We start from the raw sequence: 56,511 nt of genomic DNA, 5'->3' as shown, positions 1-56,511 counted from the left end.
CGTAGGTGCTCAGTTGGGTGAACGACTTCACCGGTGCGCCGCGGGCATCGCGCAGCGGTTGCACGTGACGCATCGTCTTGCCGCTGTCGATGAGCAGCACCGGTCCTTTGAAGCGATTCGTGAGCCGTAGCAACTGCGTTCGGAATTCCTTGAAGCCGTCGACGCCGTGGCGTCCCACGCGATCCGAGAAAAGACTTCCCAGCCCTGCGCGTCGCGCCGGTTCGAACGCGGGATCGGCCTGCGCAATGATGACCATGCCGACCGCCTCCTTCTGCTTCGCGTAGACGAGCGCATGCTGCAGCCAGACGCGCGTCGCCACGGCCCGGTCCTCGAATTCGCCGTTGCGTCCCCCCGCCGAGCGGTAATTGTTGTTGTTGCCGGGCAGATTCAGGCCGACGAACACCACGCCGTTATAAAACCATCGCACATTTTCGTGATACTGGCGAAAGCGCGCCATGTCGCTTTGACGCGTGAGATCGAGTGGCGCGTGACCCACGGGGCCGGGGCCGAGCAACGCATCGTCGCTGAACGCTTGATCGCGCAGGAAGTCGAGCCGCTCCACGGGGTTGTAGCCGCCCTCGGTCGCGCGCTGGCAATCGGCCCAGTCGTTCGCCCCCGGTACGTAGATGAGCGGCTTGGGCGAACTGGCGAGAAGTCTCAGGCGCTGCGTGACGAGTTCGTCGCGACACGACTCTGTCACGCTTTTGAGATTGCCCGCATGGACGACGAACACGGCCTGACTGTCACCAATGCTCGCGAGCACGTTGCGCACCACCGGCACCTCCGTGTTGCCGAAGGGGGTGTTGCCCAGCACCGCGAATTCGAACGGTGGCGGCTTGCGCGGGCCTTTGGCGCCAGGCTTGGTCGTTGTCTTCCCCCTGGACGTCGTGGCCATCCTGGCGTTTGCCGATGCGGCCGTCGTCGGTGCGGTGCCCGTGACGAGCGCGAACGCGAGCGCCAAGAGGCACACGGCGCGCAGGCCGTGGCTTGTGTGGCGAGGGGCGCGCAGGCGAGGCAGGCTCGGCATGAGGGGCGACGTCAGTGCTTGCGACCGTCCATCAGGCCGCGCAGTTCATACAGTAGCTCGAGCGCTTCGCGCGGGCGCAACTCGTCGGGATCGATCTGCGACAGACGCGCCAATGTCGCCTCGGCGGCGGGATCGAGGGCGGCGGCACGGTGCGTCGAGCCACGGCTACCCTGCGTCGCGAGCGGGCCGTTCGACGCGCTATCCGAAGTGTCCTCCGATGCGTCATCGATGTCGGCATCGACCGGTGCTCGCGGCGCAAACAGATCGAGTTGTGGGGCGGCCGGATCGAGCGCCTGCTGTTCGAGTAACGCGAGATGCTTGCGCGCCGCGCGAATGACTGGCATCGGCACTCCGGCGAGTTGCGCGACCTGCAATCCGTAGCTCTGGCTGGCCGGGCCGTCCTGCACCGCGTGCAGGAACACAATCCCTTCGCCGTGCTCCACGGCGGACAGATGCACGTTCGCGCATTGCGCAAACTCGTCGGGCAGTTGCGTCAGTTCGAAGTAGTGGGTGGCGAACAGCGTGTAGCTGCGATTGTGCCCAAGCAGATGCCGCGCAATCGCCCAGGCCAACGCGAGACCGTCGAACGTTGACGTGCCGCGCCCGATCTCGTCCATCAGCACCAGACTCTGGTCGGTCGCCGTGTGCAGAATCGCAGCCGACTCGGTCATCTCGACCATGAACGTCGAGCGTCCGCCCGCGAGGTCGTCCGACGCGCCAATTCGCGTAAAGATGGCGTCGAGCGGGCCAAGTCGCACCGCCTCGGCGGGCACGTAGCCGCCGACGTAAGCGAGCAGGGCGATGAGGGCGGTCTGACGCATGAAGGTCGACTTGCCGCCCATGTTCGGGCCGGTGATGAGCATCAGGCGGCGCGCGTCGTCCAGCGAGCAGTCGTTGGCGATGAAGCGTTCCACTTGTCGTTCGACGACCGGGTGGCGACCCTGGCGAATGTCGACCACGCGATCGTCCACCAGCTCGGGCTTGACCCAGCCGAGCGTTTCGGCACGCTCGGCCAGCGCGGCGAGAACGTCCAACTGGGCGAGCGCCTGCGCAATGCGTTTGAACTCGGTGATGTGCGGCAGCAGTGCTTGCATCAGCGCGTCGTACAACAGCTTCTCCCGCGCGAGCGAGCGCTCCTGCGCGGACAATGCCTTGTCCTCGAACGTCTTCAGCTCCGGCGTAATGTAGCGCTCGGCGTTCTTGAGCGTCTGGCGGCGGCGGTAGTCGTCGGGCACCTTGTCGGTCTGGCCGCGCGTGACTTCAATATAGAAGCCATGCACCTTGTTGAACTCGACCCGCAAATTGTTGATGCCGGTGCGCGCACGCTCGCGCGTTTCCAGATCGACGAGGAACTGGCCGCAGTTCTCCGAGATATCGCGCAGTTCGTCGAGATCGGCATCGTGACCGCGCGCGATGACGCCGCCGTCACGCAGCATGGCCGCCGGTTCTTCGGCGATGGCGCGCGTGAGCAACGCGAGCGCGGCCTCTGGAATCGCGAGGTCTTCGTGCAGCATCGCAAGCAGCGGCGAGCGCGCTTCGACGGCACGCAGCGTGGTGTGCAGTTCGGGGAGGCGGCGCAACGCATCGCGCAGGCTCGACAAATCGCGTGGTCGCGCGGTGAGCAGCGCCAGGCGCGCCGTGATCCGCTCGACGTCGGCCACATGTCGCAATTCGCTGTTCAGCGCGCGCCACGTGCCCGGGCCTTCGAGCAGCGTCGCAATGGCCAGTTGACGCGACTGCGGCACCTGCTGATCGCGCATCGGATGATGCAGCCAGTGGCGCATCAGCCGGCTGCCCATCGTGGTGCCGCAAGTGTCGAGCAGCGAGAGTAGCGTCGGCGATTCGGTGCCGCGCAGCGTTTCGGTGAGTTCCAGATTGCGCCGCGTGGCCGCGTCGAGGCCAATATAGGCGGCTTCCCGCTCCACGTTCAGACTTTGCACATGGCGCAAGGACTGGCCCTGCGTGGCCGCCGCGTACTGCAGCAATGCGCCGGCTGCGCCGAGCGCCGGGTTCAGGCCGTCGCAGCCGAAGGCCGTCAGGCTCGCGACCCCCAGTTGATCGCGCAGGCGTTGCGTGCCGGCGGCCGTGTCGAAGTGCCAGTCGGGCACGCGCGTCGTGGTGCCGAGGGAGAAGCCCTCGAAGGCTTCGAGGGCGCTGTCGGGCACCAGCGTCTCGGCCGGGCGGATGCGCTCCAGCTCGCGCGGCAGCTTGTCGGCGGCGACTTCCATCAGGCGCAGCTCGCCACTGGCGAGCGACAGCCAGGCGAGGCCGGCGACACGCTCGCTGGCGCGTCGCGCCGGCGGCATTTGTACGGCCAGCAGATACTGGTCGACCTTGTCGCTGAGCAATGCGGCGTCGGTCAGCGTGCCCGGCGTGACGATGCGCACGACCTTGCGCTCGACCGGACCCTTGGCGGTGGCGGGATCGCCGATCTGCTCGCAGATGGCCACCGACTCGCCGAGCTTGACGAGCTTGCCGAGGTATTGCTCCACGGCGTGATGCGGCACACCGGCCATGCGAATCGGTTGCCCGCCCGACTGGCCCCGCGCGGTGAGCGTCAGGTCGAGCAGTCGTGCCGCTTTGGCTGCGTCGTCGTGGAACAGCTCGTAGAAATCGCCCATGCGATAGAAGACGAGCATGTTCGGATGGTCGGCCTTGATGCGCGTGTACTGCTGCATCATCGGCGTCATCGGCGTCATCGGTGCGGCGGCGGCGGGGGTGGCTTGGGCTTGGGTGCTCGTCATGAATTCGGTCGGGTCGGGCAGATCGGGTCACGAGGGGTGGCGGGGAGACCCTGCCGGCGTGCGATACCGCGCCGATTCAGCGTGGCGCGCGCCGCGTCGCCCCCTCGTGGCGCGTTGGATGCGCAATTTTACGACGGGTTCGGCGAACATCGTTAGCCGCCATCCGGCAATGTCGCAAGCGCGTGTCGATGAGGTGGTGACACGAAGGCGGCAAATTTTGCTCAAGTTTCCAGAAAATGTGCCGTTTCGGGGATAAGCACCCGCAAAAATAACCAAAAAGCATCACAAGCTACTTTCGCACGGGCCAGCATGGTGAAGTCGTTGAAGGGACGGGTCGCAGCCACGACGGCCCTGGTCTCGATGATATTGATCGTCGGCGTCGCCGTTGGCATCGAATTCTTTGTCTACGGGGAGTTGCGAAGCTCGATGCAGGCGCAGCTCGACACCCAGGTCCAGCTTGTTGCCGAACAGCTCGACGACAAGATGCGCGGGAAGTTTCTCGCTCTGCATCGCATGGCGCGCCACCTTGGCAATCCGGACGCGATGACGCTCGCCCAGTTCGATGCCTTCGCCAACATGTCGGTGTCGATGCCCGAGACCTTCAACACGATTTTCGTAGCCGCGCCCGACGGCCGTATGCGCTACGACTCGACGTTCCCCGCCACGGCGATCAACATTGCCGATCGCGACTATTTCCGGCAGGTGCTCGCGGGCGCGCCTCAGGCGGCGTCCGGACTGATCGCGGGCAGGATCACCCGCTCGCCGGGCATTATCCTCGCGGTACCCGTCGTGGGCGCGCAGGGCAAGACGATTGCCGTGATCGGCGGCGCGATCAATCTGCTGCGGCAAAACTTCATGGTCGATCTGGCGATCAATGCGGTCGGCGCCAGCGGGCGCTACTGCGTGACGACGAATGAAAATCCCGCGCGCTATGTCATTCAGGCGGATGTGACGAAGATTCTCTCGCCCGTCGGCCCGGCGCAGACGCTCTGCGGCGTGCACGATCCGGGGCCGAACCCTCTCTTGCGCATGCATCCGTTGGTGGCGCGCGCGACCATGGCCACGACCGGCTGGTCGGTTGTCGCGGTGGTGCCCGGCGCCGAAGCGTTCGATCCGCTTGCGCGCGTGCGGCGTCGCGTGATCCTGCTCGCGATCGCCGCGATCGGGCTGGCCGCGTTCGCGATGTGGTGGATGGCGCGGCACATGTTGCGTCCGCTCGATACACTTCGCAACCTCGTGCGGCGCAGCGCCGGCGACATGCGCGCGGTGCAGTCGCTGCCTGTTCAGCGTGCCGACGAGATCGGCGCGCTCGCGAACGCGTTTCGCGACATGATGGAGCAACTGCGCGATCGTACCGAGGCGCTCGAGGGCTCGCGCGAGGCGGCGCGGGCGAGTGTGCGGCGCATGCAGGAAATTGCGGATCGGGTGCCCTATCTCGTCGCGTTTCTCGACAGCAACGAGCGCTTTGCGTTCGTGAATCGGGCCTGTGAATTGCGTTTGCGGCGGCCGCGTGAACGCATTCTCGGGGCGACGGCGAGCGAGCTGCTCGGCCCATCGCTCTATCGCGAGTTCGCGCCGCATCTCGCCCGGGCATTCGCGGGCGAAGCCGCCACGTTCATCTGGGATTTTGGCGACGACGCGGCGTTCCGCTGCTTTGAAGTGAGCTATCAGCCGGAATGGGCCGCGCACGATGTCCTCGCCGGCGTTCATGTGTTTGTCCGCGATATCACCGTCGAGCGCTCGAACGAGCGGCGCTGGCGGCGCGAATCGCACACCGATCATCTGACGGGGCTGCTCAATCGCAAGGGCTTCGATCAGGCGCTGGCGGGTGCGTTGCGCGTGGCGCGCGAGGGGGGCGGCGCGCAGGCGCTGCTGTTCGTCGATCTGGATCGCTTCAAGCTCGTCAACGACACGTGGGGGCATGCGCTCGGCGACGAGTTGCTGCGGCGTCTGGCCAAACGGCTGGTCGCGAGCGTGCGCGAGGGCGACGTCATTGCCCGCTTCGGTGGCGATGAATTCGCCGTCATCATGCGCGACGTACAGGATATTCTCGATGTGGAGCGCACGGCCATGTCGATTCTCGATGCAGCATCGCGGCCGATGTCGCTGTCCGTCGGGGCCGTCACGGTGGGCGCGTGCGTGGGCGTGGCGATGGTCGCGAGCGGTGAAGTCAAGACGCCCGACATGATGTTCGACGCGGCGGACCGCGCGCTGTACGACGCCAAGCATGGCGGCCGCGGCCGCTTCGTGCTCGGCGACGGTGCATGCGTGGCGGATTAGGCACAACCAATCGAATGCGCCACAGCGATCAGCTTCCCCGAAGATACGAGCGCGAATTGTCTGATGCAGAATAGGCGACGCCCTCCGTTCGCCTCGACGTGCGGCCGACGGTTCGGGCGTGGGACGTTTCTTTACAGGAGGCGGGCATGAAACTCGAAGGCGGACGAAGCCGGGCAGCATCGCGGGCGGCTTCCGACGCAGGGTGGCGCGAACCCGGGGCGCGCCGTGAGCCACCGCAGGCTTCGCATCGGGGGCCGCGCACGCGGCACGACACCGATGCGCACGACGACAAGTCGAGGCACCTGAGCTTGTCGATTCGCGAAAATGAAGTGTTTCATATGCTGGTCGACGGCCTGGCCGTCAATGAAGTCGCGCACGCGTTGCATTTGAGCGAGCGGACGATTGCATCACACGTTGCACAAATTCTGCACAAACTCGCGCTTGACGATCGTGCGGAGCTGACCGACTACGCCATTCGGCACGGGCTGATCGACGAAGGGTCGGAAGGCGTCGCCTGACGGCGCCAGGGCGAGGTGGCGGCGCCGAGCGGCCTGCGGGCAGCCGGCGCCCCGCTTTTGGGGCTAACCCGGCGCGTCGCGCGCGGTCTCGAGATCGCACGCGACGCGCTCGTCAAACGGCGCGCGTGCCAATGCCCCCGGCGTCCGCGCATGCCCCTGTCTGGCCGCGGTCCCTCAGTTGCCCCTCAGTTGTCCCGAATAATCCCGTTTGATCTCGTTTGATCCCGAATGCCGCCGAGACCTGCATCGACGCCCGACGCGATCGCGCCGTCGGTGATAAGGTACGGCTCGACACCATTTTTCATGCGAGGTGTGTGGCATGGCGCGCGCAGCGTTTGACTCGCGGGCGGCCGCACGACTCGCGATCCCACGAAACGAGACGGGCAGCCGGCGTTGATGCGGCGCGTCGTCCAGACAACCGAGGAAAGACACGATGAAGGCGATCGAGATCACCCAATACGGCGCACCGGAAGTGCTCAAGCTCACAGAGCGGCCGCGCCCCGAACTCAAGCCGGGCGAAGTGCTCATCAAGGTCACCGCGTCGGGCGTGAACCGTCCCGATGTGCTCCAGCGCATCGGGCAGTATCCCGTGCCGCCGGGTGCCTCGGACCTGCCGGGGCTCGAAGTGGCGGGCGAGATCGTCGATGGCAAGCTCGACGGCCCGGATAACCGCTGGGGATTGAAAGTCGGCTCGCGCGTCTGCGCGCTGGTGCAGGGCGGGGGCTATGCCGAGTACTGCGCCGCACCGCTCTCGCAGGTGCTGCCGGTGCCGCAAGGGCTCTCGGACGTCGAGGCGGCGTCGCTGCCCGAAACGTTCTTCACCGTGTGGAGCAATGTGTTCGATCGCGCTCACCTCGGCGAGACCGAGTCGGGCGAAAAGGAGACGTTGTTGGTGCAGGGCGGCACGAGCGGTATCGGCGTGACGGCGATCCAGCTCGGCGTGGCCATGGGCCATCGTGTGTTCGCGACCGCCGGTTCCGATGACAAGGCCCGCGCGTGCGAAGCGCTCGGCGCGGAGCGGGGCATTAATTACAAAACCGAGGATTTCGTCGCCGTCACGAAGGCGCTCACCAGCGATCGCGGCGTGGACGTCGTGCTCGACATGGTGGGGGGCGACTATCTGCCGCGTGAAGTGCAGGCGCTGGCATTCGATGGGCGCATCGCGATCATCGCGCTGCTCGGCGGCAGCAAGGCCACGCTGGATATGGGGGCGCTGCTGCGCCGCCGCCTGACGGTGACTGGCTCGACGCTGCGTCCGCGCTCTGTGGCGTTCAAGGCGGCGATTGCACGGAACCTCTACGAGAAGGTCTGGCCGTTGTTCGCGGCTGGCAAGATCCGGCCGGTGATTTATCAGACGTTCCCGGCCGACCAAGCAGACAAAGCCCATGCATTGATGGAAACGAGTACGCACGTCGGGAAGATCGTGCTGACCTGGTAAGTCATCTCGCGTCGGCGCACGAGGCGAATCCGCGTGAAAGCCCCATTTCATGCGGATTCGCACGTTTGAAAGTCGGCGAAATTGACCCCCATGCCCCTGACGCACTAGAATGAGAGGTTTTTCGTCCTTACGCATTGGGGGATCACGCGTGACAATCGGTACTGCGGGTACTGCGGCTTCGGCTCGCACCCTAGGCCGCAAGGCGGGCAAGCTCGTCGTGGGCAATTGGAAACTGCATGGCAGTCTGGCCGGCAACGAGGCGCTGCTGGGCGACCTGCTGGCGTCACCGGTGTTGAGCGCCCCGGGCGTGACGGCGGCCGTGTGTGTGCCGTTCCCCTATCTCGCACAATGTCAGGCCCGCCTCTCGGGGCAGGTGCTGGGCTTCGGTGCGCAGGAGGTGTCGGCGCAAGTGAGTGGTGCCTACACGGGCGAAGTCTCCGCGCCGATGATTGCCGAGTTCGGCGCACAGTTCGTGATTGTGGGGCATTCGGAGCGGCGCACGTACCACGGCGAGACCGATGCGGGCGTCGCGGCAAAGACCTTGCGTGTGCTCGACGCGGGCATGACGCCGATCGTATGCGTCGGCGAAACGCTCGCCGAGCGTGAAGCCGGCGAAACAATGTCTGTCGTGACGCGTCAGCTCGATGCGGTGCTCACGGCGCTGACGGCGGCGCAGGCGGTGCAGATTGTTGTGGCCTATGAGCCGGTCTGGGCGATCGGCACAGGCAAGACGGCAACGTCGGCCGAGGCGCAGGAAGTGCATGCGCATTTGCGCTCGCTGCTGCGTGCGAAGGGCGAGGCGGTGATGGATGTGGCGGTGTTGTACGGTGGCAGTGTGAAGCCGGATAACGCGGCCGAGCTGTTTTCGATGGCGGATGTCGATGGTGGGTTGATCGGCGGGGCGGCATTGAAGGCGGTCGATTTTCTGGCGATTTGCGAGGCGGGTCTGTCGCGCTGACGCCGATGCCGGGTTTCGTAACGGCACGAAATGGTTATGATGCAGTGCACCAAAAATGCACGGCAAATCGGATTCTTCTATACGGGTGATGAGATGGGGTTGTTGAAAACGTTGTTGATCGTGGTGCAGGTGCTTTCCGCGCTGGGCATCATCGGTCTGGTGCTGCTCCAGCATGGCAAGGGTGCCGATATGGGCGCTGCATTCGGTAGCGGTTCGTCGGGCAGTCTCTTCGGTGCGTCGGGTTCCGCAAACTTCCTGTCGCGGACCACGGCAGTGCTGGCGGCCGTGTTCTTCGTAACCACGCTGGGTCTCACGTATCTTGGTTCGTACAAGCCGGCGGCAAACATCGGTGTCCTTGGTAATTTGCCGGCCGCAACGTCGCCGATGACGGCGTCGGGCGCGGTCGCGGCAAGTGCGCCGGTGAGTGCTTCCGCAGCCAATCCGCAGGACGTGCCGAAGTAAGGCGCAGCACGGTTTGCGACGTGTAATAAGCTGTAAAGAAAATCGAAAAAAAATCGATTTGTGCGTTGAACAAAATGCTGAAGAGCGCTAATATAGCGGTCTTGAAGCGATTCGTAAGTGACAGCGGATTGCAGAATTTGAATGCCGACGTGGTGAAATTGGTAGACACGCTATCTTGAGGGGGTAGTGGCGAAAGCTGTGCGAGTTCGAGTCTCGCCGTCGGCACCACAGTTCTCCGATGCCAGCCTTGCGTTTATGCTTTGGCTGGCATTTTATTTTGTGCTCACTGTTCACCCGCTTTTTGGCCCCCACGCCAATGACGAAAGCGGTTTTTGGACTAACCAAAAAGAGGGTAGAGTTGAACCTCGGAACCTATTATCCCGTCCTGCTGTTTATTCTGGTAGGTGGCGGTCTTGGGGCGCTACTGATTGGGGTCGGTAAATTCCTCGGCCCCAACAAACCCGACAGCGCAAAACTCTCTCCGTACGAGTGTGGCTTCGAGGCATTCGAAGACGCGCGCATGAAGTTCGATGTGCGCTACTATCTCGTCGCCATCCTTTTCATCCTGTTCGATCTCGAAACGGCATTTCTGTTTCCGTGGGGCGTCGCCCTGCGCGATATCGGCTGGGTGGGCTTTATCTCCATGATGGGTTTCCTGCTTGAGCTGCTGATCGGTTTCGTGTTCCTCTGGAAGCGCGGTGCGCTCGACTGGGAATAAGGCCGGCATCGTATTGGCCGCATTGCAGAAGGATTCAGGGTAAGCATATGAGCATCGAAGGGGTTTTGCGCGAAGGGTTCGTCACCACCACGGCTGACAAACTCATCAACTGGACGCGCACGGGTTCGCTGTGGCCGATGACGTTCGGCCTGGCCTGCTGTGCCGTCGAAATGATGCACGCTGGCGCGGCGCGTTACGATCTGGACCGGTTTGGCGTGGTGTTCCGCCCGAGCCCGCGTCAGTCGGACGTGATGATCGTGGCCGGTACGCTGTGCAACAAGATGGCACCCGCGCTGCGCAAGGTGTACGACCAGATGGCCGAGCCGCGTTGGGTAATCTCGATGGGGTCGTGCGCCAATGGCGGCGGCTACTATCATTACTCCTACTCGGTGGTGCGCGGTTGCGATCGCATCGTGCCGGTCGACGTCTACGTGCCGGGCTGTCCGCCGACGGCCGAGGCGCTCGTCTACGGCATCATCCAGTTGCAGTCGAAGATCAAGCGGACTGCGACGATCGCGCGTAAATAACCGCTCCCGCCCATGTCTAAACTAGAACAACTCAAGACCACCCTGCAAAACGTGCTTGGCGCCCGCGCCGAGCAGTTGGTGGAAGCCCTCGACGAGCTGACGCTGACCGTCAAGGCGAGCGACTATCTCGAGGTTGCGCGCGCGCTGCGCGATCATCCCGAGCTCAAGTTCGAGCAGTTGATGGACGTTGCCGGCCTGGACTACTCGGCCTACGGCGACGGTGCCTACGACGGCCCGCGCTACGCCGCCGTCTCGCATCTGCTCTCGCTGACCCACAACTGGCGTCTGCGCGTGCGCGTGTTCGCCCCGGACGACGATCTGCCGGTCGTGGCGTCGCTGATCGATCTGTGGAGTTCGGCCAACTGGTTCGAGCGTGAAGCGTTCGATCTGGTCGGTATCGTGTTCGAAGGGCACCCGGATCTGCGCCGCATTCTGACGGACTACGGCTTCATCGGTCACCCGTTCCGCAAGGACTTCCCGACCTCGGGCTATGTCGAAATGCGTTACGACCCCGAGCAGAAGCGGGTGATCTATCAGCCGGTGACGATCGAGCCGCGCGAAATTACGCCGCGCATCATCCGCGAAGAACATTACGCCGGTCTGAAACATTAAGGTGGCCTTGTGGCAGACATCAAGAACTACACTCTGAACTTCGGTCCGCAGCACCCGGCAGCGCACGGCGTGCTGCGCCTGGTGCTCGAGCTGGATGGCGAAGTGATCCAGCGCGCCGATCCGCACATCGGCCTGTTGCACCGCGCGACGGAAAAGCTCGCCGAGTCGAAGACGTTCCTGCAATCCGTGCCGTACATGGATCGTCTGGACTACGTCTCGATGATGTGCAACGAGCACGCCTACGTGATGGCGATCGAGAAGCTGCTCGGCGTCGACGTGCCGATTCGCGCGCAATACATCCGTGTGATGTTCGACGAAATCACGCGGATTCTGAATCACCTGATGTGGATTGGTTCCCACGCACTCGACGTGGGCGCGATGGCGGTGTTCCTGTATGCCTTCCGTGAACGCGAAGACCTGTTCGACGTGTACGAAGCGGTCTCGGGTGCCCGTATGCACGCGGCCTACTACCGTCCGGGCGGCGTGTATCGCGACCTGCCGAACGCGATGCCGCAATATCGTGCATCGAAGTTCCACAACGAGCGCGCCATCAAGAAGATGAACGAAGCACGCGAAGGCTCGCTGCTCGACTTCATCGAGGATTTCACCAACCGCTTCCCGAAGTGTGTCGACGAGTACGAAACGCTGCTCACCGACAACCGTATCTGGAAGCAGCGTCTGGTGGGGATCGGCGTCGTGTCGCCCGAGCGTGCCATGCAGCTCGGCTTCTCCGGCGCTATGCTGCGCGGCTCGGGCATTGCCTGGGATCTGCGCAAAAAGCAGCCGTACGAAGTGTACGATCGTCTCGATTTCGACATTCCTGTGGGTAAGGAAGGCGATTGCTACGACCGCTATCTGGTGCGCGTGGAAGAAATGCGCCAGTCTGTCCGCCTGATCCGCCAGTGCGTGACGTGGCTGCGTGCCAATGAAGGTCCGGTGATTACGGACAATCACAAGGTGGCGCCGCCTTCGCGGGTCGAAATGAAGTCGAACATGGAAGAGCTGATTCACCATTTCAAGCTCTTCACCGAAGGCTTCCATGTGCCCGCCGGCGAGACGTATGCCGCCGTTGAGCACCCGAAGGGCGAGTTCGGCATCTATCTGGTGTCGGACGGCGCGAACAAGCCGTACCGCCTGAAGATTCGTGCGCCGGGCTTTGCCCATCTTTCCGCGCTCGACGAGATGGCGAAGGGTCACATGATTGCCGATGCTGTGGCGATCATCGGGACCCAGGACATCGTGTTCGGCGAGATCGATCGTTAAACGCGCAGCGGGCGCCTCTGGCGCCCGCAAGTTTTAATTCGGCAGGGTTTCGCAGGTCGATGCCATTGCCGTTCCAGTTGCCGTGCCTGTGAGTCGCGGGTGGCCGAAAAAACCGGTCTGCCAGCGCTGGCGCGAGCGGGGATAACGTTTTAAAGAACCGTCGGATCGGAAATGCTTTCTCCCGAAGCCCTGAAGAAAATCGACCGTGCCGTTGCCAAATACCCTGCCGACCAGAAACAGTCGGCGGTGATGCACGCCCTTGCCGTAGCGCAGGTCGAGAAAGGCTGGTTGTCGCCCGAAGTGATGCAATTCGTGGCGGACTACCTCGAAATGCCCGCGGTCGCGGTGCAAGAGGTCGCAACCTTCTACACCATGTTCAACACGCGCCCCGTGGGCAAGTTCAAGTTGACCGTGTGCACGAACCTGCCTTGCCAGCTTACGCGTGGCGAAGAGATGGCGAAGTACCTGAAAGAGAAGCTGGGTGTCGACTACAACGACATCACGCCGGATGGTCTCTTCACGGTCAAGGAAGGCGAGTGCATGGGCGCTTGCGGCGACGCACCCGTCCTGCTGGTGAACAACCATCGCATGTGCGGCTTCATGAACGAAGCCAAGGTCGACGCGCTCCTCGACGAGCTCAAGGCCCAGGGCGCCGCGGGAGAGAAAGCATGACGTCGCTGCACAACCGTCACATCAAGCCGCTGATCCTCGCCGACCTCAATGGCGAGAACTGGCACCTCGAAGATTACGTCAAGCGCGGGGGTTACCAGCAGCTTGCCCGCATCCTGAAGGAAGGCCTCACGCCGGAGCAGGTCATTGCCGACGTCAAGGCATCGGGCCTGCGTGGCCGCGGAGGCGCAGGCTTCCCGACGGGGCTCAAGTGGAGCTTCATGCCGCGCGCGTTCCCGGGGCAGAAGTACCTGGTCTGTAACTCGGACGAAGGCGAACCCGGTACATTCAAGGATCGCGACATCCTGCGCTACAACCCGCATGCGCTGATCGAAGGCATGGCCATCGGCGGTTTCGCCATGGGCATCACCGTCGGTTACAACTACATCCACGGCGAAATCTACGAAGTGTACGAACGCTTCGAAGAGGCGCTCGAGGAAGCGCGTGCTGCCGGTTATCTGGGCGACAACATTCTCGGCACGGACTTCTCGTTCGAGCTGCACGCGCACCATGGCTATGGCGCGTACATCTGCGGCGAAGAGACCGCGCTGCTCGAATCGCTTGAAGGCAAGAAAGGCCAGCCGCGTTTCAAGCCGCCTTTCCCGGCGAGCTTCGGTCTGTACGGCAAGCCGACGACCATCAACAACACCGAGACGTTCGCCGCGGTTCCGTTCCTGCTGGCCACTGGCCCGCAGCAGTACCTGGAAATGGGCAAGCCGAACAACGGCGGCACCAAGATCTTCTCGGTGTCGGGCGACGTCGAGCTGCCGGGTAACTACGAAGTGCCGCTGGGCACGCCGTTCGGCGAATTGCTGGAACTGGCCGGTGGCATGCGCGGTGGCAAGAAGCTCAAGGCTGTGATTCCGGGCGGCTCGTCGGCACCGGTCGTGCCGGCCGGGCTGATGATGGAAACGACGATGGACTACGACAGCATCGCCAAGGCTGGATCGATGCTGGGCTCGGGCGCCGTGATCGTCATGGACGAGACACGCTGCATGGTGCGCTCGCTGTTGCGTCTGTCGTACTTCTACTACGAAGAATCGTGCGGTCAGTGCACGCCGTGCCGTGAGGGCACTGGCTGGCTGTGGCGCGTGGTCAATCGAATCGAGCATGGCGAAGGCCGCCAGGAAGATCTGGACCTGCTCAACTCGGTGGCCGAGAACATCATGGGCCGCACCATTTGCGCGCTGGGCGACGCCGCAGCGATGCCAGTGCGCGGCATGCTCAAACACTTCTGGGACGAGTTCGCCTACCACGTCGAGCACAAGCATTGCTTGGTCGGCGCTCACTAATCCCTTTTGACGCTTGGCATTGAACCGCTATGGTTGAAATCGAAATTGACGGCCAAAAGGTCGAGGTGCCCGAAGGCAGCATGGTGATCCAGGCTGCCAAGAAGAACGGCACCTATATTCCCCACTTCTGTTACCACAAGAAGCTGTCCATCGCCGCGAACTGCCGCATGTGCCTGGTCGAGGTCGAGAAGGCCCCGAAGGCGGTGCCGGCCTGTGCCACGCCGGTGGCCAACGGCATGATCGTGCGCACCAACTCCGAAAAGGCTGTGAAGGCGCAGCAATCGGTGATGGAGTTCCTGCTGATCAACCACCCGCTCGATTGCCCGATCTGCGATCAGGGGGGCGAGTGCCAACTGCAGGATCTGGCCGTCGGTTACGGTAAGTCGGCATCGCGCTATCAGGAAGAGAAGCGTGTGGTGTTCCACAAGAACGTGGGCCCGCTCATCTCGATGGAAGAGATGTCGCGCTGCATTCACTGCACCCGTTGCGTGCGTTTCGGCCAGGAAGTGGCCGGCGTGATGGAGTTCGGCATGCTGGGGCGCGGCGAGCACTCGGAAATCACGTCGTTCGTCGGCAAGACGGTTGACTCCGAACTCTCGGGCAATATGATCGACCTGTGCCCGGTCGGTGCCCTGACCTCGAAGCCGTTCCGCTACAGCGCCCGGACGTGGGAGCTGTCGCGCCGCAAGTCGGTGAGCCCTCACGACGGCGTGGGTGCGAACCTCGTGGTGCAAGTGAAGAACAACCAGGTCATGCGCGTTGTGCCGCTCGAAAACGAAGCGCTCAACGAATGCTGGATCTCGGACAAGGATCGTTTCTCGTACGAAGGTCTGAACAGCGACGAGCGCCTTACCAAGCCCATGCTCAAGCAAGGCGGCGAGTGGCACGAAGTCGACTGGCAGACGGCGCTCGAGTACGTCGGTCACGGTCTGACGGACATCATCCGCGACCACGGCGCCGATGCCGTCGCCGGGCTGGCCTCGCCGCACGCCACGATCGAAGAACTGCACCTGCTGCAAAAGTTCGTGCGCGCCTTGGGCAGCGATAACGTTGACTTCCGTCTGCGTCAGACGGACGTGTCGGGCGGCACCCAGGGGGCTCCGTGGCTCGGCCTGCCGATCGCGGACCTCGACACGCTGCAAAGCGCGCTGGTCGTCGGCTCGTTCCTGCGCAAGGATCATCCGCTGTTTGCCTCGCGTCTGCGCTCCGCCGTGAAGGCGGGGGGCCAATTGCACGTGCTGCACGGCTCGGACGACGATCTGCTGGTGAAGCTCGCCAACAAGATCATCGCCGCACCGAGCGCATGGGTGAGCGAGCTGGCCGGTATCGCGCTCGCCGCTGCGGCGGCCAAGGGCGTTGCCGCCCCGGCCGAACTCGCCGGCGTGAACGTCAGCGATACGGCCAAGGCCATCGCCGCCTCGCTGGTGAACGGCGAGCGTCGTGCCATCCTGCTGGGCAACGCCGTGGTGCAGCATCCGCAATTCGCACAACTGCACGCCATCGCGCAAGTGATCGCCGATATCACCGGCGCCACGCTGGGCTTCCTCACCGAAGGCGCCAACACGGTCGGCGCCTACGCGGTGAAGGCCACGAATGCCAAGGGCGCTGCTGCGCTGTTCGCGCAACCGCGTCAGGCGTATCTGCTGCTGAACGCCGAGCCGGAGTACGACTCGGCCGACGCGAAGCAAGCGCTCACGGCACTGAACGCGGCGAAGATGGTTGTCTCGCTCTCGCCGTTCAAGCACGGCCTCGAGTACGCCGACGTGCTGCTGCCGATCGCCCCGTTCACGGAGACGGCCGGTACGTTCGTCAACGCCGAAGGGCTGCCGCAACACTTCAACGGTGTGGTGCGTGCGCTCGGCGAGACGCGTCCGGGCTGGAAGGTGCTGCGCGTGCTGGGCAATCTGCTCAAGCTGCAAGGCTTCGCGCAGGACACCGCGGAACAGGTGCGCGACGAAGCGCTCGCCGGATTCTCGGCCGCCTCGCTCGATAACCGCGCCAAGGCCGCGCTGGCCGCACCGACGGCAGCGGGACAGGGCCTGGAGCGTCTGGCCGACGTGCCGATCTACTCGGCCGACGCGCTGGTCCGCCGTGCCCCGTCGCTGCAACTGACCAACGACGCCAAGGCCGCGTTGCGTGCCACGCTCCCGGCGGCGCTGTTCGATCGCCTGGGCCTCGTCGTGGGCGATGCCGTGCGCGTGCGTCAGGGCGATGCGGTGGTCACGCTGCCGGCTGCGCGTTCGGAAACGTTGCCTGCCAATGTGGTGCGCGTGCCGGCGGCCACGCCGGCATCCGCCGCGCTTGGCGCGATGTTCGGTGAAATTTCGGTGGAGAAGGCGTAAATGAGCCTGAACGAAGTCATCAATCAATACGGCACGCAACTGCTGGGCGTGGCCTGGCCGACGGTGTGGGCGCTGGTCCGCATTCTCGTCGTGGCCGTGATCCTGCTGCTGTGCGTGGCGTACCTGATTCTGTGGGAGCGCAAGCTCATCGGCTGGATGCACGTGCGTCTGGGCCCGAACCGCGTGGGCCCGGCCGGTCTGCTCCAGCCGATCGCCGACGTGTTGAAGCTCCTGCTCAAGGAAGTCATTACGCCGTCGCAGGTGAGCAAGGGCATTTACGCGATCGCGCCGGTGATGGCCGTGCTGCCGGCCTTCGCGATCTGGGCGGTGATTCCGTTCCAGCCGGGCGCCGTGCTGGCCGACGTGAATGCCGGTCTGCTCTACGCCATCGCGATTTCGTCGATCGGCGTGTACGGCGTGATTCTGGCCGGCTGGGCGTCGAACTCGAAATACGCCTTCCTCGGCGCCATGCGCGCGTCGGCCCAGATGATTTCGTATGAAATCGCCATGGGCTTCGCGCTGGTCACGGTGCTGATGACGGCCGGTTCGCTCAACCTGTCGGACATCGTGCGCTCGCAAGAGCACGGCATGTTCGCGGGCCTGGGGCTGAACCTGCTGTCGTGGAACTGGCTGCCGCTGCTGCCGATGTTCGTCGTCTACTTCGTCTCGGGCATTGCCGAAACGAACCGCCACCCGTTCGACGTGGTGGAAGGCGAATCGGAAATCGTGGCCGGTCACATGATCGAATACTCGGGCATGGGCTTCGCCCTGTTCTTCCTGGCCGAGTACATCAACATGATCATCATCTCGGCGCTGGCCTCGGTGCTGTTCCTGGGAGGCTGGAGTGCGCCGTTCGGCTTCCTGTCGTTCATTCCGGGTGTGTTCTGGCTGGCGTTCAAGGTGTTCCTGCTGCTGTCGGTGTTCATCTGGGTGCGTGCGACGTTCCCGCGCTACCGCTACGACCAGATCATGCGTCTGGGCTGGAAGGTATTCCTGCCGCTGACGATCATCTGGGTGATCGTGGTGGGTGTCTGGATCATGTCCCCCTGGAACATCTGGGGCTGAGGCGAACGGAGTAGAGGAATCCCATGGTAAGGGCAATCAAAGACTTTTTCGGCAGTTTCCTGTTGTTGGAACTGCTCAAGGGCATGGCGCTCACAGGGCGCTATACGTTCGCACGCAAGGTGACGGTGCAGTTTCCGGAAGAGAAGACGCCGATGTCGCCGCGTTTTCGTGGTCTGCATGCGCTGCGCCGTTATCCGAACGGTGAAGAGCGCTGCATCGCCTGCAAGCTGTGCGAAGCGGTGTGCCCGGCAATGGCCATCACGATCGAGTCGGATGTGCGCGACGACGGCACCCGCCGCACCACGCGCTACGACATCGATCTGACCAAGTGCATTTTCTGCGGCTTCTGCGAAGAAAGCTGCCCGGTGGACTCGATCGTCGAGACGCACATTCTCGAGTACCACGGCGAGAAGCGTGGCGATCTGTACTTCACCAAGGAGATGTTGCTCGCGGTGGGCGATCGTTACGAAAACGAGATCGCGGCGGCCAAGGCGGCCGATGCGCCGTACCGTTAAGCAGGGCAGGGCGCAGCGCAGCGACGGTGCGCCCGGTACGGCAATTGACGTTGGCTAATTCTCGCAACACCCGGTGATTATGGAATTCACAACCTTTCTTTTCTACGTGTTTGCGCTGATCCTCGTGATCTCCGGCCTGAAGGTCGTGACCGCGCGCAACCCCGTGCAGTCGGCACTGTTCCTGGTGCTCGCCTTCTTCAATGCGGCGGCGATCTGGATGCTGCTCCAGGCAGAGTTCCTGGCCATCATGCTCGTGCTCGTGTATGTCGGCGCGGTGATGGTGCTGTTCCTGTTCGTGGTGATGATGATCGACATCAATCTCGACGAACTGCGGCGCGGTTTCGGCAAGTTCATTCCGCTGGCGAGCGCCGTCGGCGCGATCATGATCGTCGAAGCGGCACTGGTGCTCATGCGAGGCTACGGTGCCACGCGCGCGCCGGTCAAGGCCGTCTCGGCCCCGGACGTCGCGAACACCAAGGCGCTCGGTATCGCGCTGTACACCGACTATATCTTTGCCTTCGAAGTGGCAGGTCTGATCCTGCTGGTGGCGGTCGTGGCGGCAGTCGCGCTCACGATGCGTACCCGTAAGGACCACAAACAGACCGACCCGAGCCAGCAGGTGCGCGTGAAGGCGCGCGACCGCGTGCGTCTGGTGTCGATGCCCGCCGAAGCCCGGCAGCAGTCCACCGGCACCGACACGCCGGCGGCGGAATAAGGAGACAGCATGATGTCGTTGTCGCTAGCGCATTACCTGGTGTTGGGCGCGATTCTCTTCGCGATCAGCATTACCGGTATCTTCCTCAACCGCAGAAATGTGATTGTGCTGCTCATGGCCATCGAGCTGATGTTGCTCGCGGTCAATCTGAACTTCGTCGCGTTTTCGCATTACCTGGGCGACATTGCCGGTCAGGTATTCGTGTTCTTCATTCTTACGGTGGCCGCGGCGGAAGCCGCGATCGGGCTGGCCATTCTGGTCACGCTGTTCCGTAAGCTCGAAACGGTCAACGTCGAAGATCTCGACCGCCTCAAGGGTTAAACAAAGCGAACGCTGTTATGGCATCCACATTGAATCCCAACCTGCTGCTCGCGATCCCGCTGGCGCCGCTCGTCGGCTCCTTGATTGCCGGCCTGTTCGGCAAGCAAGTCGGACGCGCGGGCGCCCACACGGTCACGATCCTCGGCGTGCTGGTCGCGTTTGTCCTCTCTGTCATGACGTTCATCGACGTCATGAACGGGGCGAGCTTCAACGCCACCGTCTACGAATGGGCCCGCATCGGCGAGCTCAAGCTCGAGATCGGCTTCCTCGTCGACACGCTCACCGTCACGATGATGTGCGTGGTCACTTCCGTCTCGCTGATGGTGCACATCTACACCATCGGCTACATGGCGGAAGATCCTGGCTACCAGCGCTTCTTCTCGTACATCTCGCTGTTCACGTTCTCGATGTTGATGCTCGTGATGAGCAACAACTTCCTGCAACTGTTCTTCGGCTGGGAAGCGGTGGGCCTGGTCTCGTACCTGCTGATCGGTTTCTGGTACACGCGTCCGACCGCGATCTACGCCAACATGAAGGCGTTCCTGGTCAACCGCGTCGGCGACTTCGGCTTCTTGCTCGGTATCGGCCTGCTGCTGGCCTTCACCGGCACGCTGAACTACGGCGAAGTGTTCGCGAAGGCCAACGAGGTCGCGGCCCTGTCGTTCCCGGGCACCGACTGGCGCCTGATCACCGTGGCCTGTATCTGCCTGTTCATCGGTGCGATGGGTAAGTCGGCGCAGTTCCCGCTGCACGTGTGGCTGCCGGACTCGATGGAAGGCCCGACCCCGATTTCGGCACTGATTCACGCGGCCACGATGGTGACCGCGGGCATCTTCATGGTGAGCCGCATGTCGCCGCTGTTCGAACTCTCGGACACGGCGCTGTCGTTCATCACGATCATCGGTGCGATCACGGCGCTGTTCATGGGCTTCCTGGGCATGATCCAGAACGACATCAAGCGTGTCGTGGCCTACTCGACGCTCTCGCAGCTCGGTTACATGACGGTCGCGCTCGGCGTGTCGGCCTACCCGGTCGCCATCTTCCACCTGATGACGCACGCGTTCTTCAAGGCGCTGCTGTTCCTCGGAGCGGGCTCGGTCATCATGGGCATGCATCACGATCAGGACATGCGCAACATGGGCGGCCTGTGGAAGTACATGCCGATCACATGGATCACCTCGCTGCTGGGCTCGCTCGCGCTGATCGGGACACCGTTCTTCGCCGGTTTCTACTCGAAGGACTCGATCATCGAAGCCGTGGCCGCCTCGCATCTGCCGGGCTCGGGCTTCGCGTACTTCGCCGTGGTCGCCAGCGTCTTCGTCACGGCGTTCTACTCGTTCCGCATGTACTTCATGGTCTTCCACGGCAAGGAGCGTTTCGGTCAGGTGCATCACGACCATGACGCGCATCACGAGGAAGAAGAGGAAACCGCCGATCACCACCACGGTCTGGCCCCGGGTCAAAAGCCGCACGAGTCGCCGGCGGTGGTCACGATCCCGTTGATTCTGCTGGCGATTCCGTCGGTCATCATCGGTGCCATCGCGATTGCCCCGATGCTGTTCGGCAGCTTCTTCAAGCAAGGCGTGGCGTTCAAGGACGTGATCTACGTTGGCGAAAACCATCCGGCGATGGAAGAGCTGAGCCACGATTTCCACGGCTGGCTGGCGATGGCGTTGCACTCGTTCGGCACGCTCCCGATCGCCCTGTCGGCGCTGGGCATCGTGCTCGCGGCGTTCTTCTACCTGAAGCGCCCGGATATTCCGGAAGCGCTGAAGCATCGGTTCTCGGGCATCTACAACCTGCTCGACAACAAGTACTACATGGACAAGATCAACGAAGTGGTCTTCGCCAAGGGCGCGCTCAAGATCGGTCGCGGCCTGTGGAAGGCGGGCGATCAAGGTCTCATCGATGGCGCGGTCGTGAACGGCAGCGCGCGTCTGGTGGGCTGGTTCGCCGGTGTCATCCGCTTCGTTCAATCCGGTTACATCTACCACTACGCGTTCGCCATGATCCTCGGCATGCTCGGGCTCCTGACGCTGTTTGTGACGTTGAACGGCAAGTAATAGGGGGAGCCAACAATAATGCAATCGCTACCGCTTCTGAGTCTGGCCATCTGGCTACCCATCATCTCGGGGATCGTTGTCCTCGCGGTGGGTAACGACCGCAACCCGGGCGGCGCACGTGCGCTGTCGCTCATCGGGTCGCTGATGAGCTTCCTGGTCACGCTGCCGTTGATCTCGAACTTCGACGCCAACACGGCGGCGTTCCAGTTTGTCGAAAAATCGAGCTGGATCGACCGCTTCCACATTAACTACTTCCTCGGCATCGACGGCATCTCGCTGTGGCTGATCGTGCTGACCTCGCTTATCACGGTGATCGTGGTGATCGCTGGCTGGGAAGTGATCACGGAGCGCGTCGCCCAGTACATGGCCGCGTTCCTGATCCTCTCGGGTCTGATGATCGGGGTTTTCTCGGCGCAAGACGGCCTGCTGTTCTACGTCTTCTTCGAGGCCACGCTGATCCCGATGTACCTGATCATCGGTGTGTGGGGCGGCCCGAACCGGGTGTATGCCGCGTTCAAGTTCTTCCTGTACACGCTGCTCGGCTCGCTGCTCATGCTGGTCGCGCTGATTTACCTGTACAACGTGACGCACTCGTTCACGCTGACCGACTGGTACGCCGCGAAGCTGCCGATGAACGTGCAGATACTGCTGTTCGCGGCGTTCTTCATGGCCTTCGCCGTGAAGGTGCCGATGTGGCCGGTGCATACCTGGTTGCCGGACGCCCACGTGGAAGCGCCGACCGGCGGCTCGGTGGTGCTGGCCGCGATCATGCTCAAGCTCGGGGCCTACGGTTTCCTGCGCTTCTCGCTGCCGATCGCGCCTGACGCCAGCCACTACCTGTCGGGCTTCATGATCACGCTCGCGCTGATCGCCGTCGTCTACATCGGCCTCGTGGCCCTGGTGCAGACCGACATGAAGAAGCTGGTGGCGTATTCGTCGATCGCTCACATGGGCTTCGCGATTCTCGGCTTCTTCATGTTCAGCGAAATTGGCATGCAGGGCGCGCTGGTGCAGATGATCTCGCACGGCTTCGTCTCGGGCGCCATGTTCCTGTGTATCGGTGTGCTGTATGACCGCATGCACTCGCGCAACATCGCCGACTACGGCGGCGTGGTGAACACGATGCCGAAGTTCGCGGCGCTGTTCATGCTGTTCGCGATGGCCAACAGCGGTCTGCCGGCGACGTCGGGCTTCGTGGGCGAATTCCTGGTGATCCTGGGCGCCGTGAAGCTGAACTTCTGGGTGGGTCTGCTTGCTGCGACCTCGCTGATCACCGGTGCGGCGTATTCGCTGTGGATGTACAAGCGCGTGATTTTCGGCGCGATCGCCAACGATCACGTGCGCGAGCTGGTCGACATCAATAAGCGCGAATTCTTCATGCTGGCCGTGCTGGCGGCGCTCACGCTGTTCATGGGTATCTATCCGAAGCCCTTTACCGACCTGATGCACACCTCCGTCGTTAACCTCCTCGCCCACGTGGCGCAGACCAAGCTGCCTTAATCGGGGAGGATATCCAGATCATGCAAAACATCAATCTGCTGCCTGCGTTGCCGGAGGCCATCCTGCTGCTCATGATCCTCGTGATCATGATGTGCGACGCGTTCCTCGGCCAGACGCGCAAGCTCAACTACGTGCTGGCGCTCATCACGTCCGCGGTCGTGTCCGTGCTGTGGGCATGCAACGCCAGCGATCCGGCGTCGCACTACCTGTTCGGTAATGTGTTCGTCGCCGATCCGATGTCGAACCTGCTCAAGGCCTTTGGTGGCCTCGCCACGTTCGTCACGTTCGTCTACGGTCAAAAGTATCTGGAAGCCCGCGGTCTCGCCCGCGGCGACTTCTACGTCCTCAGCCTGTTCTCGCTGCTGGGCCTGTCGGTGATGATCTCGGGCAACAACTTCCTGACCTTGTACCTGGGTCTGGAACTGATGTCGCTGTCGCTGTACGCCCTTGCCGCCGTCTGGCGCGATTCGACGAACGCGACCGAGTCGGCCATGAAGTACTACGTGCTGGGGGCGCTCGCCTCGGGCTTCCTGCTGTACGGCATGTCGATGATGTACGGCGCGACCGGCTCGCTCGAACTGTCCAAGGTATTCGAAGTCATCGCCTCGGGCGCTGTGAACAAGGTCGTGCTGGTGTTCGGCGTTGTGTTCGTGGTGGCAGGTCTGGCGTTCAAGCTCGGCGCCGCGCCGTTCCACATGTGGGTGCCCGACGTCTACCAGGGCGCGCCGACCCCGGTCACGCTGCTCATCGGTGGCGCGCCGAAGCTGGGTGCTTTCGCGCTGCTGCTGCGCTTGCTCGTCGAAGGCATGCTGCCGCTGGCGATCGACTGGCAGCAGATGCTGATCATCATGGCGGTGCTCTCGCTGGTGATCGGTAACCTGACGGCGATCGTGCAGACCAACGTCAAGCGCCTGCTGGCCTACTCGACCATCTCGCACATGGGCTTCGTGCTGCTGGGCATGCTCTCGGGCGTGGTGGGCGGCAAGATCGACGGGATCGCCGACGCCTACGGTTCGTCGATGTTCTACAGCGTGATCTACCTGCTCACGACGCTGGGCACGTTCGGTATCGTGCTGCTGCTCTCGCGCCAAGGCTTCGAGGCCGAGAATCTCTCCGATCTGAAGGGCCTGAACCAGCGTAGCCCGTGGTTCGCGTTCGTGATGCTGATGCTGATGTTCTCGCTGGCCGGCATTCCGCCGCTGGCAGGCTTCTACGCCAAGCTGGCCGTGCTGCAAGCCGTGGTGAACGCGGGCATGGTGTGGTTGGCGGTGGTGGCGGTGTTGGCCTCGCTGATCGGTGCGTTCTACTACTTGCGTGTCGTCAAGCTGATGTACTTCGACAAGGCCGACGACCACAATGCGCTGCAGGGCAGCGGCACGATGCGTTTCGTGCTCTCGCTCAACGGTTTGGTCCTGCTGTATCTGGGCCTGATGCCGGGCCCGCTGATGGACTGGTGCCTGCGCACCATCAAGCTGACGCTCGCCAGCTGAGCGGCCGAGCGCGTTAGACTACACGAAGGCGGCCGGGCGGGTCGAAATGACCGGCCCGGCGCACGATACACGAACCGGCGGGGGGATGATCGATGGGTATGTCGGCAGGCGGTATGCTGGTGATTGTGCTGTCCTTGTTGGGCGCGAATCTGCCGTTCGTGAACCAGCGCCTGTTTGGCGTCATCGCGCTCAAGCGAGCAGTCAAGCCGCTGTGGTGCCGACTGGTCGAGATGGCGGTGGCTTATTTCGTGGTGGGTGCGCTCGGTTATCTGATCGAGTCGGGCATCGGTAACGTGTTTTCGCAGGGCTGGCAGTTCTATGCGGTCACGGCCAGTCTTTTCGTCGTGTTCGCGTTTCCGGGCTTCGTGTACCGGTATTTGTGGCGTCATCGACCGGCTGCCGTTGTGGCCTGAGATGTTTGCTTCGCAAGACGCCGCCCTTGGGCGGCGTTTTGTTTTGGGTTCGCCAATTTTCAGCCGTGGAGGGCTTATGACCCAGCGTCAATTCGACGATCGACATCTGATTGAGACGCGTCTTGAGAGCGATACGGTCTATGACGGTTCGTTCCTGACCATCAAGCGCGACCGCGTGCGTCTACCCGACGGCAAGACGGCAACGCGCGAATACACCACCCATCCGGGGGCCGTCATGGTGATTCCGCTCTTCGACGACGGCCAGGTGCTCATGGAGCGTCAGTATCGGTATCCGCTCGAGCGCGTGATGACGGAGCTGCCCGCCGGCAAGCTCGACGATGCGGAGGGCGGTCTGGCGTGCGGCCAGCGTGAGTTGCTGGAAGAGACGGGGTATCGTGCCGAGCGCTGGGATTACCTCACGCGTATTCACCCGGTGATTTCGTACTCGACGGAATTCATCGACATCTGGCTTGCGCGCGACCTCACGCTTGGCGAACAACGCCTCGACGAGGGCGAGTTTCTCGACGTGTTCAAGATGCCCGCGACCGAACTGCTGCAATGGGTGCGGGACGGGCGTATCACGGACGTCAAATCGATCATCGGCGCGTTCTGGCTGGAAAAGATATTATCGGGCGTGTGGCAGCCGAACGAGCGGTCGCCACAACGCTGATCCATCGTCATTTTTTCGATCCCCGGTCTCGTGACCCACGGGGTCGGGATACATCCATTGCGTCATGAAGGTTTTTGACTTGCGTTGTGCACACGAGCACACCTTCGAGGGCTGGTTCGGCTCGGAGGACGATTACCTGTCGCAGCAAGCGCGGGGGCTGGTGACATGCCCCGTCTGCGGCGACGCGCAGATTGCCCGCATGCCGTCTGCGCCGCGCCTGAATCTGTCGGGGGCGACGTTGCGTGCCGAAGGCGCGCCGGCCGCGCGACCGCCAGGCGACACGGCCTCGCGGGACGTCGCCAAGGCGAAAAGCGAGCTGCAGACGCTCTGGATGAAGGCGGTGCGTCACGTCATGGCGAACACGGAAGACGTGGGCAGCCAGTTTGCCGAGGAAGCCCGCAAGATTCACTACGCGGAAGCCCCGGAGCGCAATATTCGCGGCACGGTGTCGCGCGAAGAGAGCGAAGCGCTGGCGGAAGAGGGCATCGACGTCATGCCGCTGCCGATTCCCGACGGCTTCAAGGATACGTTGCAGTAAAGCCCGTAACCGTCTGGCGGATGACGCCAGCACGCCGCATGCGGGAGCTAGCGATGGCAACTCTCGAGTACTACTTCGAAGACTTCACGGTGGGTGACACCTTCGATCTGGGCGAATACACGTTCACGGCGGACGAGATCGTGCGTTTTGCGCGGCAATTCGATCCCCAGCCGTTTCACATCGATGAAGCGGCCGGGCGCGAGTCGCATTTCGGTGGGCTGGTGGCCAGCGGCTGGCACACGTGCAGCATCATGATGCGGATGAACGTCGACCAACTGCTCTCGCGCTCGTCGAGCATGGGGTCGCCGGGTGTCGAGCAGATTGAGTGGCTCAAACCGGTGCGTCCGGGAGACACGATCACGGTCACGAGCAGCACGCTGGAAGTGCGCGCGTCGAAAAGCCGTCCCGATCGGGGCATCGTGCGCCAGCTCTGGACGGCAACGAATCAGCATGGCGAAGAAGTGTGCCGATTCCGCGGAACCGGGCTCTATTTGAAGCGCGGCGACTGAGTCACGCGAGCATCGGGCTCCCCGGCGCTCGCGTCGGCCTGCCGCGGCGGACTCAATGTGACAGATCGCTCACCGAGGCCGCCGGGGCATCGCGTTTGACCTGCGAGATGCCGTCTTCCATCTGCTCGGCGCTCGAGAACATCTGGCTTTGGCCGATGATCTCGCCATTGCGCGCCTTGAGCACGAAATACGGGCGGCCGGACGTCGACGTCTTGCGCTCGAAACGGTGGTCCTCGGCCGAATTCTTGCGAACGGACTCGATGCCGTTCTGCGCAGAGGCGCGCGCCTTGTATGTCTCGGACGAAAGGATAATGTGCCCGCTGTCGGCCATCAGGTGAAAGTGGAATTCACCGTTGGGACTGCGCTTGAGTTCGAACTTGCCTGACATATGTGGATCTCCCGGATCTTCCAAAAGCCAGCGGCGAGGGACTGCGAACTGCAAGGGGACGACGGCGGCCAGCCGCGTCGCAGACGTTTGAAAAACGTCTGCAGGTACGTGTTCGGCGTCTGCGACGCGCCTACGCATCGAGCGTAATGCGCCTAGATTAGCACCGCCAGCGTCGCGGCGAAACCGCAGTCTGTTGCGAAGTGTCAACCACTTCGCGCTACGCCCCGCCGGACCGCCACCGCTCGCCCCGCGGCCTAATGGCGCGCGTATTGTGTCGCGCCGAACAGTATCTCGCGGGCCTTGGCGTCCTGAAGCGGCTTGCGCGCGTCGGCCAGCACCTTGATGCCGCGCTGCACGGCCGGGCGGGCCTCGATGGCGTCGAACCAGCGCTGCACATTGGGGAAGTCCGACATCACCACACCTTGATTCTTCCACGAGCGCAGCCACGGCCAGATGGCAATATCCGCAATCGTGTACATGTCGCCCGCCACGTACGGGTGATGGCCGAGCCGCTTGTCGAGCACGCCGTACAGACGCCGGGCCTCATTGGTGTAGCGCTTGATCGCGTAATCGATTTTCTCGGGCGCGTAGATCCGAAAATGGTGCGCCTGACCGAGCATCGGCCCCACGCCCCCCATCTGGAACATCAGCCATTCGAGCGTCTCGTACTTGCCGCGCACATCCTCGGGCAGGAAGCGCCCGGTCTTGCCCGCCAGATACAGCAGGATCGCTCCCGACTCGAACAGCGAGATCGGCTTGCCGTCCGGCCCGTCCTCGTCGACGATGGCCGGAATCTTGTTGTTCGGCGAGATGGCGAGGAAGGCGTCCTTGAACTGGTCGCCCGCCCCGATATCGACGGCATGTGCGTGGTAGGGCAACCCGCACTCTTCGAGCATGATGTGGACCTTGTGGCCGTTGGGCGTGGCCCAGGAATAGAGTTGAATCAATTGTGGCTCCTTGTTGGGGTGTCGGTCGACGACGGGGCGCCGGGGGCGCTCGGCACGCTCGCGTAGCGCGCCAGTTCCAGCTTGGCAATGGCGTTGCGATGGACTTCGTCGGGGCCGTCCGCGAAGCGCAACGTGCGCGCACTCGCGTACGCGTAGGCCAGCGGGAAGTCGCCCGAGAGCCCCGCCGCGCCATGGGCCTGCATCGCCCAGTCGAGCACCTGGCACGCCATGGTCGGCGCCACGACCTTGATCATGGCGATCTCGGCCCGCGCCGCCTTGTTGCCGACGGTATCCATCATATAGGCGGCCTTGAGCGTGAGCAGGCGCGCCTGTTCGATCAAACACCGGGCTTCGGCGATGCGCTCGCGCGTGACGCCCTGCGCTGCGATCGGCTTGCCGAACGCGACCCGTGAGAGCGTACGCTGGCACATCAACGAAAGCGCACGCTCGGCCAGCCCGATGAGCCGCATGCAATGGTGGATACGCCCCGGGCCGAGACGCCCCTGCGCGATCTCGAAGCCGCGTCCCTCGCCGAGCAGGAGACTGCTGGCCGGCACACGCACGTCATCGAGCACGATTTCCATATGGCCGTGCGGGGCGTCGTCGTAGCCGAAGACGGTGAGCGGGCGCACGCGCGTCACGCCCTTGGCGTCGGCCGGCACGAGAATCATCGACTGTTGGGCATGCTTCGGCGCCTCCGGATCGGTCTTGCCCATCACGATGTAGACGGCGCAACGTGGGTCGCCCGCGCCGGTCGACCACCACTTGCGGCCATTGATGACGTAGTCGTCGCCGTCGCGGCGAATGCGGCACTGGACGTTGGTGGCGTCGGACGACGCCACGTCCGGCTCCGTCATCAGAAAGGCGGAGCGGATCTCGCCGCGCAGCAGCGGTTCGAGCCATTGCGCCTTTTGCGCGTCGGTCGCGTAGCGCTCGAGCGTTTCCATGTTGCCGGTGTCGGGGGCGTTGCAATTGAAGACTTCCGGCGCCCACGGGACCTGTCCCATGATCTCGCACAGCGGTGCGTATTCGACGTTGGTCAGGCCCGCGCCGCGCCCCGAGTCGGGCAGGAACAGGTTCCACAGCCCGGCCTGCTGCGCGAGCGGCTTGAGGCGTTCGATGACCGGCGACGGCTGCCATGCGTCGCCTTGGCGCCGCGCGACCTCGATCGCGTCGAGATAGTGACGCTCGTTCGGGAAAATGTGCTCGTCGAAGAATGCGGTGAGGCGCTCGCGCAATGCCTCGACTTTCGGGCTGTAGGTGAAATTCATGAGGTCTGCGTTCCGTGACTGCCTGCGTGATCGAGATCCCGGGACCCGCACTGCGCGGGGGCTGTGCTGCGCTGCGCGTACATCCAGGCGAGTTCCGCCATCGGCCGCGCGCGCTGGCCGGCATCGAGCGCCTGCTGGCTGACCGCCGTGCCGTCGGCGACGCGCTTCATGATGCCTTGCAGAATTGCGGCGATACGGAACATGTTATACGCGAGATAGAAATACCACTGCGCGGGCCGGGCAATCCCCGTGCGCTCGCTGTAGCGGGCGACGTAGGCGTTTTCGTCCGGTATGCCGAGGGAGGCCCAGTCGAGGCCGGCAATGCCGCGAAACACGCCGGGGGTGACGTGCCATGCCATGCAGTGATAACTGAAGTCGGCGAGCGGGTCGCCGAGCGTCGACAGTTCCCAGTCGAGCACGGCGAGTACGCGCGGCTCGCTCGGATGGAAGATCAGATTGTCGAGGCGGAAGTCGCCGTGCACGATGCTGGTGCGCTCGGGCACGCCCGACGGCAAATGCGCGGGCAGCCACTCGATGAGACGGTCCATCGCGTCGATCGTCTGCGTCTGTGAGGCGCGGTATTGCTGGCTCCACCGGGCGATCTGTCGAGCGATGTAGCCGCCAGGCTTGCCGTAGGACGCAAGGCCGATGGCCGCGTAGTCGACCCGGTGCAGGGCCGAGATGACGCGGTTCATCTCGTCGTAGATGGCACCGCGCTCGGCCGGTGTCATGCCGGGCAGCGAGGGGTCCCACAACACGCGCCCCGGCACGAAGTCCATGACATAGAACGCCAGCCCGATCACGCTTTCGTCCATGCACAGGCCCCGCATGCGGGCGACGGGGACATCGGTGCCGGCGAGGGCATCCATCACACGATATTCGCGCTCGATGGCGTGGGCGGACGGGAGCAGTTTGGCGGCCGGTGCGGGCTTGGTGCGGAGCACGTAGGCGGCGTCGGGGGTCGTCAGGCGATAAGTCGGGTTGGATTGGCCGCCGTTGAATTGCGTGATCGTTAGCGGCCCGACGAAGCCGTCGACATGCGCGGCGAGCCAGCCTTCGAGCGCAGCGGTATCAAAGGGCGCGCGCGCGTCCAGTGCGCGTTCGCCGGCAAATGTGGAATAGTCCTGCGCGAGCTCCTCGGCCATGCTGTCTCCTGCATTCCCGGTGCTACGTTGTTCGTGACGATTTCGACAGTTTCGACTGCGTTGCTTGTTGCTTGTTGCTTGTTGCGTATTGCGTGCGCGGACGCTTCACGTCGCGCGATGGCCTGACGAGCTTATTCTCGGGCTCGCGTGCGCACAAACGACGCGAAGATCTTTTCCATGACGGTCAGCCGGTTATCGCGATGCAGCACTTGCGGCGGCGCAAAGTTCATCAGGCGCACGACCCAGTCTTCGGGCTTGTCGCCCACGTCGAGCGCGTTGATGCAGGCAGGGGTCTGAGCGAGCTGGCCCAGGAAGAGGCGTCCGAGCGGATGCATGGCATGCGAGAGAATCGCCCGATTCACGCCGCCGTGCAACACCAGCAGCACCGTATCCCACGACGTATCGGCGCGCAGCTCCGCCAGCGGCGGCACCACGCGGTCGAGCAACTCGCGCACCGACTCGCCGTTCATGAAGCGGGTGCTCTCGGGCACGAGGCCGTCGAACGCGCCGAGAAACGCCTGCGCGATCTCGCCCGGCGGCAGGTCGGCAATGTTGCCGGCGCGACTTTCCTGCCAGCACGTCCACGTCTCGATGTCGATCTGTTGCCCGGTCTCGGCCAGCACGCGCTCGGCCGTCTCGCGGGTGCGCGGCAGGCCGCTCACGATCACGCGATCGAAGCGGATGTTCTCGGCGGCAAAGGCGCGTCCGGCGGCGCTGGCTTGCGAGCGCCCCAGCTCGTTGAGCGCGACGGCGTCGGCGTCGATAGGCTTGCCGCTGTCGTCGAAGTAGGTGACGTCGCCATGACGCATCAGATAGATGCGGCGGCGCTGTGGCGGCGTAAATGCCAAGGGACCGGCGGCGGCGCCGGATTGGCCGAGTGAGTCGCGCATTCGGTAACTCTCCTGAGAGGGGCGCCGGCAGTCTAACGGGGCGCTGCGGCAAGGCCTTGACCGACCGCGCGCGTTCAAAGTTCGTGCGCGGTCGGTCAAGCCATCAGGCGTATTTTGCCGGACGTTTCTCAAGGAAGGCACTGATTCCTTCCAGACCGTCCGCATGGTGAAGCGATGCGACGAAGCTATCGCGCTCGGCGCCCAACTGCGAGGTGAGCGTCTCCCGGGCGCCGCTTTCAATGAGCGACTTGATTCGGCCGACGGCGTTCGGCGAGAGCTGCGCGAGATCGGTCGCCCAGTTCAGCGCCTCGGCACGGGCTTGTCCCGGCGCGACCACGCGGTTGACGAGACCGGCCGCGGCCAGGCGTGCCGCCGCGACCGGCTTGCCTTCGAGCAGGATCTCGGTGGCGAGCGGGCGGGGCAGGGCTTGCGAGAGGAACCACGAGCCGCCGCCATCGGGCGTGAGGCCGACTTTGACGTAGGCCATCACGAACTTGGCGTTGTCGGCCGCGACGAGCAGGTCGCACGCGAGCGCGAGCGAGAAGCCCGCCCCGGCGGCGGCGCCCTCGACGGCCGCGATGACCGGCTTCGGACACGCACGCAGCGCCTCGATCCATTCAGCGAGCGCGTCGATGCTTGCCGCCTGTACCGATGGGTCCTTCTGACGATTCTCCAGCAGCCGGTTCAGGTTGCCGCCCGCGCAAAAGAAGTTGTCGGCGCCGGTGAGCACCACGGCGCGCACGGACGGATCGCGCTCGGCCGTGCTCAGCGCTTCGACCCCGGCGGCGTACATGTCGGGGTGCAGCGCATTGCGCGCCCCCGGGTTCGACAGCGTCAGCACCAGCGTGTGGTCAACGCGTTCGGCAAGCAGTTCGGCGCTCATGTGGCGAGTCTCCAGATCACTGTTCTTCGGTCAGCAGCGACACGCCCAGTTGCGCGCGGCGCGTGAGCCACGGCGACGGACGATAGCGCTGATCGCCATAGAATGATTGCAGATTGCGCAGCACGGTGAGCAGTTGGCGTGCGCCGACGGCATCGCCGAGTGCGAGCGGCCCTTTGGCGTAGCCCAGGCCCAGCGTCACGGCGCGATCGATGTCGCCGGGTGCCGCGATGCGTTGCTGCGCGATGTCGGCGCCGATGTTCACGATGGTGGCGATCACGCGCTGTGCGACGAAGCCCGCCGAGTCGCGAATCACCGTCACGGGTGTGCCGCCGTGCGCAAACAGGGCGTGTGCGGCGTTGCGTGCTTCGGGTGTCGTGATCGGCGTGGTCATCAGCGTGTGGCGCTTCGCGCCGGCGAGCGGCAGCAGCGTGTCGACGGCCACCGTGCGCGCCGCGTCGAGTCCCTGTTCAACGGCGCAGGTCGTGGCGTCGAGGCCGAGCGGCGTGACAACGATCAGCGCCGTTGCCGACGGCTTGTCGCCGCTTTCGAGGGTCACGCCCGTCGCGCCGAGCAGTTCGACCACGGCCGCGAAGCCGCGCGTATCGGCCCGGCTCACCCAGACGCTGGCGGGCAGGGTGTCGGGCGCCGGGGCTTCAGGCGGCACTTGCTGTTTGCCGTCGACATAGCGATAGAAGCCTTCGCCAACCTTGCGGCCCAGCAGGCCGCCCGCGAAGCGTACCGCCGTGATCGGCGACGGACGGAAGCGGGCTTCTTCGTAGAACTGGTGGTAGATCGATTCCATCACCGGGTGCGAGACGTCGAGCGCCGTGAGATCGAGCAGCTCGAACGTGCCGAGGCGAAAGCCTGCCTGCTCGCGCAGGATGCGGTCGATGTCAGCAAAGCTCGCCACACCTTCACTCGCCACGCGCAGGCCTTCGGTGTTCATGCCGCGCCCGGCGTGGTTGACGATGAAGCCCGGCATGTCCTTGCAGCGCACGGCCGTGTGCCCCATGCGCTGACCCAGCGCGAGCAGCGCATCGCCGACTTCGGGGGCGGTGCGCAGGCCGTCGATCACCTCCACCACCTTCATGAGCGGTACCGGGTTGAAGAAGTGGTAGCCGGCCACGCGCTCCGGGCGCTCGCACGCGGCGGCGATCGCGGTGATCGATAGCGACGACGTGTTCGACGCGAGAATCGCGTCTGCCGCGACGATGCCCTCTAGCGAGCGGAACAGATCGCGCTTGATGTCGAGTTTTTCGATAATGGCTTCGACCACGAGTTGGCAATCGGCCAGATCCTCAAGGACGCTGCATGCCTGCAGACGGCCCATCGTCGCCTCGACACTCGACGCCTCGATCTTGCCCTTCGCGGCGAGCTTGTCGAGCGTGTCGCGCAGGGTGCCCAGTGCGGCTTGCACGGCGCTGGCGTTGGTGTCGTAAAGTTTCACGCGCAGGCCAGCCTGCGCGGCGATCTGGGCGATGCCACGGCCCATGGCGCCGGCGCCGACGATACCCAGCACGTCGATAGTCTTGCCGGGGGCGTTCGCGCAGGCCTGGGAGGAGGATGCAGTCATTCGGAGTGTCTCGAAATGGGGGTCGATGGTCGTCGATCGGCGTCGCGCGATGGGCGCGCCCGGCGCTGGCACGCAGGGGATGCAACATTCTATCGTCCGACCGGTCGGACTGGAAATGAATTTCCTGACGACTCGCCGAGCGATGCAAACCGGTGCCCATCACGCGTTGGCGCTATTGTCGCCGATCTTGCCGCGGCTGCCAGCGCTTGTTCCGCTGGGCGGTCGGCCGGGGGCGTAGTGCATCGGACCGTTCTTGGACCTGCCGTTGGGCCGAGAGGCAGATTTCGGGACATCTTCCCGTATGCGTGTCTCACGACCGATCGTGCGATGCCGTTACACTGCGGGTGGCCGCCAGTCGCGTCGGCGGCACGCATCGCCAAGGTTGACCCCCGTGGCTCTCGCTGCATGACGCGAAGAGCGTGTGGATCGACAACGATGCTGCAACCGTCGCACCACCGTCGCGCGATCGGCCGACAACGACGCGCTACCGCTCCATCGGCGGCAGCGCACCAGGGACGCATCATGACACTGCACACGTGCCGCGGCCTCGGCCACAACCGAGGCGCTAGCCGTGACGCATCGGAGACATCATGTTGAAGCTGTACGGTTTTCCCATCAGCAACTATTACAACAAGGTCAAGGTAGTACTGTACGAGAAGGGCTTGGCATTCGAGGAGTCGGAGTCGATTCCCTGCCAGGATGAGTCGCTGCTGCAATGCTCGCCGCTCGGCAAGGTGCCGTATCTGGAAACGGAACAAGGGTTCCTGTCCGAGTCGCAGGTGATCTGCGATTTCCTCGAAGCGACGCATCCGTCGCCCGCGCTTTTCTCGAAAGATCCGTGGCGGCAGGCGAAGGAGCGCGAACTGCTCACGATGGTGGAGTTGCACCTGGAGCTGGTTGTGCGCGACATCTACGGGCAGGCGTTCTTTGGCGCGACGGCCTCGGATGGCACGCGTCAACGCACCGAGAAGCTGCTGCGCCGCAACATCGTGGCGTTCAAGCGGCTGGCGAAGTTTGCGCCTTACCTTGCCGGCGATACCTTCTCGATGGCCGACGTCGCCGCGGGCATCCATCTGCCGATCCTGGGGATGGCCACGCAAGCCGTGTATGGGGAGGATTTCCTGCAAGCGGCCGGCATCGACTGGAAGGCATATGGCAAGGGGCTCGCCGAACGCGAATCGTTCCAGCGCATGCGCGCCGAGCAGAAGGCGTACCAGCAGGCACAGCAGGCAAAGAAGGCGGGGTAATTCCGCCGAGCCTGCCACCGCTGCGCATCACGCGCCCAGGCAAAAACGAAAGGGCCGCGATTTGAAAAAGATCTGAACTGACCCCGTAAAGTTGGACGGGAAAGTTATGCCATTGTGGGCTGGGTTCTGTACTGCACAGGACTCAGCCCTTTTTGCGTCTTGCTGACGCGGTCCGCGTCAGATCTTGGCGAGTCGTGCCAGCGCCTCGCGCAGCGTGTCGTCCCGCTTGGCGAAGCAAAAGCGCACCACACCGGATTCATGCGGCTCATGGTAGAACGCCGAGACGGGAATCGCTGCCACGCCGATCTCGCCGGTCAGCCACAGCGCGAAGTCGGCTTCGCTCATATCGCTGATCGCGCTGTAATCCACGCACTGGAAGTAAGTGCCTTCGCACGGCAGCAGCTTGAAGCGCGTGCCCGCAAGCCCTTCGCGGAACAGGTCGCGCTTCTTCTGGTAGAAGCCCGCAAGTTCGAGGTAGGGCGCGGGGTCGCGCATGTAGTCGGCCAGACCGACCTGCATTGGCGTGTTGACCGTGAACACGTTGAACTGATGCACCTTGCGGAATTCGGCCGAGAGTGACGCCGGCGCCGCCACGAATCCGACCTTCCAGCCGGTCACGTGATACGTCTTGCCGAAGCTCGACACGATGAAGCTGCGGCGCGCGAGTTCGGGATGGCGCGCCACACTCTCATGCCGCTTGCCGTCGTACACCATGTGTTCGTAGACCTCGTCCGAGATCAGCAGGATGTCGGTGCCGGCCACGATCTCGGCGAGCTTCGCGAGATCGTGTTCGTGCCACACGGTGCCGCTGGGATTGTGCGGCGTGTTGAACAGGATGAGACGCGTGCGCGGCGTGATCGCCGCCGCAAGCTTGTCGAACGGAATGCGAAACTCGGGTGCGTCGAGCGTGATGAACACCGGCTTGCCACCGGCCAGCTCGATCGAGGGCACGTAACTGTCATACGTCGGCTCGAACACGATCACCTCGTCGCCCGGATGCACGCACGCGAGAATGGCCGTGAGCAGGGCCTGGGTGGCACCGGCCGTCACCGTGATTTCCGTGTTCCAGTCGTAATGCTGCCCGTACAGCTTGCCGATCTTGTCGGCGATCGCCTGACGCAGTGCCGGTACGCCAGCCATCGGCGGGTACTGGTTGTGACCGTCGTGCATCGCGCGCGAGACGGCATCGACGATCTTCGGATCGCACGCGAAATCGGGGAAGCCCTGCCCGAGGTTCACCGCCTGCTTCTCGGCGGCGAGCGCCGACATCACGGTGAAAATGGTGGTGCCGACGTTCGGCAGACGTGACGCAAGCGGCGGGGCGACCAACGCCTGAGCGGCGGGCGCGACAGATGCGGTGTGGGGCGCGTTCATGTAGGCAGTGGACGATGCAGTGATCAGGCCGCCATTCTACCGCCGCTGCGCCCGGCCTGCGGGCGATGCTGGAGGTTGGGCCGCGTTTTCGGACATGCCGCGGCCACGCGTCCGCCGATTCCGATCGGACTTTCGGACATTACCCGTTCGCGTTGAGCAGCGACGCGAACGCGCTCGCCGTCACGATGCGAAAGCCGAACTGGCGTGCCACCCGGCTGCGCAGCTTAAGCACTGCTTTGTCCTTGCTGACGAGCCAGTGTGCATGACCGTCGCGTGCGGCCTCGAGGAATTTCTGATCGTCGCGGTCGCGGCACAACGGCAGCGGGGCGCCCGGCGTGGCGTCTTCCGGCACGACAATGCGATGCGTGTTGGCGTCGACCCAGGCGAGCGCGGCGTCGTTGTCGATTTCGCGCGACGCGAATTGCGGATAAGTAAGCACCACGGCGAGTTCGTCACGGCAGCGCGACGCCATGAGCGCCGTGAGGCGGCGCTCGACGAGGGCATCGCGCAGTGCTCGCACAATGGGGTCGTCAAAGACGAGCAGGTCGATCCAGACATTGGTGTCGAGCACCACGCGCGGTGGCGTGGCGAGCGTATCGAGATGCTCGGCGAAGGCCCGTTCGGCGGGCGTGGCAACAGCGTTCTGAAGCATTGGATAGAATGTCGGTTTCTCGTTTTCGCAGGGACGCTGCACCCGATATGATAATTGTTCTCTCGCCGGCCAAATCACTCGACTACGAAACGCCGCCGCACGTGAGCACGCACACCGTGCCACAGTTCGTCGACGACGCGGCCGAACTGATCGACGGTCTGCGCGAACTGAGCCCGGCACAGGTGGGCTCGCTCATGAGCATTTCCGATCAACTTGCCGCGCTGAACGTCACCCGCTACGCCGACTGGAACGCCCGCTTCGACACGAGCAATGCCAAGCAGGCCGTGCTTGCCTTCAACGGTGACGTCTACGAGGGCCTCGCGGCCCGCACCCTGAGCGCCACGCAGCTCGACTTCGCCCAGAAACATCTGCGCATTCTGTCGGGCCTGTACGGCGTGCTGCGCCCGCTCGATCTGCTGCAGCCCTATCGCCTGGAGATGGGCACGCGCTTTGCCAATAAGCGCGGGCGTGATTTGTACGCGTTCTGGGGCGAGCGTGTGACGCAGACGATCAACGCGTCGCTCGCGGAGCACGCCGAGACGCGTCGCGTGCTCGTGAACCTGGCGTCCGAAGAGTATTTCAAGGTCATCAAGCGCCGTCTGGTGGCGGCGCCGGTGATCACGCCGGTGTTCGAGGACTGGAAGAGCGGCAAGTACAAGATCATCAGCTTCTATGCCAAGCGCGCGCGCGGCCTGATGGCGCGTTACGCCATCGAGCGCGGCGTGACCGACGTGCAGCAGCTCAAGGCCTTCGACAGCGAAGGCTACGCATTCGACCACACGGTTTCGAACGATGCGCTTTGGGTCTTCCGCCGTCGCGTGGCCTGAGGTTCGTGAGCCTTCGACCCTGGGCAAGTGTCCCGGGGTTTCTGATTTCCGCCAGCGAGACAAGTCATGACCGTCCAGATCAGCAGCAAGTTCGATAGCGGCGCCATCGAAGTGGTGAGTGCCGAGCGTGCCGACGACATTCACGTGCGCATTGCCCGGGACGGTGCCGCCGAATTTGCGCAGTGGTTCCATTTCCGTGTGCAGGGGGTGGGTGGTACGCCGTGCCGAATCGTGTTCGATAACGCGGGGCAAACCTCGTATCCGCGCGGTTGGGAGAACTACCGCGCGGTGGCGTCGTACGATCGCGTGAACTGGTTCCGCGTGCCGACCTCGTACGACGCGAAGGTCATGACGGTGTCGTTCACGCCGGCGCACGACAGCGTGTATCTCGCGTATTTCGAGCCGTATGCCGAGGAGCGTCACCTGGCACTGCTCGGCACGGCGCAGAACTCGCCGAGGGTGAGTTCGCGCTCGTTGGGGCAGACCGTCGACGGGCGGGATATGACGTTGCTCACCGTGGGCGAACCGCGCGCGGGCAAGCGCAATCTCTGGGTGATCGCGCGTCAGCATCCCGGCGAGACGATGGCGGAGTGGTTCGTGGAAGGGCTCTTGCGCCGCCTGCTCGGGGCGGGCGACTGGGCGGGCGACCCGCTCGCCACGGCGGTGCTCGACGAAGCGGTGCTGCATATCGTGCCGAACATGAATCCGGACGGCTCGGCGCGCGGCCATCTGCGGACCAATGCGGTGGGCGCGAATCTCAATCGCGAGTGGCTGGCGCCGGACCCGATGCGCAGCCCCGAGGTGTATCACGTGCGCGCAGCCATCGAGACGCTCGGCTGCGACATGTTCTTCGACATTCACGGCGACGAGGCGCTGCCCTACGTATTCCTGGCGGGCAACGACGGCGTGGAATGGGCGACCGACGAGACACTCGCCCGCGAGAAGGCCTTCGGCGAGCGCCTGAAGGCGGCGAGCCTCGATTTCCAGGACAGGTTCGGCTATCCGCCGGGCAAACACGGGCCGGACGCGCTCAAGCTCGCGTCGAAGTGGGTCGCCCATCGGTTCGGCTGCCTGTCGCTCACGCTCGAGATGCCGTTCAAGGACAACGCGAACCGTCCCGATCCGCACGTCGGGTGGAGCGGCGCGCGAAGCGCCGCGTTGGGCGCGTCGATGCTTGCCGCGATCTGGGCACAGATGCAGGCCGATAACGCGTGAGAGGGGAGGGACGGTCAGCGCGAGCGCCGACCGTCACCCGGCGCTCAGTGCGATTTCTTTTTCGTCGCGGTCTTCTTGGTGCTGCTCGACTTCGCCGACGACTTGCCGCGCGACGCCTTGGACGAGGTGCCATGCCGGCCCGATTTCGCGGCCGCGTGCTTCACCTTGCCGTGCGAGCTGCCGCGTTTGGCACGCGTCACCGGCTGTTCGACCTGTGACAGCGGCGACGTATAGTTGAAGCCCATCATGCGACCGTCGGCGTAGCCGCAGCGAATATGGATGTTGTCCGTTTGGCCGCTGGTGCGCTTGCCGATGCCGTCGAGTTCGACCATCTGCGTGACGTCCACACGTTGCTTGTGGTCGTCAAATGGCCCTGACCACGGCAAGACCTTGGCGTGCTCCGCATCGAGCGCGTTCTCGGCATACTCGACGCTCTCGTATCCGGGCAGCGTGGCAACGACGAAACTGGCGTGCGCGGCGCAATCGGCCACCAGCGGATCGGCGTGACGCGTGTTGACGAACTGCTCGACCAGCGCGCGATGTTGTTCAAGGGTGAAGGCCTGTGCCGGGGCCGCAACGGCGCACAGGCAAAGAGGGACAGCGACGGACCCGACGGACGCGACGGATGCGATGGGTGCTGCCTGTGCGGCTGCGACGACCTGTCGCGCGGCGCGCATCACGACGCCGGCGGCGCGTTGAAAAAATCGATTTGACATTGCTTGAAGTATTCTCGGGGGCGCTAAGGCATTGCAGAGCAATGCGGGCATGCGATGACCCATCGTAGGCGTCTTCGGCACGCGCCGCTCGCGAAGAGGCTTGACCGCATTATGATAGACAACGGCCAAGCGGCTCCCATCTTAACCGAAAAAAGGTCGCTGACGCCCGCCGGGTAAGCCCTCGGACGTAACAGGACTGACCGCGAAAGTTACAGAGCGCTACAATGCGGGCCTGACCGACGCGTCGCCGCGCAGAAAACCTCGCGCATGCGGCAGGCACGCCTTTCGTTCGCCCCGCGTTTCTTCATTTCAGCATGTTCGCAAATTCACGCACCGTGGCCAGTGCTCAAACCGGCCCGCACGACAGACTGGCGGCGCTCGTCAGACGTCATCGCGACGCGGTCTTTCGCAAGCCGCTCGCCGCCTATAGCGCGGGGGCGTTCGAGGCCGCCATCGTCGCGTGGCGCAGCGCCGGCGCCGCACCGCTGATCATCGATGCAGGATGCGGTGTCGGCGAAAGCACGTTGCGGCTGGCCACGCAGTTTCCCGATCACTTCGTCATTGGCATCGATCAATCGGAGAGCCGCATCGTGCGCGGCAAGGATTGGTGGGGCGGGGCGTGGCCCGAGAACTTCGTGTGGGTGCGGGCCGATCTGGTCGACTTCTGGCGGCAACTGTTCGAGGCCGGCATTCGCCCGGCACGTCATTACCTTCTCTATCCGAACCCGTGGCCGAAGATCGGCCAACTCGCCCAACGCTGGCATGCTCACGCGGTGTTTCCCACGGTGGTGGCGCTCGGCGGCGTGCTGGAGTGCCGCAGCAACTGGGATCTCTACATCGAGGAAATGGCGTTGGCCGTCGAGTGGCTCAGCGGTGTGCGCCCGGCCGTGGAGGTCTGGACGCCTGAGGGGGGCGTCGCTCCCATGACGCCGTTCGAGCGCAAGTATCTGGCATCGGGACATGGGCTGCATCGATGTGTCGTGACGTTGCCGTCGTCGTTGCCATCGGCGCCGGGTGACAAGTGGAGCACGCCGAACGCGTCGCCCAAATAAAATGGCCGTGCACTGATCAGGCACGGCCATTGTCTTGCTGTCGTCGCGCGTCGCTTCGACGCGCCGCCGATCAGTGGAAATGCGGACGGCTCGGTTCGGCGTCCTCCGGCATTTCCGCATGCACGATTTCGCCCACCGGATCCGGATACAGCGGCACGCCGCAATCGTCGCAATACTCCGGATCGAAGCGCCCCGGGTGCTTGCGAATCTCGGTCACACCGCAGGCCTTGAGCAGATCGGCGACTTCCTCGAGCGCGCCGCCTTCGATCTCGCCATTCTCGCGACCGTAGAGCGGCCACACGACCCCATAGATGACGTCGTTGCTGCCCCGCTGCGTGAAGCCGATGCGGTACTCGTCAATGTTCTGCTCGCCGAAGCCCGCCACCACGGCACGCAACTCGGCCGGCGTGAGGGTGAGCACGTCTTCGAGATAGCGCAGCGCCGTGCGGATCGTGTGGGGCCGGATGCGCTCGTCGGCTTCGCGGCAGCTCGCATAATAGGCGTCGGGCAGCAGGCACTCGATTTCGCAGCCGGGTAGCAGCGCATTGAGGTTCGGGCCGCCCTGCGTCGACCATGCCTCCTGGCATTGGCCGCGTTCGGCGTGGCGTGCCCCTTCTTCCTGCCAGCGGAACATCGGCGCGCCCTTGGGTACGCTGACGGCCGCGAGCAGGAAGCGCGGGTCGGCGAGAATCGGGGCCGTTTCCGGCAGGTCGCTGCCGGGTTGCTTGACTTCGGTGTTCTCGACCGCCGCGCGTACCAATTGCTGTGTGACCTTCCACGACTCGCAGTGCGTGCGCGGCAGTTGGTCGATGCTGTAGAGATACGGCGAAATGGTCACGCGCGCCGGTTCGGCCAGCACGTGAGCGTGCAGATGCGCGCGAACGGGCATGAGCGCGTCGGCTTTCACCGGCCCCGAGGGAATCGCGTAACGGGTCCAGGCGAGGATGGGGATGGCGACGAGCAGACCGTCCCACACCTGACCTTCGGCTTCCGGTTCGGCGGATTCGCTTTGCGACTCGATCAGATCGGCGAGCGCGCCATAGGCCTCGCTGTGGTTGGCCTGAAGATGGTCGAGGGCGGCGTCGATGGCCGGTTGGTTACCGGTGCGCAGCACGCGCGTGAGCAACGTGTCGAGCTGGGCCTCCCAGAAGCGGTCTTCGATACGGCTGCCGGAGGCAGCGAGCGCGAGCGCATGGCCGACCAGCTTTTCAGCGTCGGGCGTCAGTCGTTTGGCGGTGCGTGAGCGCATAGTCGTGCAAAGCAGAAATACATGGACTCACGATTGTACGGCATGCGTGAACGCGATTGATGGGACGCGCGCACCTATTGCATCGTGCCGGCCCTGAAAATGACGATATGGCGCGGCCTTGGCGCCCCGGGCCGTCAGAAATCGAACGCGAGATTGGCGGGCGCCGAGAGTCGGGTTCGACGCGTGGCCATCTGGGTGGCGCCTGTCACCGGGGCCAGCGCGGCCCCTTCCAGCGAGAGCAAGGCAAGCTTGCGCTCGACGCCGCTGGCGTAGCCGGTGAGGGTGCCGTCTGCGCCGATCACGCGGTGGCAGGGCACGATGATCGCGATCGGATTTCGGCCGTTCGCGGCACCGACCGCGCGCGATTTGTTGAGGTCGCCCAACGCGTGCGCTAGGTCGCCGTAGCTGCGCGTCTCGCCAAACGGAATGCGTTGCAGTTCGGCCCAGACGCCTTGCTGAAACGGCGTGCCGTGCGCCGCCAGCGCCAGATCGAAGGTGCGTCGTCCTTCGTGAAAATACTCGTCGAGCTGGCGCTTCGCGTCACGCAGGACCGCGACGTCGGCGCCATCGCGGCGCGTGTCGCCCGCTTGCGGAAAATACTTCTGATGCGAAAAATACACGCCGGTGAGGGCGTCGCCGTTGGCGACGAGCAGCATGTCACCCAGCGGGCTGTCGTAATACGTTTCGTAGTGGGTCATGCGCACACCTCCTGCAAAGTCTCGACCGGCTGGCCCGCCGGTCCCTGTGCTGCCGCGCGCCAGACGTGCAGCGCGGCATACGCCCGCCATGGCGCCCATTGTGCCGCCCGCGCAGCGACCGCACGGCCATCGGCTGCGCCCAGTGCCTGACGCAGGACCAGATCGTCGACGGGCATCGCATCGGGCGAGCCGAGCGCGCGCATTGCGATGTACTGCGCCGTCCAGGGGCCAATGCCCTTGATCGCGAGCAAACCGTCGAGCGTGGCGTCCAGCGGTACCAGGGGATCCAGCCGCAAGCGGCCGTTGACCATCGCTTGTGCGACCCCGTGAATGGCGGCGATACGACTTCGAATGATACCGGCTTCGCCGAGGGCGTCGGGGGCGACGGCGAGGAGTTGCGCGGCACTTGGAAACGTATGCGTCAGCCCGTGCGCGGGGGCGGGCAGTGGCGTGCCGAAGCGTTGCGCGAGCCGGCCGAGCAAGCGTCGCGCACCTTTGACGGTGATCTGCTGGCCGACGATGGCGCGCACGGCGATCTCGAAACCGTCGACCGCCCCCGGCACGCGCAGGCCGGGCGTCGCCGCGGCGAGTGGCCCGAGGTGCGCGTCGATCACGTCCGGACGCGCGCCGAGATCGAACAAATGTCGAAGCTTGGCCAGCACCTGCGGCACGCTGCCGGCCAGCGTGGGCGGCAATGTCACCTGAAGCGCATGGCGATCCGGCAGTGGGGTGACGCGACACCAGCCCGTGATCGTCTGTCCGTCGGGCTGTTCAAGGCTCAGCGTACGGGTGTAGACGTCGTTATCGCGTCGCTCGACCCCTTCGATGGCGCGCTCGCCGAGAAAGTCGAGCAGGGCGTGCCAGGCGAAGGGCGGACGATACGCGAGCTGGAACACGAGATCGCTGCCGCGCAGGGCGTCGTGGTGGGCGTTCAGGCGGAGCCGGCCGGGGGGGAAGCCGTAGCGGGTCTTGAAGAGTCCGTTGAAGCGCCGAACGCTGCCAAAGCCGGCGGCGAGCGCAACGTCGGTGACGGGCATGGCCGTATCGGTCAGCAGACGTTTGGCGAGCAGGAGTCGTTGCGTCTGCGCGTACTCCACGGGGGAGACGCCGAATTCGTCAGCGAAGATGCGGCGCAGGTGACGTTCGGTGATGCCGATTCGGTCCGCGAGGGCAGGGAGGCTGGCGTGATTGAGGAAGCCTTCGTCAATCATGGCGGCCGCGGCGTCGGCGAGTTCGCGGGTGGCGTCGAAACGGGCGAGGCCGGGCGCGAGTTCGGGACGGCATTTCAGGCACGGACGAAAGCCAGCCTTCTCTGCGGCGGCGGCGCTGCCATGGAACGAGCAATTTTCAAAGCGGGGCGTGCGCACGTTGCACACCGGCCGGCAGTAGATGCCGGTCGATGACACGCCGACGAAGAACCAGCCGTCGAAGCGCCGGTCGCGGGCGGAGACGGCCTTGTAGCAGACTTCGGGGTCGAGGGTCATGGACATGGGGCGGCGTGGGTCCGGCGGCACGAGGTCAGAGACTATGCCTGCCACTCTACGCGCGAGGCGCATGAGGTGCTAGTCATTTTCGGACATGACAGCGACACATCCCCCCAACAAGACAAAACCCGGCACGGGGCCGGGTTTTGCGGACTGCGGGGCAACGAATCGTCACCCGGCAGCGTGGGTCACGACAGCGTGGCTGATCAGGCAGCAGCCAGCAACTGACGCAGCACGAACGGCAGAATGCCGCCATGCTTGTAGTAATCGACTTCGATCGGCGTGTCGATACGCAGCAGGACTTGCACCTTCTGCGTGTCGCCGTTCTTGCGATGGATCACCAGCGTGACGTCCTGTTGCGGCTTGATATCGGCCGACAGACCTTCGATGTCATACGTTTCTTCGCCCGTGATGCCCAGCGACTGGGCGCTGTCCGACCCCTTGAACTGCAGAGGCAGCACGCCCATGCCGACCAGGTTCGAGCGGTGAATACGCTCGAACGAGCGCGCGATGACCGCCTTCACACCCAGCAGTTGCGTGCCCTTGGCCGCCCAGTCACGCGACGAACCCGTGCCGTACTCTTCGCCACCGAACACCACCGTCGGGGTGTTCTCGCCGACATACTTCATCGCAGCGTCGTAGATCGACAACTGTTCGCCGCTCGGCTGGTGAATCGTCAGGCCGCCTTCCACGCGCGAGCCGTCGGCCTGCACCGGGATCATCAGGTTCTTGATACGCACGTTGGCGAACGTGCCGCGCATCATCACTTCATGGTTACCACGACGCGAGCCGTAGCTGTTGAAATCGGCCTTGAGCACGCCGTTTTCGAGCAGCCACTTGCCTGCCGGCGAGCTTTCCTTGATGGAGCCGGCCGGGCTGATGTGGTCGGTCGTGACCGAATCGCCGAACACGCCCAGCGCGCGCGCGCCATGGATCGGCTTGATGTCGGCATTCGGCTCCATCGTGAAGCCTTCGAAGAACGGCGGCTCGGCGATGTACGTCGAACCCGGCCAATCGTAGACCTGGCCCTTCGAACCCTTGACCTTGGCCCACAGCGGGCTCGGGTCCTTCACCGTGTCGTAGTTCGCCTTGAAGGTCTTCGCGTTCATCGCGAACTTCATCAGCTTCTGGACTTCTTCGCTGGTCGGCCAAATGTCGCCCAGGAAGATCTCCTTTCCGCCACGGCCCTTGCCGACCGGCTCGGTCATCAGGTCGCGCGTGACGTTGCCGGCGATGGCGTAGGCCACGACCAGCGGCGGCGACGCCAGGAAGTTGGCGCGGATGTTCGGGTGAATGCGCGCTTCGAAGTTACGGTTGCCCGACAGTACGGCGGCAGCGACCATGTCGTTCTTCACGATCACGTCGTTCAGCTCGGCCGTCAGATCGCCAGCGTTACCGATACAGGTCGTGCAGCCGTAGGCCGCCACGCCAAAGCCCAACTTCTCGAGGTACGGCAGCAGGCCGGCCGCTTCGAGGTACTCGGTCACCACGCGGCTTCCCGGGGCGAGCGACGTCTTGATGTGCGGTGCGACCTTCAGGCCGGCTTCCACCGCCTTCTTGGCCAGCAGGCCGGCAGCGAGCAGCACGCTCGGGTTCGACGTGTTCGTGCATGACGTGATCGCCGCGATCAGCACGTCGCCGTTGTTCACGTCGATGCCGCCGGCGGTCTTGTAGGTCGTGTCGAACTGCGCTTCGGTCTTGTTGAAACCGTTCTCGGCGACCGGCTTCGTGAACAGGTCCTTGAACGTCGACTTCACGTTGCCGATTTCGATGCGGTCCTGCGGACGCTTCGGACCGGCCAGCGACGGTGCAACCGTGCCCAGATCCAGCGAGAGCGTCTTCGTGTAGTCGATGTCGTTCTTCTTCGGAATGCCGAACAGCTTCTGGGCCTTGAAGTACGATTCGAAGGCGTCGATTTCCGACTTCGTGCGCCCCGTGCCCTTGAAGTAGTCGATCGTCTTTTCGTCGACCGGGAAGAAGCCCATCGTGGCACCATATTCCGGCGCCATATTGGCGATGGTGGCGCGGTCCGGCAGCGCCAGGCTCGTCGTGCCTTCGCCGAAGAATTCGACGAACTTGCCGACGACCTTCTCGCGGCGCAGCATTTCCGTGATCGTCAGCACCAGATCGGTGGCGGTCACGCCTTCGCGCAGACGGCCCGTCAGCTCCACACCGACAACGTCAGGCGTGAGGAAGTACACCGGTTGACCCAGCATGCCGGCTTCCGCCTCGATGCCGCCCACCCCCCAGCCCACCACGCCGATACCGTTGATCATGGTCGTGTGGCTGTCGGTACCGACCAGGGTGTCCGGGTAGAACACGTGGTCCTTCTTGTGCACGCCACGTGCGAGGTACTCCAGGTTCACCTGGTGCACGATGCCATAGCCCGGTTGCACGACGCCGAATGTGTCGAACGCCTGCATCCCCCACTTCATGAACTGATAGCGTTCGTTGTTGCGCTGGAATTCCAGCTTCATGTTCAAGTCGAGCGCCTTCTTCTCGCGGAAGTGATCGATCGTGACCGAGTGGTCAACCACCAGATCCACCGGCACGAGCGGCTCGATGCGCTTCGGGTTCTTGCCCTGGCGCTCGGCAACGTTACGCATGGCGGCCAGGTCGGCCAGCAGCGGCACGCCCGTGAAATCCTGCAGCACGACGCGTGCCACGACGAACGGGATTTCGTCGACGCGCTCGGCATTCGGCTTCCAGTTGGCCAGCTGCTGGACGTGCGCCTCGGTGACCTTCTTGCCGTCGCAATTGCGCAGCACCGACTCGAGCACGATGCGGATCGACACCGGCAGGCGTTCGACGTTCACACCCAGGGCTTTACCCAGTTGGGGCAGCGAGTAGAACTTGCCTTTCTTGTTGCCGCCGAGCTTGAACTCTTTAAGCGTTTTGTGGAGGTTGTGGGCCATGATCTTTCCTTGAGTGATACAGAAAAACGAAGCGGTGGTAATGCCATTCAATGAAGCCCGGCATCGCAGGGGCGCCGGCGTGGGCGCCCCTGCGATGCCGGTACGGCGAGCGACCGGCGTAACCCGTACGCCGGGGACTGCATGTCATGCCGAGGCGGCAACAGGAAAGCGGCCGGCGCCTCGAGCGATCGATGTCAACCGAGCGTGGCTCAGTTGGTCACATTGATCAGTTGAACCGATTGCGTCGGGGCGAGCTTGTCGTGCTCCGCCATTTCGCGCGTCAAACACTCGTCGGCCAGTCGGCTGCCGCCATCACGGTGCGTAAACAGCATGGCCTTGGCCGGAATCACCACCAGATCCAAACCGCTGGCGGCGTCGTAGAAACGGTCTGCGCCGGTCGTCGTCTGTTGACGCGGCAGCTTGTAGTTGCGGCCTTCCCAGAACATGGTGAGCACCTGGTCGCGCTTCATGTCGCCCTTGATAAAGAGCTTCTCGTTTTCCTTGCAGCTCCAGAGTTCCGAACCGTCCACCGGTTGCACCGGCGCAGCGGCGACGGTCGCCTTCTTCTTGGCGGGCGCCCGCTTCAGCTTCTTCTTCGGTGCGGCCTTCTTGGCCGCAGTATGGCTGGCCGGTTCAGCGGCAAACGCGGCAGGCACAACGGCGGCAGAGCAGAGGGCGACCAACACGGTCAGGCAAAGCTTCTTCATGGTGAATCTCCAAACAATAGGTAAGGTGCGACAAAAACGCAGATTATCGTACGAAGTTTGCGTTGGTCGGCGTCACCATACAAATTTTTTCAATTCCTTCGTGCGAAGCGCCATCGGCGTCGGCGGTACGGACCGGCGTCGCTGAGCGGGGTGTTGCAGTGCGGAATTCGAGAGGGCGCGGGGCCGGACGGCGCTCGCGCGTGAAACCGTTGTCGAGCGAGGACATGACGGGTGTCGGGCGGGATGCTTGGCGAAGCCAACGCCGGGAACCATGCGGCGCGCTCGCTGCGGACATTGCGCGCTCACCGGTCGCCCGGTATGGCGCGCGGGGCACGGCAGTCAGGCGTGGCATTGGCTTGGCCAAGAAATCGCTCGGTGTTGCGTGACGTCGTGCCGGGGTCATAGCGCGATAGATGGCGCGGACCGTTGCGCAAAATGTCGTCACTGGGCTGCGGACGTTAGAGCCGTTCCGTCGATCGCGGGAGTTGCGCCGGCAGTGGGGGTAAGCCGCCGGCGCAGTTTCGGCCCCCGACGACGCTCATGACGCCGTCCGGGGTCGAGTCCCTGGGGGATTAGCCCAGCAGATGTGCCACGCCAGCGCGCTCTTCTTCGAGTTCGTTGAGCGTGAAGTTCATCTTTTCGCGCGAGTAAGCGTCGATCTCGAGGCCTTCCACGCGCTTGTACTTGCCGTTTTCGCAGATCACCGGCACGCCGTAGATCACGTCTTGCGGAATGCCGTACGAGCCGTCCGACGGGATACCCATCGTGACCCACTTGCCGTTCGAGCCCAGCACCCAGTCATGGATGTGGTCGATGGCCGCGTTGGCCGCCGAAGCGGCCGACGACAGGCCGCGGGCTTCGATGATGGCGGCGCCGCGCTTGCCAACCGTGGGCAGGAACACGTCGTTGTTCCACACGTCGTCGTTGATCATCGACTTGACGCTCTGGCCGTCGATCGTGGCGAAGCGGTAGTCGGCGTACATCGTCGGCGAGTGGTTGCCCCACACGGCCAGCTTCTCGATGCTCGCGACCGGCTTGCCGGTCTTGGCGGCGAGTTGCGACAGGGCGCGATTGTGGTCCAGGCGCAGCATCGCGGTGAAGTTTTCCTTCGGCAGGTTCGGTGCCGACTTCATGGCGATATAGGCGTTGGTGTTGGCCGGGTTGCCGACGACCAGCACCTTGACGTCACGCTTGGCGACTTCATCCAGGGCCTTGCCCTGCACCGTGAAGATTGCGCCGTTGGCTTCGAGCAGATCTTTGCGCTCCATGCCCTTCGAGCGCGGACGGGCACCCACCAGCAGGGCGACGTCGGCATCCTTGAAGGCGACCTTGGGGTCGTCGGTCACAACCACGCCGGCGAGCAGCGGGAATGCGCAGTCTTCCAGCTCCATCACAACGCCCTTGACGGCGGCTTGAGCTTGCGGGAGGTCGAGCAGTTGCAGGATGACGGGCTGATCCTTGCCGAGCATGTCGCCATTGGCGATGCGGAACAGCAGGGAATAGCCGATTTGGCCAGCGGCGCCGGTGACGGCGACACGCATTGCGGGTTTTGCCATGAGAATCTCTCCAGACGTGTACAAATTCCTGCGAAGCTCGGAGTAAGCTCGCCGTCCGGGTGGCATTTTCGCCAGGCTGACAGCGCCGCGTCACACAAAGCCCCTAAAATTCCTTGACCTACGGAAGCTTGCGGGCTGCGGGGTCGACTGCCGTGAATAAGTGCGAAGCGCCGGACTCTCTTATAAGATAGCCGTGCTGCGTCTGCAGGCCCCTGTTAGCCCGCGCCAGTGTAGGAGTCGCCACAACGAATGTCAACTGTATCTTATGTCTTATATAAGACATAGGATTATTGCTGTTATTCGATAGACGAAGGTCTTGATTTGTGGTCAAATCGCCGCCATGAATGCGAATGTTCGCGACACATCCAACCCCACGACGCCTGTCGATGCTCCGCAGCGACCGGACAGCGCGCGTGACGCCGCACCGGCCTCCCAGGCCCCGCAGAATGCGGCTTCGGCAGGAGCGTCGCCGACCTTCAGCCCGCTGTACCAGCAGATCAAGGGGCTCATTACCCAGGGTCTGCAAGCCGGCGAATGGAAGCCCGGCGAAATCATTCCCAGCGAAGTCGAGCTGGCCGCCCGTTTCAAGGTGAGCCAGGGAACGGTGCGCAAAGCCATCGACGAACTGGCCGCAGAAAACCTGCTTGTGCGCCGTCAGGGGCGCGGCACGTTTGTCGCGACCCATCACGAGGACCGGGTGCAGTTCCGGTTTCTGCGACTCGCGCCCGATTCGGGCGAACCCCATCACCCGCCCAGCCGCCTGATCGAGTGCCGCCGTATGCGTGCACCGGCGGAAATCGCGCGCCAGCTCGATTTGCGCGCGGGCGATGGCGTCATTCTGATCCGCCGCATGCTGGATTTCTCGGACCGTCCCACGGTGCTCGACGAAATCTGGTTGCCGGGCGCGCTGTTCCGCGGCCTGACGGCGGAAAGGTTGAATGAATACAAGGGGCCGATGTACGGCCTGTTCGAAGATGAATTCGGCACACGCATGATCCGCGCCGTGGAAAAAGTTCGCGCCGTGGCCGCGGACGACATGACCGCCGATCTGCTCAAGGTGCCGAAGGGGTTTCCGCTGTTGAGCGTCGAGCGCGTTTCCTACACTTACGGGGACAAGCCGGTGGAAGTGCGCCGGGGCTGGTACGTGACGACGGAACATCATTACCAGAACGAATTGAGTTGACGCATTGAGAGGGTGGCGACTTCCCAGGGGCGAGCCGGCGTCGTGGCCGGCGAGTGCCTGAAAGTCCAGGCATGAGCGGCGGCGGAGTGCGTGCTGTCGGCAGGAATTTCCGGAGCATTGGAACCGGTATGGTGCAACGCACTAGAATCGGCGCTAAAATCTGGGGCTGATGTAACTACATGGGGTCTAGCATGGCTGAAGTGGTAAAAAAAGAGCGGCCAGTCTACAGGAATATCGGTATTGGACAGATTGTCTCGTACCGTCTCCCGCTGGCTGGGATCGTGTCCATTCTGCACCGTATTAGCGGTGTGATCTTGTTCCTTCTGTTGCCGTTCGCGCTTTATTTGTTCGAACAGAGCCTCACGTCGGAACTCAGCTTCGACGTTCTGCGAAGCATCGCCTCCAACTGGTTTGTCAAACTTGTCATCCTGGCACTGTCGTGGGGCTTCCTGCAGCACTTCTGCGCCGGCGTGCGCCATCTGCGCATGGACTTCAATCACGACGCCGTGAGCAAGGAAGGCGGCAAGAATTCGGCCGTGGTCGTGCTGGTCGTGTCGCTGGTGCTGACGCTGGCCGTCGCCCTCAAGCTGTTCGGAGCGTTCTAAGATGGCACAGAACAATATCGGTTCGAAGCGCCTGGTCGTCGGCGCCCACTACGGCCTGCGCGACTGGATGGCGCAGCGTCTGACCGCGGTCATCATGGCCGTGTACACCGTGATCCTGCTGGTGTGGTTCTTCACCGCCAAGGATTTCTCCTACGAAGGCTGGGCAAGCATCTTCTCGCATCAGTGGATGAAGCTGGCGACGTTCGTCACGCTGCTCGCGGTGTTCTATCACGCGTGGGTCGGTGTGCGCGACATCTGGATGGACTACGTCAAGCCGGTCGGTGTGCGACTGGCGCTGTACACGTTGACGATCGTCTGGCTGCTGGCGTGTGCTGGCTACGCCGCGCAGATTCTGTGGAGAGTGTAAAGAATGGCTGCAATTAAAAATTCGCTGCCGCGTCGCCGCTTTGACGTTGTCATCGTGGGCGCAGGTGGTTCGGGCATGCGCGCGTCGCTGCAACTGGCCAAGGCCGGTCTGTCGGTCGCCGTGCTGTCCAAGGTGTTCCCCACCCGTTCGCATACCGTGGCCGCTCAGGGCGGCATTGGCGCCTCGCTCGGCAACATGAGCGAAGACAACTGGCACTACCACTTCTACGACACCATCAAGGGCTCCGACTGGCTCGGCGACCAGGATGCGATCGAGTTCATGTGCCGTCAGGCGCCGAACGCCGTCTACGAACTGGAACACTTCGGCATGCCGTTCGACCGTAACGCGGACGGCACGATCTACCAGCGTCCGTTCGGCGGTCACACGGCCAATTACGGCGAGAAGCCGGTCCAGCGCGCTTGCGCGGCCGCCGACCGTACCGGTCACGCGCTGCTGCACACGCTGTATCAGCAGAACGTGGCGGCCAAGACCCACTTCTTCGTGGAGTGGATGGCGCTCGACCTGATTCGCAACGAAGACGGTGATGTGCTGGGCGTGTCGGCGCTCGAGCTCGAAACCGGCGAAGTCTACCTGCTTGAAGCCAAGTGCACGCTGTTCGCCACCGGCGGTGCCGGCCGTGTGTATGCCGCCTCGACCAACGCGTTCATCAACACCGGCGACGGTCTTGGCATGGCCGCGCGTGCGGGCATTCCGCTCGAAGACATGGAATTCTGGCAATTCCACCCGACCGGCGTGGCCGGCGCGGGCGTGCTGATTACCGAAGGTGTTCGCGGTGAGGGCGGTATTCTGCGCAACTCGAACGGCGAGCGCTTCATGGAGCGCTATGCCCCGACGCTGAAGGATCTGGCGCCGCGTGACTTCGTGTCGCGTTCGATGGACCAGGAAATCAAGGAAGGCCGTGGCTGCGGCCCGAATGGCGACTACGTGCTGCTCGACCTCTCGCACATCGGTGCCGAGACGATCATGAAGCGCCTGCCGTCGATTCGCGAAATCGCCCTGAAGTTCGCCAACGTCGACGCGATCAAGGAACCGATCCCCGTCGTGCCGACCATCCACTACCAGATGGGTGGCATTCCGACGAACTACAACGGCCAGGTTGTCGTGCAGCAGAACGGCGAATCGACCCCGGTCAACGGCTTCTACGCCGTGGGCGAGTGCTCCTGCGTGTCGGTCCACGGTGCCAACCGTCTGGGCACGAACTCGCTGCTCGACCTCGTGGTGTTCGGCCGTGCGGCCGGCAACCACATCGTCGACTTCGTGAAGAGCCACGGCGAGCACAAGCCGCTGCCCGCCGATGCCGGCGACAACGCCATGGCGCGTCTGGGCCGTCTGGAAGCCTCCAGCACGGGCGAGTACGCACAGGACATCGCCAACGACATCCGCGCGACGATGCAGAAGCACGCCGGCGTGTTCCGTACGTCCGACCTGCTCAAGGAAGGCGTGGACGAGATCAAGCAAGTGGCCGAGCGCGTGTCGCACGTTCACCTGAAGGACAAGTCGAAGGTGTTCAACACGGCGCGCATGGAAGCGCTGGAAGTGGACAACCTGATCGAAGTGGCCAAGGCCACCATGATCGCAGCCGAAGCCCGCAAGGAAAGCCGTGGCGCGCACGCGCACAGCGATTATCCGGAGCGCGACGACGCCAACTGGATGCGCCACTCGCTGTTTTTCAGCGAAGGCAACCGTCTGGATTACAAGCCGGTGCAGTTGAAGCCGCTGACCGTCGACTCGGTTCCGCCCAAGGCGCGGACGTTCTAAGGGATTCGCAAGATCATGAAACGTATTTTTGAAGTCTACCGCTACGATCCGGACAAGGATGCCGCACCGTACATGCAGACCTACGAGGTCGAACTCGACGGTCATGAGCGCATGTTGCTCGATGCGCTGGTCAAGCTCAAGAAGCTCGATGAAGGCATCGCGTTCCGCCGCTCGTGCCGCGAAGGCGTGTGCGGCTCGGATGCGATGAACATCAACGGCAAGAACGGTCTGGCCTGCCTGACCAACATGAACGATCTGCCGAACAAGATCGTGCTCAAGCCGCTGCCGGGGCTGCCCGTCATTCGCGATCTGATCGTCGACATGACGCACTTCTTCAACCAGTACCACTCGATCAAGCCGTACCTGATCAACCCCGAGCCGGCACCGGAGAAGGAGCGTCTGCAGTCGCCCGAACAGCGCGATGAGCTCGATGGTCTGTACGAATGCATTCTGTGCGCGTCGTGCTCCACGTCGTGCCCGAGCTTCTGGTGGAACCCGGACAAGTTCGTCGGTCCGGCTGGTCTTCTGCAGGCGTACCGCTTTATTGCGGATAGCCGCGACACGGCTACCGGCGAGCGTCTGGACAACCTGGAAGATCCGTACCGCCTATTCCGCTGCCACACGATCATGAACTGCGTGGATGTGTGCCCGAAGGGTCTGAACCCGACGAAGGCCATCGGCAAGATCAAGGAGCTGATGGTGCGTCGCGCCGTCTGACCTAGCGATCATGCCGGATATCAATCACCAGTCCGATCCGGTCAAACGTGCCCGCCTGCGTTGGCGGGCACGCCGCGGTTTGCTGGAAAACGACCTCATTCTCGAACGCTTCTTCGCGAAGTACGAAGCCTCGATGACCGACGAGGATGTGGGCGCCCTCACCAGGTTGCTCGATTTGAGCGACAACGATTTGATGGATCTGCTGCTAGCGCGTAAAGAGCCCGACGCGGATCTGGACGGGCCGGACGTGCAGCGCCTGCTGGCGCTTTTGCGTGCCGTGTAGGGGTTTAAGTATTTTTTTGAGGAAGCGATATGACTCCGTCTGATGTTAAAGCCACCCTATCTTTCTCTGACGGTTCGCCCAGCGTCGAACTGCCGATCTATCAGGGAACGATGGGCCCGGATGTAATCGATATCCGCAAGCTGTACGGCCAGACCGGCAAGTTTACGTATGACCCGGGCTTCATGTCGACGGCGGCGTGCAATTCCGCCATCACGTACATCGATGGCGACAAGGGCGAGCTGCTGTATCGCGGCTACCCGATCGAGCAGTTGGCCACCCACTGCGACTTCCTCGAGAGCTCCTATCTGCTGCTCAAGGGCGAACTGCCGAACGCCCAGCAGAAGGACGAATTCGTCAAGACCGTGACCCGTCACACGATGGTGCACGAGCAGATGAATTTCTTCTTCCGCGGTTTCCGCCGTGACGCGCACCCGATGGCTGTGCTGACGGGTTCGGTCGGCGCCTTGTCGGCGTTTTATCACGACTCGCTGGACATCAACAATCCGACGCACCGCGAAGTCTCGGCCATCCGCCTGATCGCCAAGCTGCCGACGCTCGTTGCGATGGCGTACAAGTACAGCATCGGCCAGCCGTTCGTGTATCCGCGCAACGACTTGTCGTACAGCGCGAACTTCATGCGCATGATGTTCGCGAACCCGTGCGAAGAGTATGAGGTCAACGACGTGCTGGTGCGCGCCCTCGACCGCATCCTGATCCTGCACGCCGATCACGAGCAGAACGCCTCCACGTCGACCGTGCGTCTGGCCGGTTCGTCGGGCGCCAACCCGTTCGCCTGTATCGCTGCCGGTATCGCGTGTCTGTGGGGCCCGGCGCACGGTGGTGCGAACGAAGCCGCGCTGACCATGCTCGAGCAGATCGGTTCGCCCGACAAGATCCCCGAATTCATCAAGCAGGTGAAGGACAAGAACTCGGGCGTGAAGCTCATGGGCTTCGGTCACCGTGTGTACAAGAACTACGACCCGCGCGCCAAGCTCATGCGCGAGACGTGCTACGAAGTGCTCAACGAACTGGGCCTGCACGACGACCCGCTGTTCAAGCTGGCCATGCAGCTCGAGAAGATCGCGCTGGAAGACGAATACTTCGTGTCGCGCAAGCTGTACCCGAACGTCGACTTCTATTCGGGTATCGTTCAGCGCGCGCTGGGCATCCCGACGTCGATGTTCACCTGCATCTTCGCACTGGCCCGTACCGTGGGCTGGATCGCGCAGTGGAACGAAATGATCGGTGAGCCGGACCAAAAGATTGGTCGTCCGCGTCAGCTGTTCATCGGCCACACGCCGCGCGAAGTCGCGACCATCGACAAGCGCTAAGCCTGTCGGAGGCGTTCGGCACGGCGCCTCCTTGCCGTGCCGGCACTGCAACCTTGCCGAAACGGCAAGGCGGTGCGGCGCCGCAACGAGCCCTCGTTGCGCTATATTCGAAGCCACGGCACAAGCTGCCGTGATTCGCACAAATCCCCGGTTGATCGTGCGTTTACCGCCCGGTTTCCCGGGGATTTCGTATTCCGCCGGCGCGAAAGCGCTATGGCATAATCAAAAGTTCACGGAACGACGTTTGTTCCTACAACGATATTTAGCCCCGCGTTTTTATCATGGCCAAGACGCTGTATGACAAATTGTGGGATGCACATGTCGTGCATACCGAGGACGATGGCACTACGTTGCTCTACATCGACCGTCATCTGTTGCACGAGGTGACCAGTCCGCAGGCGTTTGAGGGGCTAAAACTCGCGCAGCGTCCGGTCTGGCGACTGTCTGCCAACCTCGCGGTGTCGGATCACAATGTGCCGACCACCGACCGCACGCAAGGTATCGCCGATCCGATTTCGCGTCTGCAGGTCGACACGCTCGACAACAACTGCGACAGCTTCGGCATCACCCAATTCAAGATGAACGACCTGCGTCAGGGCATCGTGCACGTGATCGGCCCGGAGCAGGGCGCCACGCTGCCCGGCATGACGGTGGTCTGCGGCGATTCGCATACGTCCACGCACGGCGCGTTCGGCGCACTGGCGTTCGGCATCGGCACGTCTGAAGTCGAGCACACGCTCGCCACGCAGACGCTGCTCATGAAGAAGAGCAAGAACATGCTCGTGAAGGTCGAAGGCACGCTGCCGCG

At 63.7% G+C, this 56,511-nt stretch carries 53 protein-coding genes and 1 tRNA gene (2 of these 54 running past the window's edge); 36 read left to right on the top strand and 18 right to left on the bottom strand.

Annotated elements, in window-relative coordinates; translation table 11 throughout:
- Window positions 1-1,027: the 5' portion of a hypothetical protein gene (locus tag PCE31107_RS11690; RefSeq protein ID WP_150608587.1), read on the bottom strand. Its footprint begins 350 nt before the window's first position; the window shows 1,027 of its 1,377 coding nt (coding positions 1-1,027); it begins with the start codon at window positions 1,025-1,027; its stop codon lies beyond the left edge, outside the window.
- 11 nt (window positions 1,028-1,038) lie between these two features.
- Window positions 1,039-3,771 carry a DNA mismatch repair protein MutS gene (mutS, locus tag PCE31107_RS11685; protein WP_150608584.1) on the bottom strand — a complete coding sequence of 911 codons (2,733 nt, stop codon included), beginning with the start codon at window positions 3,769-3,771 and terminating at the stop codon, window positions 1,039-1,041.
- Between the two features lie 309 nt (window positions 3,772-4,080).
- Here mutS and PCE31107_RS11680 point away from each other — a divergent pair, with 309 nt between their 5' ends.
- The 24 genes from PCE31107_RS11680 to PCE31107_RS11565 all read left to right on the top strand — a co-directional run bounded on the left by PCE31107_RS11680 (window position 4,081) and on the right by PCE31107_RS11565 (window position 26,649).
- On the top strand, window positions 4,081-6,051 hold the full coding sequence (locus PCE31107_RS11680) for a sensor domain-containing diguanylate cyclase (RefSeq protein WP_150608582.1): 1,971 nt from the start codon (window positions 4,081-4,083) through the stop codon (window positions 6,049-6,051).
- A 146-nt stretch (window positions 6,052-6,197) separates the two neighbouring features.
- The gene (locus PCE31107_RS11675) at window positions 6,198-6,569 is read left to right on the top strand and encodes a response regulator transcription factor (protein WP_150608580.1); all 372 of its coding nucleotides are present in this window, start codon (window positions 6,198-6,200) and stop codon (window positions 6,567-6,569) included.
- Window positions 6,570-7,002: 433 nt separating this feature from the next.
- Window positions 7,003-8,007, top strand: coding sequence for an NAD(P)H-quinone oxidoreductase (locus tag PCE31107_RS11670; protein ID WP_150608578.1), 1,005 nt, complete (start codon window positions 7,003-7,005; stop codon window positions 8,005-8,007).
- A 148-nt stretch (window positions 8,008-8,155) separates the two neighbouring features.
- Window positions 8,156-8,965: a triose-phosphate isomerase gene (gene tpiA / locus PCE31107_RS11665; protein WP_130025587.1), complete on the top strand. Its 810-nt coding sequence runs from the start codon at window positions 8,156-8,158 to the stop codon at window positions 8,963-8,965.
- 93 nt (window positions 8,966-9,058) lie between these two features.
- Complete coding sequence (secG, locus tag PCE31107_RS11660; protein WP_026131777.1) at window positions 9,059-9,427, top strand: preprotein translocase subunit SecG; 369 nt, start codon at window positions 9,059-9,061, stop codon at window positions 9,425-9,427.
- 143 nt (window positions 9,428-9,570) lie between these two features.
- Window positions 9,571-9,655 (top strand) — tRNA-Leu (locus tag PCE31107_RS11655).
- A gap of 130 nt (window positions 9,656-9,785) precedes the next feature.
- Window positions 9,786-10,145 (top strand): NADH-quinone oxidoreductase subunit A, encoded by a 360-nt coding sequence (locus tag PCE31107_RS11650; RefSeq protein WP_017233013.1) that lies wholly within the window; start codon window positions 9,786-9,788, stop codon window positions 10,143-10,145.
- 47 nt (window positions 10,146-10,192) lie between these two features.
- Window positions 10,193-10,672, top strand: coding sequence for a NuoB/complex I 20 kDa subunit family protein (locus PCE31107_RS11645; RefSeq protein WP_010807413.1), 480 nt, complete (start codon window positions 10,193-10,195; stop codon window positions 10,670-10,672).
- A gap of 12 nt (window positions 10,673-10,684) precedes the next feature.
- Window positions 10,685-11,284, top strand: coding sequence for an NADH-quinone oxidoreductase subunit C (locus PCE31107_RS11640; protein WP_130025588.1), 600 nt, complete (start codon window positions 10,685-10,687; stop codon window positions 11,282-11,284).
- A gap of 9 nt (window positions 11,285-11,293) precedes the next feature.
- Window positions 11,294-12,547 (top strand): NADH-quinone oxidoreductase subunit D, encoded by a 1,254-nt coding sequence (locus tag PCE31107_RS11635; protein ID WP_130025589.1) that lies wholly within the window; start codon window positions 11,294-11,296, stop codon window positions 12,545-12,547.
- Between the two features lie 171 nt (window positions 12,548-12,718).
- Window positions 12,719-13,219: an NADH-quinone oxidoreductase subunit NuoE gene (gene nuoE, locus PCE31107_RS11630; protein WP_130025590.1), complete on the top strand. Its 501-nt coding sequence runs from the start codon at window positions 12,719-12,721 to the stop codon at window positions 13,217-13,219.
- Window positions 13,216-14,508 carry an NADH-quinone oxidoreductase subunit NuoF gene (gene nuoF, locus PCE31107_RS11625; RefSeq protein WP_017233017.1) on the top strand — a complete coding sequence of 431 codons (1,293 nt, stop codon included), beginning with the start codon at window positions 13,216-13,218 and terminating at the stop codon, window positions 14,506-14,508. The genes nuoE and nuoF overlap by 4 nt, the downstream gene beginning before the upstream one ends.
- Before the next feature lie 29 nt (window positions 14,509-14,537).
- On the top strand, window positions 14,538-16,850 hold the full coding sequence (nuoG, locus tag PCE31107_RS11620) for an NADH-quinone oxidoreductase subunit NuoG (protein WP_150608576.1): 2,313 nt from the start codon (window positions 14,538-14,540) through the stop codon (window positions 16,848-16,850).
- Window positions 16,851-17,915, top strand: a complete 1,065-nt coding sequence (gene nuoH, locus PCE31107_RS11615; protein ID WP_017233019.1) for an NADH-quinone oxidoreductase subunit NuoH — start codon at window positions 16,851-16,853, stop codon at window positions 17,913-17,915.
- A gap of 23 nt (window positions 17,916-17,938) precedes the next feature.
- The gene (gene nuoI / locus PCE31107_RS11610; RefSeq protein WP_017233020.1) at window positions 17,939-18,430 is read left to right on the top strand and encodes an NADH-quinone oxidoreductase subunit NuoI; all 492 of its coding nucleotides are present in this window, start codon (window positions 17,939-17,941) and stop codon (window positions 18,428-18,430) included.
- 79 nt (window positions 18,431-18,509) lie between these two features.
- Window positions 18,510-19,145, top strand: a complete 636-nt coding sequence (locus PCE31107_RS11605) for an NADH-quinone oxidoreductase subunit J (RefSeq protein WP_130025591.1) — start codon at window positions 18,510-18,512, stop codon at window positions 19,143-19,145.
- 9 nt (window positions 19,146-19,154) lie between these two features.
- Window positions 19,155-19,466 (top strand): NADH-quinone oxidoreductase subunit NuoK, encoded by a 312-nt coding sequence (gene nuoK, locus PCE31107_RS11600; protein ID WP_023596640.1) that lies wholly within the window; start codon window positions 19,155-19,157, stop codon window positions 19,464-19,466.
- Window positions 19,467-19,483: 17 nt separating this feature from the next.
- A complete protein-coding gene (gene nuoL / locus PCE31107_RS11595; RefSeq protein WP_130025592.1) occupies window positions 19,484-21,529 on the top strand; it encodes an NADH-quinone oxidoreductase subunit L in 2,046 nt (681 codons plus the stop codon).
- Between the two features lie 18 nt (window positions 21,530-21,547).
- Entirely contained in the window at window positions 21,548-23,029 is a 1,482-nt protein-coding gene (locus tag PCE31107_RS11590) for an NADH-quinone oxidoreductase subunit M (protein WP_130025593.1), read from the top strand.
- Between the two features lie 20 nt (window positions 23,030-23,049).
- Window positions 23,050-24,519, top strand: a complete 1,470-nt coding sequence (gene nuoN / locus PCE31107_RS11585; RefSeq protein WP_017233025.1) for an NADH-quinone oxidoreductase subunit NuoN — start codon at window positions 23,050-23,052, stop codon at window positions 24,517-24,519.
- A 98-nt stretch (window positions 24,520-24,617) separates the two neighbouring features.
- Window positions 24,618-24,932: a DUF2818 family protein gene (locus tag PCE31107_RS11580; protein WP_017233026.1), complete on the top strand. Its 315-nt coding sequence runs from the start codon at window positions 24,618-24,620 to the stop codon at window positions 24,930-24,932.
- 76 nt (window positions 24,933-25,008) lie between these two features.
- Window positions 25,009-25,602, top strand: a complete 594-nt coding sequence (locus PCE31107_RS11575; RefSeq protein ID WP_017233027.1) for an NUDIX domain-containing protein — start codon at window positions 25,009-25,011, stop codon at window positions 25,600-25,602.
- A 64-nt stretch (window positions 25,603-25,666) separates the two neighbouring features.
- On the top strand, window positions 25,667-26,140 hold the full coding sequence (locus tag PCE31107_RS11570) for a DUF1178 family protein (RefSeq protein ID WP_150608574.1): 474 nt from the start codon (window positions 25,667-25,669) through the stop codon (window positions 26,138-26,140).
- A gap of 53 nt (window positions 26,141-26,193) precedes the next feature.
- Window positions 26,194-26,649 carry a MaoC family dehydratase gene (locus PCE31107_RS11565; RefSeq protein WP_150608572.1) on the top strand — a complete coding sequence of 152 codons (456 nt, stop codon included), beginning with the start codon at window positions 26,194-26,196 and terminating at the stop codon, window positions 26,647-26,649.
- A gap of 52 nt (window positions 26,650-26,701) precedes the next feature.
- On the opposite strand, the gene PCE31107_RS11560 is transcribed toward PCE31107_RS11565, so the two are convergent.
- The 7 genes from PCE31107_RS11560 to PCE31107_RS11530 form a co-directional block, all read right to left on the bottom strand.
- Window positions 26,702-27,037: a YegP family protein gene (locus tag PCE31107_RS11560; protein ID WP_130025595.1), complete on the bottom strand. Its 336-nt coding sequence runs from the start codon at window positions 27,035-27,037 to the stop codon at window positions 26,702-26,704.
- A gap of 254 nt (window positions 27,038-27,291) precedes the next feature.
- Window positions 27,292-27,984, bottom strand: a complete 693-nt coding sequence (locus PCE31107_RS11555; protein WP_130025596.1) for a glutathione S-transferase C-terminal domain-containing protein — start codon at window positions 27,982-27,984, stop codon at window positions 27,292-27,294.
- Entirely contained in the window at window positions 27,981-29,255 is a 1,275-nt protein-coding gene (locus PCE31107_RS11550) for an acyl-CoA dehydrogenase family protein (protein ID WP_150608570.1), read from the bottom strand. The genes PCE31107_RS11555 and PCE31107_RS11550 overlap by 4 nt, the downstream gene beginning before the upstream one ends.
- Window positions 29,252-30,400: a phosphotransferase gene (locus tag PCE31107_RS11545; RefSeq protein ID WP_150608568.1), complete on the bottom strand. Its 1,149-nt coding sequence runs from the start codon at window positions 30,398-30,400 to the stop codon at window positions 29,252-29,254. The genes PCE31107_RS11550 and PCE31107_RS11545 overlap by 4 nt, the downstream gene beginning before the upstream one ends.
- A 131-nt stretch (window positions 30,401-30,531) precedes the next feature.
- Window positions 30,532-31,248 carry a histidine phosphatase family protein gene (locus tag PCE31107_RS11540; RefSeq protein WP_174966647.1) on the bottom strand — a complete coding sequence of 239 codons (717 nt, stop codon included), beginning with the start codon at window positions 31,246-31,248 and terminating at the stop codon, window positions 30,532-30,534.
- Between the two features lie 145 nt (window positions 31,249-31,393).
- Window positions 31,394-32,173 (bottom strand): oxepin-CoA hydrolase, alternative type, encoded by a 780-nt coding sequence (locus PCE31107_RS11535; RefSeq protein WP_130025600.1) that lies wholly within the window; start codon window positions 32,171-32,173, stop codon window positions 31,394-31,396.
- A gap of 16 nt (window positions 32,174-32,189) precedes the next feature.
- On the bottom strand, window positions 32,190-33,746 hold the full coding sequence (locus tag PCE31107_RS11530; protein WP_150608564.1) for a 3-hydroxyacyl-CoA dehydrogenase: 1,557 nt from the start codon (window positions 33,744-33,746) through the stop codon (window positions 32,190-32,192).
- A 590-nt stretch (window positions 33,747-34,336) separates the two neighbouring features.
- On the opposite strand from PCE31107_RS11530, the gene PCE31107_RS11525 reads away from it, so the two are divergent.
- A complete protein-coding gene (locus PCE31107_RS11525; RefSeq protein ID WP_130025602.1) occupies window positions 34,337-34,993 on the top strand; it encodes a glutathione S-transferase family protein in 657 nt (218 codons plus the stop codon).
- 177 nt (window positions 34,994-35,170) lie between these two features.
- Here the strand turns inward: PCE31107_RS11525 and PCE31107_RS11520 are convergent, their stop codons facing one another.
- The gene (locus tag PCE31107_RS11520) at window positions 35,171-36,367 is read right to left on the bottom strand and encodes a pyridoxal phosphate-dependent aminotransferase (RefSeq protein WP_246181808.1); all 1,197 of its coding nucleotides are present in this window, start codon (window positions 36,365-36,367) and stop codon (window positions 35,171-35,173) included.
- A gap of 139 nt (window positions 36,368-36,506) precedes the next feature.
- Window positions 36,507-37,019, bottom strand: a complete 513-nt coding sequence (locus tag PCE31107_RS11515) for a putative toxin-antitoxin system toxin component, PIN family (protein WP_130025603.1) — start codon at window positions 37,017-37,019, stop codon at window positions 36,507-36,509.
- Between the two features lie 47 nt (window positions 37,020-37,066).
- Here PCE31107_RS11515 and yaaA point away from each other — a divergent pair, with 47 nt between their 5' ends.
- On the top strand, window positions 37,067-37,846 hold the full coding sequence (gene yaaA / locus PCE31107_RS11510) for a peroxide stress protein YaaA (RefSeq protein WP_130025604.1): 780 nt from the start codon (window positions 37,067-37,069) through the stop codon (window positions 37,844-37,846).
- A 66-nt stretch (window positions 37,847-37,912) separates the two neighbouring features.
- Window positions 37,913-39,061, top strand: coding sequence for a M14 family metallopeptidase (locus tag PCE31107_RS11505; protein ID WP_150608562.1), 1,149 nt, complete (start codon window positions 37,913-37,915; stop codon window positions 39,059-39,061).
- 44 nt (window positions 39,062-39,105) lie between these two features.
- On the opposite strand, the gene PCE31107_RS11500 is transcribed toward PCE31107_RS11505, so the two are convergent.
- Window positions 39,106-39,777: a BspC domain-containing protein gene (locus PCE31107_RS11500; RefSeq protein WP_150608561.1), complete on the bottom strand. Its 672-nt coding sequence runs from the start codon at window positions 39,775-39,777 to the stop codon at window positions 39,106-39,108.
- A 314-nt stretch (window positions 39,778-40,091) separates the two neighbouring features.
- Here PCE31107_RS11500 and trmB point away from each other — a divergent pair, with 314 nt between their 5' ends.
- Window positions 40,092-40,829 carry a tRNA (guanine(46)-N(7))-methyltransferase TrmB gene (gene trmB / locus PCE31107_RS11495; protein WP_150608558.1) on the top strand — a complete coding sequence of 246 codons (738 nt, stop codon included), beginning with the start codon at window positions 40,092-40,094 and terminating at the stop codon, window positions 40,827-40,829.
- A 70-nt stretch (window positions 40,830-40,899) separates the two neighbouring features.
- Here the strand turns inward: trmB and PCE31107_RS11490 are convergent, their stop codons facing one another.
- From PCE31107_RS11490 to PCE31107_RS11465, 6 genes are all read right to left on the bottom strand, one after another.
- On the bottom strand, window positions 40,900-42,078 hold the full coding sequence (locus tag PCE31107_RS11490) for a DUF2863 family protein (protein ID WP_017233045.1): 1,179 nt from the start codon (window positions 42,076-42,078) through the stop codon (window positions 40,900-40,902).
- A 134-nt stretch (window positions 42,079-42,212) separates the two neighbouring features.
- The gene (locus tag PCE31107_RS11485) at window positions 42,213-42,776 is read right to left on the bottom strand and encodes a methylated-DNA--[protein]-cysteine S-methyltransferase (protein ID WP_130025607.1); all 564 of its coding nucleotides are present in this window, start codon (window positions 42,774-42,776) and stop codon (window positions 42,213-42,215) included.
- On the bottom strand, window positions 42,773-44,260 hold the full coding sequence (locus PCE31107_RS11480; RefSeq protein ID WP_150608775.1) for a DNA-3-methyladenine glycosylase 2 family protein: 1,488 nt from the start codon (window positions 44,258-44,260) through the stop codon (window positions 42,773-42,775). Before PCE31107_RS11480 ends, PCE31107_RS11485 begins: the two co-directional genes overlap by 4 nt.
- 206 nt (window positions 44,261-44,466) lie before the next feature.
- Window positions 44,467-47,175: an aconitate hydratase AcnA gene (gene acnA / locus PCE31107_RS11475; protein WP_150608556.1), complete on the bottom strand. Its 2,709-nt coding sequence runs from the start codon at window positions 47,173-47,175 to the stop codon at window positions 44,467-44,469.
- A gap of 209 nt (window positions 47,176-47,384) precedes the next feature.
- Window positions 47,385-47,882 carry a hypothetical protein gene (locus tag PCE31107_RS11470; protein WP_130025609.1) on the bottom strand — a complete coding sequence of 166 codons (498 nt, stop codon included), beginning with the start codon at window positions 47,880-47,882 and terminating at the stop codon, window positions 47,385-47,387.
- 572 nt (window positions 47,883-48,454) lie between these two features.
- Window positions 48,455-49,438, bottom strand: a complete 984-nt coding sequence (locus PCE31107_RS11465; protein WP_026131780.1) for a malate dehydrogenase — start codon at window positions 49,436-49,438, stop codon at window positions 48,455-48,457.
- A 340-nt stretch (window positions 49,439-49,778) separates the two neighbouring features.
- Between PCE31107_RS11465 and PCE31107_RS11460 the strand changes: the two genes are divergently transcribed.
- From PCE31107_RS11460 to leuC, 8 genes are all read left to right on the top strand, one after another.
- Window positions 49,779-50,621, top strand: coding sequence for a UTRA domain-containing protein (locus PCE31107_RS11460; RefSeq protein WP_150608554.1), 843 nt, complete (start codon window positions 49,779-49,781; stop codon window positions 50,619-50,621).
- 191 nt (window positions 50,622-50,812) lie between these two features.
- Window positions 50,813-51,226: a succinate dehydrogenase, cytochrome b556 subunit gene (gene sdhC, locus PCE31107_RS11455; protein WP_026131781.1), complete on the top strand. Its 414-nt coding sequence runs from the start codon at window positions 50,813-50,815 to the stop codon at window positions 51,224-51,226.
- 1 nt (window position 51,227) lies between these two features.
- A complete protein-coding gene (gene sdhD / locus PCE31107_RS11450; protein ID WP_017233054.1) occupies window positions 51,228-51,593 on the top strand; it encodes a succinate dehydrogenase, hydrophobic membrane anchor protein in 366 nt (121 codons plus the stop codon).
- A gap of 3 nt (window positions 51,594-51,596) precedes the next feature.
- Window positions 51,597-53,372, top strand: coding sequence for a succinate dehydrogenase flavoprotein subunit (gene sdhA, locus PCE31107_RS11445; RefSeq protein ID WP_150608552.1), 1,776 nt, complete (start codon window positions 51,597-51,599; stop codon window positions 53,370-53,372).
- A 12-nt stretch (window positions 53,373-53,384) separates the two neighbouring features.
- The gene (locus PCE31107_RS11440) at window positions 53,385-54,089 is read left to right on the top strand and encodes a succinate dehydrogenase iron-sulfur subunit (RefSeq protein WP_026131782.1); all 705 of its coding nucleotides are present in this window, start codon (window positions 53,385-53,387) and stop codon (window positions 54,087-54,089) included.
- A 10-nt stretch (window positions 54,090-54,099) separates the two neighbouring features.
- Window positions 54,100-54,372, top strand: coding sequence for an FAD assembly factor SdhE (locus tag PCE31107_RS11435; protein WP_026131783.1), 273 nt, complete (start codon window positions 54,100-54,102; stop codon window positions 54,370-54,372).
- A gap of 29 nt (window positions 54,373-54,401) precedes the next feature.
- Complete coding sequence (gene gltA / locus PCE31107_RS11430; protein ID WP_150608550.1) at window positions 54,402-55,703, top strand: citrate synthase; 1,302 nt, start codon at window positions 54,402-54,404, stop codon at window positions 55,701-55,703.
- A gap of 281 nt (window positions 55,704-55,984) precedes the next feature.
- A protein-coding gene (gene leuC / locus PCE31107_RS11425; protein WP_150608548.1) for a 3-isopropylmalate dehydratase large subunit crosses the window boundary here: on the top strand, window positions 55,985-56,511 show its 5' end (the start). It continues 883 nt past the right edge of the window; 527 of the gene's 1,410 nt are visible here — the first part of the coding sequence; the start codon lies at window positions 55,985-55,987; the stop codon falls past the right edge of the window.

Origin of the sequence: Pandoraea cepalis, from assembly GCF_902459625.1 — a bacterium.
In the GTDB taxonomy this organism is placed as follows: Bacteria; Pseudomonadota; Gammaproteobacteria; order Burkholderiales; family Burkholderiaceae; genus Pandoraea; species Pandoraea cepalis.
The sequence above is the reverse complement of the archived record's forward strand: the minus strand, read 5'-3'. Positions and strand labels throughout refer to the sequence as shown.

What these genes read in the sequence shown, in the direction of transcription:
- mutS (WP_150608584.1), bottom strand. Translation starts at nt 3,771, where the DNA reads ATGACGAGCACCCAAGCCCAAGCCACCCCCGCCGCCGCCGCACCGATG.
- PCE31107_RS11680 (WP_150608582.1), top strand. Translation starts at nt 4,081, where the DNA reads ATGGTGAAGTCGTTGAAGGGACGGGTCGCAGCCACGACGGCCCTGGTC.
- PCE31107_RS11675 (WP_150608580.1), top strand. Translation starts at nt 6,198, where the DNA reads ATGAAACTCGAAGGCGGACGAAGCCGGGCAGCATCGCGGGCGGCTTCC.
- PCE31107_RS11670 (WP_150608578.1), top strand. Translation starts at nt 7,003, where the DNA reads ATGAAGGCGATCGAGATCACCCAATACGGCGCACCGGAAGTGCTCAAG.
- secG (WP_026131777.1), top strand. Translation starts at nt 9,059, where the DNA reads ATGGGGTTGTTGAAAACGTTGTTGATCGTGGTGCAGGTGCTTTCCGCG.
- PCE31107_RS11645 (WP_010807413.1), top strand. Translation starts at nt 10,193, where the DNA reads ATGAGCATCGAAGGGGTTTTGCGCGAAGGGTTCGTCACCACCACGGCT.
- PCE31107_RS11640 (WP_130025588.1), top strand. Translation starts at nt 10,685, where the DNA reads ATGTCTAAACTAGAACAACTCAAGACCACCCTGCAAAACGTGCTTGGC.
- nuoE (WP_130025590.1), top strand. Translation starts at nt 12,719, where the DNA reads ATGCTTTCTCCCGAAGCCCTGAAGAAAATCGACCGTGCCGTTGCCAAA.
- nuoF (WP_017233017.1), top strand. Translation starts at nt 13,216, where the DNA reads ATGACGTCGCTGCACAACCGTCACATCAAGCCGCTGATCCTCGCCGAC.
- nuoG (WP_150608576.1), top strand. Translation starts at nt 14,538, where the DNA reads ATGGTTGAAATCGAAATTGACGGCCAAAAGGTCGAGGTGCCCGAAGGC.
- nuoH (WP_017233019.1), top strand. Translation starts at nt 16,851, where the DNA reads ATGAGCCTGAACGAAGTCATCAATCAATACGGCACGCAACTGCTGGGC.
- nuoI (WP_017233020.1), top strand. Translation starts at nt 17,939, where the DNA reads ATGGTAAGGGCAATCAAAGACTTTTTCGGCAGTTTCCTGTTGTTGGAA.
- PCE31107_RS11605 (WP_130025591.1), top strand. Translation starts at nt 18,510, where the DNA reads ATGGAATTCACAACCTTTCTTTTCTACGTGTTTGCGCTGATCCTCGTG.
- nuoK (WP_023596640.1), top strand. Translation starts at nt 19,155, where the DNA reads ATGATGTCGTTGTCGCTAGCGCATTACCTGGTGTTGGGCGCGATTCTC.
- nuoL (WP_130025592.1), top strand. Translation starts at nt 19,484, where the DNA reads ATGGCATCCACATTGAATCCCAACCTGCTGCTCGCGATCCCGCTGGCG.
- PCE31107_RS11590 (WP_130025593.1), top strand. Translation starts at nt 21,548, where the DNA reads ATGCAATCGCTACCGCTTCTGAGTCTGGCCATCTGGCTACCCATCATC.
- nuoN (WP_017233025.1), top strand. Translation starts at nt 23,050, where the DNA reads ATGCAAAACATCAATCTGCTGCCTGCGTTGCCGGAGGCCATCCTGCTG.
- PCE31107_RS11580 (WP_017233026.1), top strand. Translation starts at nt 24,618, where the DNA reads ATGTCGGCAGGCGGTATGCTGGTGATTGTGCTGTCCTTGTTGGGCGCG.
- PCE31107_RS11575 (WP_017233027.1), top strand. Translation starts at nt 25,009, where the DNA reads ATGACCCAGCGTCAATTCGACGATCGACATCTGATTGAGACGCGTCTT.
- PCE31107_RS11570 (WP_150608574.1), top strand. Translation starts at nt 25,667, where the DNA reads ATGAAGGTTTTTGACTTGCGTTGTGCACACGAGCACACCTTCGAGGGC.
- PCE31107_RS11565 (WP_150608572.1), top strand. Translation starts at nt 26,194, where the DNA reads ATGGCAACTCTCGAGTACTACTTCGAAGACTTCACGGTGGGTGACACC.
- PCE31107_RS11560 (WP_130025595.1), bottom strand. Translation starts at nt 27,037, where the DNA reads ATGTCAGGCAAGTTCGAACTCAAGCGCAGTCCCAACGGTGAATTCCAC.
- PCE31107_RS11550 (WP_150608570.1), bottom strand. Translation starts at nt 29,255, where the DNA reads ATGAATTTCACCTACAGCCCGAAAGTCGAGGCATTGCGCGAGCGCCTC.
- PCE31107_RS11545 (WP_150608568.1), bottom strand. Translation starts at nt 30,400, where the DNA reads ATGGCCGAGGAGCTCGCGCAGGACTATTCCACATTTGCCGGCGAACGC.
- PCE31107_RS11535 (WP_130025600.1), bottom strand. Translation starts at nt 32,173, where the DNA reads ATGAGCGCCGAACTGCTTGCCGAACGCGTTGACCACACGCTGGTGCTG.
- PCE31107_RS11530 (WP_150608564.1), bottom strand. Translation starts at nt 33,746, where the DNA reads ATGACTGCATCCTCCTCCCAGGCCTGCGCGAACGCCCCCGGCAAGACT.
- PCE31107_RS11525 (WP_130025602.1), top strand. Translation starts at nt 34,337, where the DNA reads ATGTTGAAGCTGTACGGTTTTCCCATCAGCAACTATTACAACAAGGTC.
- PCE31107_RS11520 (WP_246181808.1), bottom strand. Translation starts at nt 36,367, where the DNA reads ATGAACGCGCCCCACACCGCATCTGTCGCGCCCGCCGCTCAGGCGTTG.
- PCE31107_RS11515 (WP_130025603.1), bottom strand. Translation starts at nt 37,019, where the DNA reads ATGCTTCAGAACGCTGTTGCCACGCCCGCCGAACGGGCCTTCGCCGAG.
- yaaA (WP_130025604.1), top strand. Translation starts at nt 37,067, where the DNA reads ATGATAATTGTTCTCTCGCCGGCCAAATCACTCGACTACGAAACGCCG.
- PCE31107_RS11505 (WP_150608562.1), top strand. Translation starts at nt 37,913, where the DNA reads ATGACCGTCCAGATCAGCAGCAAGTTCGATAGCGGCGCCATCGAAGTG.
- PCE31107_RS11500 (WP_150608561.1), bottom strand. Translation starts at nt 39,777, where the DNA reads ATGTCAAATCGATTTTTTCAACGCGCCGCCGGCGTCGTGATGCGCGCC.
- trmB (WP_150608558.1), top strand. Translation starts at nt 40,092, where the DNA reads ATGTTCGCAAATTCACGCACCGTGGCCAGTGCTCAAACCGGCCCGCAC.
- PCE31107_RS11490 (WP_017233045.1), bottom strand. Translation starts at nt 42,078, where the DNA reads ATGCGCTCACGCACCGCCAAACGACTGACGCCCGACGCTGAAAAGCTG.
- PCE31107_RS11485 (WP_130025607.1), bottom strand. Translation starts at nt 42,776, where the DNA reads ATGACCCACTACGAAACGTATTACGACAGCCCGCTGGGTGACATGCTG.
- PCE31107_RS11480 (WP_150608775.1), bottom strand. Translation starts at nt 44,260, where the DNA reads ATGACCCTCGACCCCGAAGTCTGCTACAAGGCCGTCTCCGCCCGCGAC.
- acnA (WP_150608556.1), bottom strand. Translation starts at nt 47,175, where the DNA reads ATGGCCCACAACCTCCACAAAACGCTTAAAGAGTTCAAGCTCGGCGGC.
- PCE31107_RS11470 (WP_130025609.1), bottom strand. Translation starts at nt 47,882, where the DNA reads ATGAAGAAGCTTTGCCTGACCGTGTTGGTCGCCCTCTGCTCTGCCGCC.
- PCE31107_RS11465 (WP_026131780.1), bottom strand. Translation starts at nt 49,438, where the DNA reads ATGGCAAAACCCGCAATGCGTGTCGCCGTCACCGGCGCCGCTGGCCAA.
- PCE31107_RS11460 (WP_150608554.1), top strand. Translation starts at nt 49,779, where the DNA reads ATGAATGCGAATGTTCGCGACACATCCAACCCCACGACGCCTGTCGAT.
- sdhC (WP_026131781.1), top strand. Translation starts at nt 50,813, where the DNA reads ATGGCTGAAGTGGTAAAAAAAGAGCGGCCAGTCTACAGGAATATCGGT.
- sdhD (WP_017233054.1), top strand. Translation starts at nt 51,228, where the DNA reads ATGGCACAGAACAATATCGGTTCGAAGCGCCTGGTCGTCGGCGCCCAC.
- sdhA (WP_150608552.1), top strand. Translation starts at nt 51,597, where the DNA reads ATGGCTGCAATTAAAAATTCGCTGCCGCGTCGCCGCTTTGACGTTGTC.
- PCE31107_RS11435 (WP_026131783.1), top strand. Translation starts at nt 54,100, where the DNA reads ATGCCGGATATCAATCACCAGTCCGATCCGGTCAAACGTGCCCGCCTG.
- gltA (WP_150608550.1), top strand. Translation starts at nt 54,402, where the DNA reads ATGACTCCGTCTGATGTTAAAGCCACCCTATCTTTCTCTGACGGTTCG.